This window comes from Motilimonas eburnea (genome assembly GCF_021295345.1).
Classification (GTDB): domain Bacteria; phylum Pseudomonadota; class Gammaproteobacteria; order Enterobacterales; family CBDFNC01; genus Motilimonas; species Motilimonas eburnea.
Genome location: NZ_JAIMJB010000004.1, coordinates 184,567 through 242,237 on the forward strand (window position 1 = coordinate 184,567; position 57,671 = coordinate 242,237).

Here is a 57,671-nt window from a genome sequence, read left to right on the forward strand (position 1 = left end):
GGCATCATGACTTACCTCGGCGTGTAGAATAATGCTTGAGGCAATTGCAACGACTTGGTTTAGTCGGCAGATTTAATGATGTCGACCACCGAGGAAGGCCGTAAAGCCGTTGACCCACTAACGGCATTATGACTTACCTTGGCGTTTAGTATAACGGTTAAGGCAAGCGCAACGGCTTGATTTAGTCGTCAGGTTTAGTGGTCAGATTTAATCATGTCGACCACTGACTAAGGCCGTAAAGCCGTTGATCCACTAACGGCATCATGACTTACCTCGGCGTGTAGAATAATGCTTGAGGCAATTGCAACGACTTGGTTTAGTCGGCAGATTTAATGATGTCGACCACCGAGGAAGGCCGTAAAGCCGTTGACCCACTAACGGCATCATGACTTACCTCGGCGTGTAGATTAATGCTTGAGGCAATTGCAACGACTTGGTTTAGTCGGCAGATTTAATGATGTCGACCACCGAGGAAGGCCGTAAAGCCGTTGACCCACTAACGGCAATATGACTTACCTCAGCGTGTAGTATAACGCTTGATGAAATCGCAACGACTTGATTTATTTGGCAGATTTTATGATGTTGACCACTGATTAAGGCCGTAAAGCCGTAGATCCGCTAATGGCATTATGACTTAACTTGGCGTTTAACGGATGTGACAGTCGCAACGACTTGATTTTATAAGTCGTTGCGACGATAGTATGGCAATCACTAACCAGCGTGAGTTAACCGATGCAGTCCAATCAACCGACCTCTTACATTAGCAAAGGCATGACGACAACCAAAGGTATGGCCACAGCCTTAGCTCTTATTGCCTTGTCTAGTTTGATACCGAGCCAAGCCAACCCCGTTGGCTCTAATCCAATTATTGATTGTCAATTCACTCGCTCTAGTGACCAATACGGAATAAACCAAGAAGCATTAGACCTTAAATTTGAAATCGACCCACAAGGCCCCGCTGGCTTTTTAATTGAGAGCTCAGGTGCCATTAAGGAGGTCAAACTTATCTACAAAGGCAATGGCGCAGTCTTTATTGATGAAAGCAGCACGGGCGAAGTGTTTGTTACCTCAATCGATCGCCATTTAAATGCAGTGCACTCCAGCCACCGAGTCAGCCTGCAAGGTTCACTGTTTGCGAAACAATACTACGGGCGTTGCAGCAGTAATAAACCTTGGTCTTAACTTAACAGCTCACTTACGCACCTTGTGTTCCAGCTAAAGACTGGAGCTTGGCCGCGGCAAGGTGAAAGGAGCATAAAACGCCCTATTAAGGCTGATAATGTTTGGCTAAAATGTGTAGCAAAGCGAAACCGAGCCAAACATTAGCAGTCCCGCTGGAACAGTTTGTTATACCTTTCTGCTCTTCCAATTTCGTTTTTCTACTTGTCTAACATTTTCAACTCTCTTTAATTCTTCAAGATATATGATTAAGTCAAGTAGCTCTTCATCTCGTTGATCTCCCACAAACTCACAAACTCTAACTAAATTACCATAGTTTCTAATGAGCTTCTTAGGAGTATCATCTACCATGATCATCGATTCTAAGGAATATCCTTTTTTCTTTACCTTTTTAAGGTCTTTTACATAAAACCAATCATAGATTTCCGGATCAAATTTTCTTACACAACGTTCTCTTGACCAAACAAATTCTAAGTCATGATCCTCACCAAAAATCTGGTTAACGATCTTCGCAGCATATAGTTCATTAGATGAAGTCCAAACAGCAACTAAAAATTCATCAAGACAGTACTCCAAAAACTCTTTTAAGTATGGCCTCTTATATACGAAATATTGTCCTGCTATAAAACTATGCCCCATATTCAGCTTATTTTCAGTAGCGTAGATTAACGTTTCGTCTAGATCTAATATTAGTAATTTCTGCTTCATGCTCGACAAAGGTATAACAGCTCTTTTAACCAACAAACTCAATCAAACTCTGCTGACCATCCAACATGGCTCAAGGATATTCGTTCCATAGTAGGTCAGTTTAGAGACCCTAGTTCACGCAGCATTTACTTAAACCTCACCGAATGTTGCATGGGGGCAGGCACTCGCGAGCCTTCCTTTAACAGCGTTGACTAAGTGAATAGGCACATAAAAGTCCACAGCGCCATTGGAGCTATTAAAGAGTGATAAACGCGTACCGTTCATCAGATCCGTTGAAAGCTGTACGCGAACGATAGACGAGGCTTTTATCACCTTCCCTCGCGCTCTAAACAAGCGCTCGATAAAAAACTGGCGAATGGTTATTTCGTCCCCCTCTATCTCGATAACGGCATCAAGACTTGAGCATCTTTGTTCGAAAAGCCCATTCAACAAAGGAAAAACAAAGGCGACACACAAGACAAACACGATAATAAAAACAATAATATTCATAACCTTAACACCAAAAATCAACCCTGTCAGCCGTGGCTTGAATTATAAAGGCCTATGGCAGCGGCCAGTAACTTGCTTGCACTTATACACAACACAGGGGGCTGTCATTGACTTCACTTAGCCGTGGGTTGCCATGGCACAACTAAACACTGCTACCTACACCTTGTTAATTCGGTGAGATGAAGAGCGAAAACACGAACAGCAACAAAAAATAACAAATACATCATCGACAGCCAAGTGTCCTCAGTGAATAATAGCGGTTTTGCTCAACATGGACTCTTTATGAAATTACTTACCTTGATGATGGCCACGTTTGTATTCTTAAGTGGCTGTCGTGTCGCCGATGAGGTCGGTACAGCGGCTAAAAATACCAGCACAGAACGCGTATGGGTGTTTGCCCAATTTAATGTTCCCGAAGAAAACGATGGTTTAGAAAGCTATTACTACTATGGTAATGTCGCGAAACCCTTATTTGACGCCATCAGTGATAATCAAATTGAAGATGGCTTTATCATTTTAAAAAAAGTGCGTTATTGGGGTGATGATGATCGGGTGCATGAATATCAAGATAGCCAAGACAGTGGTGATTTGGTTTTTCGTATTGCCGATATTCGACGCATTAAACAAATCAAGCAAGATCCCCTACTCGATCCCGCCAATAAACAAGAAGTGATTGAGTTTCAGCAATAAACATACTGAAATACCTTACTTTTATTGCAGTAAGCCATTGCGAACTAGGCCGCGACGTACGTTGCGGCAAAGTTTAATAAAACGCTCAAGATCGGCGAAATTGGGCTTTTGCCCCTGCGCCATGCTTATCCTCCAACTGATGATTTCCATTTCCACCAAGTCTAATAACTTCTTGGTGCAAACCTCACAATGATCACTGCATATACTCGACTCGGGCGCTTGAAACGGAAACTCGGCTTCGACCTTTGCCATCATGGTTAGCATCACTTGTTCACAACTGGGTTTAGTCATCTTCTATCGCGCAAACGAAAAAGGGAAGCAGCGCTTCCCTTTTTGTTATGTCACTCTATCCAGGGCTTATTGCCAAACATATAGATTAAATAGCTTTTTACCGCGCTTGATCAGGGTAAATTTACCGTACAGGGCATCGGCCTTATTAATAACCGCTTCGGTCTCAGCGACTTTTTCACCATTAACCGCTACCGCGCCGTTACCGATAAACTCACGCGCCATCTTGTTTGATTTGGCTAACTCAGAAGCCGTTAGCAGTTCAACTAAACTTTTCTCATCGCCTTCCACTTGGGTGCTTGGCAAACCATCTAGGGCTAGTTGCGCTAAATCCGATTCGCTTAGGGAAGTTAAATCGCCTGAGAACAAGGCATTAGTAATGCGCTCAGCCGACGCTAGGCCTTCTTCGCCGCGTACTAAACGTGTTACTTCACGGGCTAACACTTGCTGACCTTCAGGACGGCCTTGAATGGTTTTGTCTTTTTCTTCAATCGCGGCGATTTCTTCTACCGATAAGAAGGTGAAGTAACGAAGGAACTTGTACACGTCGGCATCGGCTGTGCCTAGCCAGAACTGGTAGAAGGCGTAAGATGAGGTTTTGTTTTCATCTAACCAAATGGTGCCCGACTCGGTTTTACCAAACTTGGTGCCGTCTGCTTTCGTCACTAATGGCAGTGTTAAACCAAACACTTGGTTTTTGTTCATGCGACGAGTTAGCTCGGTACCGCCTGTGATGTTACCCCATTGGTCAGAGCCACCAATTTGTAGGGTACAGTTTTTGTCACGGTTTAGCGCCGCAAAGTCGTACGACTGTAACAGCATGTAACTAAATTCGGTGTAAGAAATACCAGAGCCTTCACGCTCGATACGTTGTTTCACCGATTCTTTTTGGATCATGGCGTTAACGCTGAAGTATTTACCCACATCACGTAAGAATGAAATCGCGTCAATTTGGCCAATCCAATCTAAGTTATTAACCACTTCGGCGCCGTTTTCTGCGTCGTTGAAATCAACAAAAGCACTCACTTGCGCCTTGATTTTTTCTACCCAGCCTTCAACCACATCTGTGGTGTTTAGCTGGCGTTCAGCCGCTTTAAAGCTAGGGTCGCCAATTAAGCCGGTCGCTCCGCCCACCAGCGCAAGGGGCTTATGGCCATATTGTTGAAAGCGCTTTAAAACCAAAAGTGGCACTAGGCTACCAATGTGCAGGCTGTCGGCAGTGGGATCGAAGCCACAATACAGGGTGCGACAACCTGTTGAAAGGTGCTCTGCTAATTCTTCATCAGCGGTACACTGTGCAATCAGCCCGCGGGCTTGTAAGTCTTTCAATAGTTCATTTGTTGCTGTCATCGCGAAACCTGTTTCGTTATTAATATAAATCTAAAATGGGGCTCGATTTTACACACTTGCCATGGCAAAAAACAGGCTCAACCTAGTTTGTTTGTGGATTTTGACCGCTTTTTTCAAGCTTAGTTGACGTTAAAGGCTGTCAATCCGAGTCGATTTAGCCCAGCTTCCAATATGGCTATCAAATTCGATTGTGCTAATATCCCATTAATTCTTTTTTACATAGTGAAATCATTAACATGAAAATTGGCATTATCGGTGCAATGGAGCAAGAAGTTGAGCTACTTCGCGCGCAATTAGAGCAAGCTGAAACCAAGGTTATTGCAGGTTGTGAGTTTTACCACGGTCAATTAAATGGCGTTGAAGTCATCTTAACTAAATCCGGTATAGGTAAAGTAGCTGCGGGCGTTGCTACAACCTTACTACTTGAGTTATATCAACCTGATGCTGTGATCAACACAGGCTCAGCCGGTGGTTACGATCTAAGCTTAAAAGTCGGTGACGTGGTGATTTCTTCAGAAGTGCGTTATCACGACGTGGATGTGACTGCGTTTGGTTATGAAATGGGCCAAGTGCCACAACTGCCTGCGGCCTTTTTGCCCGATGCTAACCTAGTGCAAGTAGCGAAAGGTTCGGTTGCCGCCGTTGATCAAACGGTGAAAGTGATCGAAGGCCTGATTTGTACCGGCGATACTTTTATGGCCGATCCCGCTAAAGTGGAATACGCGCGCAATAACTTCCCGACCATGGCAGCGGTTGAGATGGAAGCAGCCGCCATTGCACAAGTGTGTCATCAATTTAAGGTGCCCTTTGTGATTATTCGTTCTCTTTCGGATATTGCCGGCAAGGAGTCGAGCCAGTCTTTTGACGAATACCTCGTCGTGGCGGCGAAACATTCAAGCCTGATGATAGCCGAGATGGTTAAACGCCTTGGCTGATCCCATCATCAAGGCTCAAGCCCATACTCCCGGCGATGTGAGCGTCGATGCCTAGTTTGCTCGAGCTTTATCAAATGATGCCAAACCAACTAATGTTAGTGTTAGCGGCTTTGGTATCATTTTATTTCCCCCTACCACTGCAATATCATCCCTCTACGACCTTTGGCTTGTTATTGCAATTAATCGGCAATCGGGTCGCCAATCCACAAAATAGTATTTCTCAGCAGCAACTTGCCGGGGTTCTAGGGTTAGTTGTGGTGCTGGTGCCCAGCCTTGCTTTAGTGATCGCCCTTAAACAAGTGCTGTTTTTTGAAGATGCGTTTGATTTTCTGTTACTGCTGTTTTTATTTGAATGGCGTGCTTACAGCAGTACTTATCAAGCGTGTCGCCAAGCGCTGCTGGTTACCGATAAGCCAAGTGCCCGCGATGGCTTAAGCCAGATAACCCTGCGTGATGTCGATAGTTTATCCTTACTTGGATTACAAAAAGCCGCAGCAGAATGCTTAACCCTGCAAATAACTCATCGCTGGTTTGTGGTGTTTTTCTGGTTTGCTATTGGCGGTATTTACGGTGCCCTACTTTGCCGTTTGCTCCAGCTTTGTAGTTTTTACTGGAATAGAAAGAAAGCACGTTATCGTCACTTTGGCATCGCCGCTCAGCAAACGTATCAATTGATCGCGTTTGTGCCCTGTTTATTATTGGCGGCGACCTTAAGCTGCTATGGCAATACCCTTTACGCCCTTAAAAACTGTTTACGCCAAGGCGCGAGTTGGCCAGCCTTGAGCTCTGGAATGGTATTAAGTGCACTGGCAAGCAGTTTAAAAGTGCAACTGGGCGGACCGAGAATTTATGACACCATCAAGATGCGTTTTGCCCTGTTAGGCACGGGCGATAACATTAACCAAGGCCATTTGAAGCCGGTTTATTCACGCTTACATCAAGCGGCTTGGTTGTGGTTAGTCGTTTACATATTAATCAACTTAGTACTGTGGCTAATGCAGCAGCCTAACATGCAGTATGGGAGCTAACATGGATCGCATTAAACTTGTTCTAACCTTAATTTTGACCCTATTTTCAGCCCTTGTTTTCGCAAATAACCCGGTGCCCTTGGTGAGCCAACAAGACTTTCTCAGTTGGCAGCAAACCGGCAAGGCAATGCAAATTGTTGACGTACGCAGCCCAAGTGAATTCGCCCAAGGCCATATTCAAGGCGCCATTAATATCCCGTATGACATGATAGAGCAGCAACTGGCTCAACTCGATAAATCAACCGACATCGTAGTTTATTGCCGCTCAGGACGCCGTGCCGCCATTGCCGAGCAAACGTTATTAGATCAGGGGGTTAAACAAGTGTTTCACTTAGAGGGGGATATACTGGGTTGGCAAGCTAACAAGCTACCTTTGGCAAAGCCCTAGCGCCAACATGAATATCAGGATCACTACAGCCCTAACATTAATATACCCAATCAACTTGAAGATGCATGTTTCAGAGCGCCACCGTATTTTCAATACTAGGCACACTAATGCAAATGTAGGCGCCTTCTAAATTAGCGTAACAACGTAGTGGAAGCAGGGTGGCGCACCCATGGCGCGCCCTTTCTTGATTATTGTCCTGCCGCGGCCACAAAAGCCATTTCAACCAAATAATCCGGGTCGGCTAATTCAACCTTAACGCAGGCGCGTGCGGGTGCCGTGCCCTCATCAAACCACGCATCCCATACCTCGTTGAGCTCAGCTAGGTTAGCAAAGTCCGTGATGTAGATGGTCACCGATAAGATGCGCGTTTTATCACTGCCCACACTGGCTAGCATGGATTCCGCTTGACTAAATACCTGTTTAACTTGATCTGCGATCCCGTTTGATAAATCACCTTCTGGCACCTCAACAAAATGTGCAATACCGTTAAAAACAGTCACATCAGACCAGCGTGTAGTTGGGTTAATACGTTGAATATCCATAAATTTCCTAGCTAAATAATCATCAAAGCCGATTCACTTTCACAGATGATGAGATTCAATATGAAAGCGAAAAGGCGAGTTTAACATGTTTTTTGCTTTACTCGCCCTCTGTTACGGATGATGGCTAGGTCCCTGATGATATAACCTTTAGTCTCTCACCTTAAAGCGCAGAGTCACTCTCGCTAAAGCTCTTTGTGAAACGCTTTCTCGAGCCCTTGTTCAAGCTCATGCTCAAGGCTTTGTTGCAGTTCTTCCTCCAGCGCTTGCTGCGACAGTTCATCGAACTCAATGGGCAACACTTGCTCAGTCATCAACTTACCGCCAGCATTTACCTGAGCCGATGCTTGCTTGAGTAATTGTGCTTGTGCTTCCTTAAGGGCTTGGGCGAGCACTTGCCGCTCTAAATACGCAGGATCCGTGTACTTGATTAGTTCTTTTGGCCAAGTGGGGATAACTTGTTCCATTTGCTGGTTTAACACTTTTTCAGCAAAAACCGTTGGTGAGCCAACACTGATCAACATCACCGCCATTTGATTGGTTTCGGCATTCCAAACCAAACCCGCTTTTTCCGCTAATTCAGGCACCGGCGTATAATTGGACACGAGGTAATACAAGGGGCCTTGTTGTTGGATTTCATTGGCGGTATCGAGTAAAGCCACTGCCGTAGCATAGTGCTCACCCAGTAAAGGCACCATGCGACTTTCAACAATAGGCTGCTTCAGTAAATTGACTTCTTTAGGGTCTAGGCCCACTAATGGTTTTAGCAGTGCCCACATTAACTGTCCTTGAGGTGATAATAACAATAACGGCGCAGCACAGGCATTTAGAAATAATACCCACCACAATAAGTGAAGAGGCCGACGAAGTATGAGTATCCATTTACCCAAGATAGGTTTGCTCCAATCAACGCCGGCACGTCGCCGGCGGCGGATTATAGCGAGCAAATTTTAAACAATCGAGTATTATTTCAAAGGAAGAATACGTTTTTTTTCATTCACTTAAGCAAACGTCACCAAGAGTAAAAACCGCCTCTTAATCAGTTATTTAAAGGCAAGTGTCAAACGATTTTGCGCATTCAGCGCCGCCATTAAAGGCGATGAAAAAGTGATGAAACTCGCCTTCGCTTCACCCGTTAAGGACTCGGCTTGAGGCAGCTTCACGGTTTTCGGATTGGTGTGCACACCGTTAACAAGAAATTCGTAATGTAGGTGAGGTCCTGTCACGCGTCCCGTTGCGCCTACCGTGCCAATTTTATCACCTTGTTTAACACGCTGGTTTTGCTTAACTAAGCGTTTATTTAAGTGTAAGTATTTAGTGATGTAGCTAGAGCTATGTTTGATCACAACATAATTACCATTAAACTTGTTGTAACCTGAAGTGATAACCTTACCATCACCGGCTGACACCACAGGGGTGCCAGTTCGTGCTGCATAATCAATTCCGCGGTGCGCTCGAACCTTACCTGTTACGGGATGACGACGTTTGGGGTTGAAGTTGGAACTGATATATTTAAAGTTAACTGGCGCACGTAAAAAAGCCTTACGCATGGCCTTGCCCTCTGGCGTGTAAAAGCTGCCATCTTCACTTCTCACCGCCTGAAACTTTTCTCCTTGATTGATGAATTCTGCCGCTAAAATGTTACCTGTTTTCACAAACTCTCCCTGTGAATATAAGGTTTCATAAAGCACAGCAAAGCTATCGCCTTGGCGTATATCTAAGGCAAAATCCACATCCCAACCAAATATATTAGCGAGTTCCATGATCACACTGGGCTCTAAACCACTGTTCATCCCTGCATTCCAAAAGTTAGAGACAATATCGGCGCGGGTAAATGCGGTGCGGGTTTCGAGTTCAAGAGTGTCTACTTCAACATTAAACCCGGTTGCTCCCTTAGTGACCACGAGCGTCTCGGTACTATTGTAGGGATAACGCAATTGCTGCAACTTACCGTTTTCGGTCAAGGTAAAGTGCAAGGTATCGCCCGGGTGGATCCGCCTTAGCTTATGAGCATCTCCCCCTAAATTATCTATGCGAAATAAGGTTTTAGCACTAATGCCCGCACGCTCAAAAATCAGCGCTAAGCTGTCGCCTGGCGCGACGGTGATTTCTTTATTGGACCACTGCTGAGTTTGGCTTGAAGCGCTCAAGGATGAGACTTCAGGCTGCGTCAATGACAAAGGTAGCGGGTATTTTTTGCCTACCTGATACTTTTGTTGGCCGGGCTCAAGTATTGCCTCTATGGCTTGTTCGTTTATTGATGATGTTGTCGTACTCGCGGCCAGTGTCACGGTTTCACTGCTAGCAGCTTGCAAATACCGACTGGATAAGACGCTAAAGCCAATGACAAAACACACTAAGATAAGGCTATATATATTGTTAATACGAAAACTGGAAGACATCTAAACCACACTGAACCCAAACTTTAGACTGATGGATTCTATCTATTGCGGCTCAGTTTAGCCATGCCCGCTCAGCTTGGGGTCACGTTTGAGCTCTCAATTTTAAAACTTAATCCAGGGTTCTGGGCTTTAATTGCGCGTAATCGAAGAGATCTTGATGAGAAGTGACCAGCTGATCTTTAACATTAATGGTGAGGATGGTAACCATAGGCAAGCTAAACTCGATGGTTTGCTCGGGAAAGCCATAAAGGGATCCTTCTCCGCGATAATGGTAGGTACCGATAAAGACAGCCACTTTTTTCGCCACAAAAAATTGGCTTTGCTCAAACCTTGCTTGTACCATACCTTGGTTGGCCCGATGCAAAAATGCCAGTATCTGACGTTTCCCCTTGTAACTTTTGCCCGCAGTACTGTCGGTCAAGGTTGACTTTTCACTGAGGTAATTGCCTAACTCAGTATAATTCCCCGCCATTAACAGTTGCATATAGTGCTGTGCTAAAGCCTCACGAGACAGGGCCGGTAATGGTTGCGCTGACAGCGTCACTGCCCAGCAGATAAGGGCGATGGCGCTAAAAAAACGTAACGAACCGGCAAACATGGATCACCTTCTTAAGTTAAAAACAGGCAATGATAAATGCCAACGAAGGGCAGCTAAACGCAAGCTTAGTGTCCCTGTCATGGCGATTCCTAATGCCCAACCATCATCAATGCCAAGGTACAAACTGCTGGTGTATAAAACGCCACCCAATATAGAGGCCGTTGCATATATTTCTTTTTGCAACACAAACGGGATTTGTCCTGCTAAAACATCGCGGATCATGCCGCCGGCAACGCCCGTGATCACCCCCATGACGACGGCCACTACAGCGGGCAACTCATAAGATAAGGCCTTTTCAGCCCCTATCACAGTAAACAAGGCTAAACCGAAGGCGTCAAGAACGGGCAATAAAAAGCTCGGCAGACGATGGGCCTTGCGCGCCGTTAACATACTGATCAAGGCGGTGGCAAAAATCACATATAAATAAATGGTTTCGTTGATCCAAAAAACAGGCACGGCCCCAATTGCCATGTCTCGAATGGTCCCCCCACCGATGGCTGTCACTGAAGCTAACACCACCACGCCGATGGGATCCATTTTTAGCCTGCCGGCCACCAGCACCCCAGAAATGGCGAAAACAATACAACCAAGTAAATCAGAGAAAAAAACAAATTGAGCAAGCATGAGTTGGATGGCAATCAGTCAAATTTGGCGCGATTTTACCCTAACCAAACTTAAAATATTATCTTTATGTTAAAAAAAACGGTGCTAAGGTTTGTGTCCTTAGCACCGTTTATGAACTGAGCTTAATTTAGGCTCCTTCTAAACTTCCGTCAACATCAACGTTGGCGGCTTTACCCGCTTTACGGCGTTTGAAAAAATCGGTCACATTGATTCCAAGTTTCAATAAACAGGGAGTAAGGACCAATGTCAGCACAGTCGCAAATGCCAAGCCACCCGCAATGGCTGTCGCCAACTGCGACCACATCTGGGTGCTAGGTGCGCCAAACTCAACAAGGCGATTAACAATATCAACATTGGTTTCTAAGACCATAGGCATGAGGCCTAGTACGGTGGTCACTGTGGTCATTAAGACGGGACGAAGGCGCTGGGCACCTGTGCGCAAAATAGCCTCGACAGCCGTCATCCCTTTGCTACGTAAGTAGTTAAAGGTGTCGATCAATACAATATTGTTATTGACGACAATCCCCGCTAGCGCAATCACACCAATGCCTGACATGACTATACCAAAGGGCTTTTGCGTTAAATATAAGGCAAAGAACACCCCCACGGTAGAGAACAATACAGCACTTAAAATTAACCCAGCTTGATAGAAGGAGTTAAATTGGGTGACCAAGATGATCGCCATCACAAACAAGGCCACCAGAAATGCCTGACTTAAAAAGGCCGACGACTCTGCTTCGTCCTCATTCTGGCCACGAATTTTAATGCTTAGCCTAGGGTCGATATCCATGGCCGCCAATTCCGCATCAATGCCAGCCAATATTTCATGCAGCTGATAACCAGGCGCTAAATCAGCACTGATGGTAATGGATTTACGTCCATCAACCTTGTGAATAGTGGCTTGCTTATGGGCCGCAGACAACTCAACAAAGTTAGTAATGGGCACTTGACCATGGCTGGTTTTGATACGTAATTCATCCAGTCGCGCCAAGCTGCGTTTATCTTCAGGAAAGCGCACCCGAATATCTAACTCATCGTCAACATCATCAGGGCGGTATTCACCTAGCTTCACCCCTGAAGTGATAAATTGCACTGTGCTACCGACTAAAGCAGCATCAGCACCGTAGCGAGCAGCATCAGCACGATCAACATTGAGTTGCCATTCAATACCAGGTTTGTCGCCGTTGTCTTCGATGTTAACAAAGTAGCCTGAGTTCACCATTTTCTCACGCATCATCTTAGCCGCAGGCTCTAGTAACTCGGAAAAACGCGAATTAAGCTCTATCGCCACATCCTTTTCTGAAGGGGGTCCCCCTTCGTCCTTTTTGATCACAATGGTGATACCCGCTAACGCTTGTGTACGTTGATAAATGTCCTCGATGACCTCATCGGCTGGACGTCGGACTTGCCAATCAAATAAGTTCACCCGGATGGTGCCGATAAGATCGTCTTCATTGTTACCTGAGCTACCCGTTTTCACCACCAAGGTGTCAATGTCATCCATGCCCAGAATCTTGTTTTCAACCTCGGCCATTAAGGCGTCTTTTTCATAAATTGACAGGTCGCCATAAGAGCGAACTTTTATATTAAAGCCTGCGGGCTCCATATCAGGGAAAAAGGTAACGCCAAGATTAGAACTGCCATACAAGAAGATCACCAACACCGATACCACTAACGCGGAAAGGAGAGCAAGAAAAGGATACTTGATAGCACGGTTTAAAAAGCGCACATACTTTCCGGTAAAACCCGGTAAAGTCAATATGTTACCTGTTTCAGCCTGTAGCAATGCTTGTTTGTTTTTTTCAGAAACGGGCCTTGCCTTACCAAATATTCCCCCTAATGCTGGCACAAAGACTAAAGCCATCAACAGGGATGCCAACAAGGTGCAAATAAGGGTTAGGGGCAGATATTGCATAAATTCGCCCATGATCCCAGGCCAAAACATGAGTGGCGCAAAAGCCGCAAGGGTGGTCGCCGTTGACGCTGTGATTGGCCACGCCATGCGCTTAGCAGCAAGGCGATAGGCTTGTTTTTTGGGGATCCCTTCTGACATTTCACGATCGGCATACTCGGTCACCACTATCGCCCCATCAACGAGCATTCCTACCGCCATGATCAAGGAGAACATCACCACTATATTAATGGTCATACCAAAGATAGCTAAGATCAAAATGCCGGTTAAAAATGAGCCCGGAATCGAGATCCCGACTAAGGCTGCACTGCGAACGCCAAGAATGGCGACAATCACTATCACCACTAAGATGATGGCCGAGCTAACATTAGCTTGCAATTCACCTAGCATGTTTTTGACTTCTTTTGACTGATCGCCAGCGAAATCAACCTTGACATTCGTTGGCCAAGCCTTACTTTCCTCAGCCACCAGCGCACGCACTTTCTCAACCGTGGAGATCATGTTTTCACCCGGTCGCTTCACCACCTCTAACGCCAGAGTAGGCTTGCCATTGACGCGAGCAAATGACTCAGGATCCTTAAAGGTTCTTCTTATGGTGGCGACATCAGCAAAATAAACAACCGTATCACCGTCTACCTTAATGGGTAGACTCATGATGTCTTGTAGATTACTGAATACGGATGGCACCTTGATGGGAAAACGGCCTTGACCTGTATCCATGTTACCGGCGGCCACTATCTGGTTGTTTCGCGAGATAAGTTGGTAAATATCGGCCGTATCTAGGTTATAGCTTTCAAGTAACAGGGGATCGACCAAGATTTCCATCATGTCTTCACGATCGCCTTGTAACTTAACCTCTAAGACCTCACGCATGCCCTCAATTTCATCTTGCAACTCACGGCTAATCGCCACCAAAGCACGCTCTGGTGCAGATCCAGAAATCAGTACGGTCAACGCCGGGTTCATACTGGCAAAGGTGATTTCATGTATGGTGGGCTCATCTGTGCCATCAGGAAGCTTAGCCTTAGCTAAGCTGACTTTTTCTCGCACATCGGCCAAGGCATCTTTTACATCGATACCCACGTTAAATTCCATGGTCACAGAGCCATGACTTGCCAAAGCCACCGAGGTCATTTCTTTAATGCCCTCTATTCCCTTGAGTTCTTGCTCAAGTGGTCGCAATAACAAACGCTCAGCATCTTCGGGTGAAATGCCTTCGTGATGTACCGAAACATAAAGAAACGGAATTTGGATATCTGGATTCGATTCTTTAGGGATATTGCTATAGGTGACTGAGCCGGCGATGAGTAGCAGCAGTAACATCATGACGACGGTGCGCGCACGTCCCAATGCGGCATCTATCATACTAACCATTATTTGCCTCCGCGCTGACAGCAATCACTTTGTCGCCAGGGTTAACAAACCCTTGACCTACAGTAATGACATCAACAGTGCCCGTAAATCCTGCCAACCAAACCCCATCATCTTCAGCTTTCACGACCTTAATGGGGGTAAAGACCACATGCTCATCAGAAACGGTTTTGATCCCGAGCTCGCCATCATCATCTAAGGCCAACACCGCCGGCGTCACTTTTATCGCCATGGTCTCTTGTAAGGGAATACTCAGCTCAGCACTGAGTCCGGCTAAATAGGTTAAGTCGGGGTTATCGATCGCCACTTCAATCCGAAAGGTATTGGTGGCCGCATTGGATACTGAGGAGATATATTTTATGGTTCCAGCCACATTATCGTAGTTGATCAATCTTGCATGGGCGGTTTGCCCCAGCTTGATTTGGTTAATGTCTTTTTCGGTCACATCACCCACCACAATAATCGGATCGATATCAGCCACTTGCGCAATGGGATCGCCAATGCCTAAAAAGTCGCCCTGCTCGACCATTCTTTGGTTAAGAATGCCTGAAAAAGGAGCTTTGATGAGGGTTTTTTCGATTTGTAAAGATAAGCTTGCAACGGATACCCGTGCGTCAACTAATGCCGCTTCAGCCTCAGCTAACCTTGCTTTACCCTGAAAGCCTTGAGTGCTTAACTTTTTAGCCCCGTTGTATTCAATTTCTCTTTGTCTTAGTAATGCCTTCGCTCGGGCTAACTGCTCTTTACGATCATTCATTTCCAATCGCACAATGGGATCGCCCTTGTTCACTAACGCACCACGCTTGGCATAAACTTCAACCACTTTTCCGCTCACCTCAGCACTCAAGGTTGCTTGGCGGCTTGGTTCACTGCGGCCGTATAAGGTTAAATCTTTAACCACCGACTGCGCTACAAACTGTGCCACCCGCACCTTAGGTAACACTTGCTCGGTCTCAGCTTGCTTAGTTTCATGTAAATCGGTTTGCTCTTGAGCTTGCCCAGAGAGCATCCATAAAAGTAATAGCACGGTAAGAAAAATGGCAATGATATAAGGTCGCGTTGCGAGCCAATTCGACACAGCAGCTGGGCCAGGCATGATTTCTCCTTGAATAAATGACGTTTCGTCATCAACAGCTAATATTGATTCCATTAGATTACATTATCGAACCGCAAAATGATATTTAGATGATAAAAAATGCAGTTTGATTTTTTTCATCCTAATGGATATTGGGTTAAGTTTCTGACTGAAAGTGCGGTTTAGTAACAAATACGGCCCGCAACTGGTAGGCGATCACTTTTATTAAGTGATTGATATTGATTAAATAATATACAAAATAATGGAAGTATGATTACGCTAATAGTTAAAAGCCACCCTAGCTGCAAGATCGCAATCATAGGTGGCTAAAACACTATATAAATAGTAGGACGTTATATGCTGAAGCTAGAGCCGCAACCACAGGTCGAGGTCGCGTTTGGGTTGTTAACTAAAAACCTTGAGCCTTCGAGTCCTTCAGTATAATCGACGGTACCGCCCACTAAGTATTGTAAACTCATCGAGTCAACGACCATAGCAACGCCGTCATTATTGACTACCGTATCCCCTTCGTTTACTTTTTCGTCAAAAGTAAAACCATATGAGAAACCAGAGCAGCCCCCCCCTGTCACGTAAACACGCAAATTTAGGTTGGGGTTTTCTTCTTCAGCGATTAACGCTTTCACTTTATTTGCCGCGGCATCACTAAAGTTGATCGGTAATGCTGTTTCTACACCTGTCGACATCTGTCACCTCTAAACGCTATATCTGAGCTGATTATCTAATACCTGAGTAAACAGTTCAAGTATTCATCATTAACAAGACGTTTACCCTATGTGCCACCCATCTCTGGGTCTTTGTCAGCTTCTTGATCCTGCTCAGTGGCATCAGTGGGCGCATCCAGCGCTTCATCGGCCACCTGCTCAGGTTCAGACTCATCAACAGAGGTGGTTTTGAGCGCTTCACTGGGTTGGCTTGTTAGCTCATTAAGAGCAGAGGCGCTTTCTAGTGTCGGCTCTGGTGATGACTCTGGAGTCGGCTCTGGTGATGGCTCTGGTGATGGCTCTGGCGTGGGCGCAGCCACATAGACCTGTGACCAAGGATATTCAGCAGACCAAGATTGTGCTTGCTGATTAGCGCCCGCCAAATCAATCGATAGCTTAACATCCGCAGCTTGCATGCCATCAGGCAAGCGAATGTCACCTTCCAAAATTTGGAAATAAGTAAAATCCAAAACCATGTCAGGTTGATTATTTAACGCCAACGTCGCAAGGTCAGCCGTCACCGTTTGCTGCTGCGGATCTTGCCCGGTGATGGTAAAGGTAGCGGTGCCTTTAATGTGCTCACGCTCCTTGGCCAGTTGTACCAACACTAAACGGTATCGAATAAGACCCACTTCAACCTCGCTGAAGGTCAAAGAATCGATGGCAACCCCGCCAACCATTAGCTCAGGAGCCAGAATTTTTTGAAAAAACGCTAACTCTTTTCGTAATTCAAAGGCTTCATTCTGTGCCAAGGTTAAGGTTTGGTTGATAGAGACTAACGTCGCTTGTTGGGTCTCAAGTTCGGTATTTTTTAGGGCTAATGCTTGTTCAAGCTCGCCATTTTTCTCTCTAAGCTGCTGAATGTTATTTTGTAGTGGCACGATCATGGCAGCCGTGTCTTGGTAGCCCTTCTGCCCGGTTAGATAACCAACACTGAGCCCTGCGCCAATCAATATGGCCCACCAAGTGATCCGGATTAACTTTTTCAACCTTTTAACCTCTTGTATATGGAGAGTGAGAGTGTGCTTTTGGTGCTCTGGGTTTAATGTATTCGTTTATTTTTTCACCCATTTAGCCGCATATTATCAAAACTGCAAAATGTGCGCTGTAAAAAAAATATCTGCGCGGCACAGCCCCCCACCTTTTGTTTGACAACCAAAAAAGGTTAATCAAAGGTGTGAACGCTGCACTTAACGCGGGATTTTGCTATATTGCGTAAAAATTTTTTTCAAAGAATAGGACAACCATGAGCCAATCTTCACAACTCTTCGAGCAAGCTAAACATGTCATACCTGGCGGGGTTAACTCTCCTGTTCGCGCATTTAATGGCGTTGGCGGTTCACCCTTGTTCATTGAACGAGCCGATGGTGCTTACATATACGATGTCGACAATAAAGCGTACATAGATTACGTCGGCTCTTGGGGGCCTATGGTGCTGGGCCATAATGATCCTCGAATCAAATCTGCAGTATTAGCGGCGGTAGAAAAAGGACTCAGCTTTGGCGCCCCAACCGCGATTGAAGTAGAGATGGCAAAAAAAGTCCGTGAATTGGTCCCTTCAATGGAGCAAGTGCGCATGGTCAGCTCAGGTACTGAAGCCACCATGAGCGCCATTCGCTTAGCCCGTGGGTACACTAACCGAGATAAAATCGTTAAGTTTGAAGGGTGCTATCACGGCCATGCTGACTCACTACTCGTTAAAGCTGGCTCTGGCGCGCTCACTTTAGGTCAACCTAGCTCACCCGGTATTCCCGCGGATTTTGCCCAACATACCTTAACCGCTGACTTTAATGATCTGGCCTCAGTTGAAGCCTTATTTGATCAATACGGTGACGACATTGCTTGTATCATTGTTGAGCCTGTTGCAGGCAACATGAACTGCATTCCCCCTCATGCTGACTTTTTATCAGGTCTGCGCACCATATGTGATAACACAGGTGCCCTATTGATCATTGACGAAGTCATGACAGGGTTTCGCGTCGCACTTGGTGGAGCCCAAGCACATTATGATGTTGTTCCCGATCTCACGACCCTAGGCAAGGTGATCGGAGGTGGTATGCCTGTTGGTGCGTTTGGCGGTAAAAAGGAAGTCATGGAGTATATCGCTCCTACCGGGCCTGTTTATCAAGCCGGTACCCTATCGGGTAACCCGGTTGCGATGAGTGCCGGATTAGCGGCCCTGAATGCCCTTTGTGAGCCGGGCGTTTATCAAACATTAGCCGAAAAAACCGAATACCTCGCGAAGGGGTTAAAACAGGCCGCCGATGAGGCTGGCATTGCTCTTGCGATTAATTATGTTGGCGGCATGTTCGGTTTCTTCTTCACGGATGAGCCCAACATCACGCGTTATCAGCAAGTCACACAATGTGATATCGAACGTTTTAAACGCTTCTACCATTTAATGTTAGAGCAAGGCGTTTACTTGGCGCCTTCTGCATTCGAAGCCGGTTTCCTTTCTTTAGCACACAGCAAAGAAGACCTAGATAAAACGATCGCCGCCGCTGCGTTATGTTTTAAAGCGCTGTAACGACAAATTTGCGCAATGGTGAGCTCACCATTGCGCGCTATCCCGTCATTAGGCCAATCGCCTCTCATCGACCGGATATCATCGATTTACGCAGCGCCTTTCTCGCTACGATGCGATGCTCCATATCTATGAAAACCCCTATAGCTCCCTGTGCAGATATTCATTGATAATCTTCTCTGACAGCCACACATTGGTCCCGGCCAGATGACTTGTTTGTGCTTGGTTTTACTTAGTCGTGCTAGTTTTATAATTAACAATAGAAACTTATGCTCCGACTAAACCACAGCCACGCATACTATGTCGGTATGATCGAACCACTCAATTAACGTGCACTAGCAGGGTAACGTAATGAATCAAACTCTCGACCTTTCAGGCAATTGGCAACTTCGTAGTGACGCTGAACATAATATTAGCTGTGACATGCCCATTCCAGGAGACATACATAGCGCATTACTTGCCGCACAACATATCCCAGACCCCTATGTAGGAATGAATGAAGCTAAGGTACAGTGGGTTGGCCAGACACAATGGACAGTTAGTCACCATTTTAACCTTGATGCCAATCAGCTGAATGTTGAAGCAATCGAGCTCTGGCTAGAACAACTCGACACCATGGCTAGCATTAGCATTAACCAGCAACAGGTTTATCGGGCGAGCAATCAATTTAAACGCCATATCGTCGACATTAAGTCCGCGGTCAAACAGGGCAAAAATGAAATATCGATCACCTTTGAGCCTATTGCCCCTATCGCAGCAGAGCGAGCTGCTAAATTGCCCTTCCCTGTGCCTTGGGCGGTAGGGAATAACCAAGTCCCCCACATGAACACCATTCGTAAAGCCCAATGCCATGCAGGTTGGGACTGGGGCCTTTGCTTGTTAGTGGCTGGGTTATATCAAGCTCCGCAAATTAAGCTGATCCAAGATGTCAGCTTACGTTACCTAGAGCATAAACAGGAATTTAAAGGCAATAACTGCGAAGTGTCCGTTACCCTAGAGTTGTTTTCCTATTTGAATAAAAAACAAAACGTCAAAGCACAGCTGGGTGAGTTAGTCACAGAGCGAACGGTTAACATCGCGCCAGGCGTAAACCATGTCCAGTTTAGCTTTTTAGTCGAACAGCCCCAACTGTGGTGGCCAGCAGGGTATGGAGAGCAACCCCTCTACCCATTGAGCGTCAAAGTGCAGCAGCAAAGTATTGAACAACACATAGGTCTGCGTCATTTAACCTTGATCACCGAGGAAGATGAAGTCGGTGCAAGTATGATGTTTCGCGTTAATGGCCGCGATATCGTTTGTAAAGGTGCAAACTGGATCCCTGCAGATGCAATGCCAAGCCGTGCAACCAATGAAAAAGTTGAACAACTGCTGTCTGACGCCGTCGCCGCTAACATGAATATGATCCGAGTCTGGGGAGGCGGGGTTTACGAATCCGATGGGTTTTATCAAATGTGTGACGAAAAAGGCATCTTGATATGGCAAGACCTGATGTTTGCCTGTGCCCAGTACCCATCTACCCCCGAATTTATCAGCGACGTAGAAGGCGAGCTCGCACACCAACTAAAACGCTTACAACATCATGCCTGTATTGCCCTTTGGTGTGGTGATAATGAAGTGATCGGCTCTATTGGCTGGTATCCCGAATCTCGTGAAAACAAACGAAAGTATACGGTGAATTATGATCGACTTAATCGAGCTTTAGATTTCAATGTGTCGCAATTAGATCCAAGCCGGCGCTTCTGGCCCAGTTCTCCTTGTAATGGCGAATTAGACTTTGGTGATGCCTGGCATGATGATAACAAAGGTGACATGCATTTTTGGGATGTATGGCATAGCGGAAAATCATTTAGTGCTTATCGCGAGGTCAACCCGCGCTTTTGCTCTGAATTTGGTTATCAATCCTTTCCCTCATTTAATAGCGTAAAAGCCTATGCTGATGAGCAAGACTGGAACATCACATCTCCTGTCATGGAGTGGCATCAGCGCAATAACGGTGGTAATTCAAAAATCGTTGAAATGTTTACTCGATTGTTTCGATTTCCTGTGGGGTTCGAAAACTTCTTGTACTTAAGCCAAGTACAGCAGGCCATCGCCATCAAGACAGCCACCGAATACTGGCGTTCAACCAAACCTATTTGTATGGGTATTTTATATTGGCAGCTAAATGATGTTTGGCCGGTTGCTTCGTGGTCAAGTATTGAATACAACGGCCAATGGAAACAGTTGCATTACCATGCCAAGCGTTTTTTTGCGCCTTCCTTGGTCACCTTTGTTCCTGCTGAAGATGGCATCGACGTCAAGCTCATCAGTGATCATGATACAGATATCACCTTTGCTGGACAGTTAACCCAATATGCTTTTAATGGCGACATCGTCTCTACCACGCCAATCACAGCCATCAGCCCAGCCGATCAAAGCATCACTATCCATCGCTTAAAGATAAGCCATGATAGCCCTACCTTCTGGCACATTGAGCTTACCAGTGAAGACGGTCAAACTTATGTGGAAAATGACTACAACCCCCAAGCATGGAAAAGTTGTGAGCTAGCTGCTGCCAAGTTAGATTATGAAATGATTCAAGCAGAGGATGGGTTCTCTATCACTCTCAGCAGTGATGCCCCCGCCTTTTATGTCACCCTGAGTTGTGATGACTTGGGTCGCTTTAGTGATAATAGCTTCACTCTACTACCCAACCAGCCGCGTGTTATTCGCTACCAGCCTAGTCAACCCATTAGCATTGACGAACTTAATAAGAAAATTAAGCTACAACATTTAAAATCAAGCTATTAGGGATAAAGTAAGAGGCGAAAAAAAAGGGAGCATTCGGTGCTCCCTACTCAAAAAACCATTACAAAGGAAAGGAAATGGCTCTTTGTAAAATATCCACGTTTTCACTCCCTTGATAGGGCTACCACTGCGTTCCTTGCTGTGGGGTTTTTAGTAAAGTGAGGTGCAGTCACTTTACATCCACTCAATACACAATAGTTAAATAAATAACGCTTCAAAAGACTGCAAACGAGAAAATAGCAAACAATCGCCTAAAAACCCTAATCTTGTTTGCGTAAATTTCGTTAACTGGCTTGTGTTTTTCTTAAAAAACGTTAAAAACCCACGTTAAAACCGTAAAAAACATACTCTAAAATATTGTTTTAAAAGGACATAGCAAACCACATAGATAGCGCTATCATTCAGTACTTATTTATTATCCCTCCTCAATTTAGCCCCGCATAATGCATGTCATCTTATCTCCTTAGAAACTTGAGCAATATTTCCCCCGCCCCATCGATCAGGCTGACTGCCCCATCCAGATAATAAAACGGCGACAAACATAGGCAAAAGAAGCTTTAGCTTAAGTCTTTATCCATAAGGGTATTACGAAAGGAGGAGGTAAAGCCAAAGCATAAAAAAGCCGTGGCAAGGTGATAGCAAGAAAGAGTAGCTAGGGCCTGTTGACCTTTCGTGGTTAGTTTTTGTTCGAGTGGGAGACACCCTGTCTAAGAGCGTTTTGAGCAAGGCGAGCGGTGTGCAGCTTAGCATTCTAAGTAAATACCGCTCAACGACGCGCAGAATGCTTACGCCCGAAGGGCTTTAGCCGAATCCAAAGGACAGCGTTTGTTGGTCATTTCTACTGCGTTAGCACCTCTTCGCATTGATAGCTATGCCACAAAGATGCTGCCCACAACGATTGTTTTGTATAAATACCCAACAAATCACTGAAAAAACAATCTCCAAAGGTCAACAGGCCCTAGGATTTAGCAAAAAAAAAGCGCTGTTAAACAGCGCTTTTTTGCAAAATGGAGTTCATTTATTACTTCATTACGAAGTCAACGCGACGGTTGTCGGCCATGCCTTCTGGCGTGCTGTTGCTTGAAGCTGGGTTGCTCTTACCTAGGCTAATGGTTGACAGTGCGGCTGAATCAACACCAATTGATGTCATGTAGTTGTATGCAGACTCTGCGCGCTTGCCACCTAGCCACATGTTGTAACGCTCAGTACCTGAACTGTCAGTGTTACCTTGCAGCTCTACAGTAAGACCATTTAGGTTGATTGCGTCAGCAACACAACTCATGTGGTGTTTCATGCCGCGACTCAGCTCGTAGTTATCAAAGGCAAATTTCAATGGCGTAAATCCAACTACACGACCATCAACGGCTTGAACGTAGTTTTTACACTGTGAAGGCACGAAGAAAGCAACTTCTTCAACCACTTCCACTTCTTCTTTGATGGTACAACCAAACTCATCAACCACGTCACCCGCAGGCGTATCTGGGCACTGATCTTTGCTATTTGCAACACCATCGTTATCATCGTCACCGTCATGACAGATACCCGCAGCTAGCGCTGCAGTCATCACTGCTGTTGCGACACCACCCGCGCCAGACACGTCTAGCGCATAAGCAATACCATAACCAGCACCACCACCAATAACAGCACAAACGACAGGTGGGAAGCCATCATTCTGAGCTACACCTTCTGTCGAAGAACAACCTGAGACTAGCAAGGCTGAACTCACAGCGGTCGCCAAAATTAAATTTTTGTTCATTGTATATCCTTTATTTTTTTATTATGTCCAGTAGCCAACATCAAATTATAAATAGATTAACCAAAAATTCTACTAAGCCAGCTTTTATTCTGCTTGTTATTATTTTTAGTACAGCTTTTTTGTGAACCTAATTGGGATTTTTTAACGGGTAAGTATATAACCTCAGAACAGGTTTTATCAACTAATGCGCCCGTACTAGGAATAAACCTTCCCATCACCACCCCATCAGGCATGGTCAGCTGGTGACTTTTCGCCTGACGCCGTTTCATATATTGAGCAAAAACAGGCACTGCACCACCAGAGCCGGTCAAACCCGCAGGCTGATTATCGTCTCTTCCCACCCAAACGGAAACCAAATCGCGCTGATCCCAGCCCACAAACCAACTATCACGTAACTCGTCTGTGGTACCGGTTTTCCCGCCGAGTGCAACATTGGGTAACCGCCACGAGAGGCTTTTCGCGGTCCCTGTTTTAGTGACTTCCTCTAAGTTATATAAGGTCAAATAACTGGCAGCTTGATCAAGCACCCTTGTCGCGCGTTCGGCTTTTTTGTATATCACTTGGCCTTTTGCATCGGTAACGGCTCGAACCGTCGCCAAAGGTTGGTATAAACCTTGACTGACTAAAGTCTGATAAATTTGATTAACCGCCATCGGCGACATCGAAAGGCTGCCTAATACCAATGATGGATAGGGTTTAATGGGTTTATCTACTCCCATATCATTAAGTGTACTGACCACCTTATCTAAGCCGACATCAATGCCTAAGTTCACCGTTGGAATATTTAGGGAGTCGCTTAAGGAGGTATGCAAAGGAACACTGCCACGATACTTTTTATCGTAGTTTTTCGGCGTCCAAGTCTTACCTGATTTATTCTTGAGTTTAATGGGCTTGTCTTTTAGTAGCGAGGCTAACTGATAATCGCCCTCTAATGCGGCAACATAAACAGCAGGTTTAACTAAAGAGCCAATCGGCCTGACCGCATCTAGAGCGCGATTAAAGCCAGCGTATTTTACATCGCGACCACCGACGACCGCGATTAGCTCGGCTTTACGCTTATCGGAAACCACAATGGCGCCTTCTAACCCTTTTAATTTACGATCTTTTTCAATTCGAGCTAGCCCCTCAACCAAAGCGGTTTCAGCACTTTGCTGAGCAACCGGATCCAACGAGGTAAACACGCGTACACCCGCTTGGATCACATCCAAACCGCCCACTTTCTCTTCTAGTTCACGGCGCACCAATGCTAAAAAGGCGGGTGCCGTTTGTTTACCTAAAGCCCCTCTTTTGATCACACCGGTATCAAGTGCGGAAGCGACGTCATAGGTATGACGTTCAATTAATCCATGCTCCATCATCATATTCAAGACAAGGTTTCGCCTTTTTAATGAACGCGCTGGTGAGCGCCAAGGGTCGTAAAAGGAGGGCCCTTTAACTAAAGCAACAAGATGGGCGATTTGACTGACAGATAACTCCGCCACCGGGCGACCGAAATAAAAGTGGCTAGCTAAACCAAAGCCATAAATACCATCCGCGCCGTTTTGACCTAAGTAAACTTCATTAAGGTAGGCCTCTAAAACTTGTTCTTTGGAATAGCGAAAGTCAATGATGATGGCCATGTAAGCCTCTTGAGCCTTACGCAGCAAGGTTCGATTGCGATTTAAAAAAATATTTTTCGCCAACTGTTGTGTCAAGGTACTGCCACCTTGAACGGTTTGACCGGCTTTTAAATTGGTGACCATCGCCCTGACAATCGCAGTCGGTGAGACCCCGTTATGCTGATAAAAATCACGATCTTCCACCAGCAATAAAGTATCAATTAATAACTGGGGCATTTTGTCGAGGGTCACCATCATACGGTCTTCCGCATTCGTGGTCCCAATACGATCGATAAGTAAAGGCTCGAGACGGACATACCCCAGCTTTTGTCCTGTCTCAACTAAGGTAATGCTGCTGACTACCTTATCGCCAAACTCAATCAAAATGCGCTTTTCAGGCTCTGCGCCATCGAAAAAAGCAAACGCCCTTCTCACTACCTCAATACGCGTCTTCGATTGCGCATACTCTCCAGCCCGTCTTGGAGCAGGATCATAACGATAATTGAGCATACTCAGCTCACTAATGACCTCGCTTTTTTCAATCGGCATGCCTGGGTATAAAGTCAAGGGCCTAGCAAACACTTGTGCCGGCAACTGCCAGATGGGGCCATCCAATTTGCTACGAATTTTGCTATCCAGGTAGATACCATAAAGCAGCACCGCGGCAACCAGTGCTAAGCTCAGTTTTAATGAAGTGGCAAACAGCCATGCACCTGCTTTTTTTGCGGTGAAACGGCGCGCCTTTTTACTGGGTTTACGCCTTGGTTTTGCACGAGTGGTACGTGAGGGAGTCTTCTTGCTAGTCGCCATAATTACTAAAATTGCTTAATGTCGAGTAAGGCCAATAAAAAAGGCAACATAGCATTAGGCCAGCATGAAAGAAACAACGTTTGCAAAACGGTTTAGCAATTTTGTCACTGATAGTTTACTTAAAGCATGATGGCGGCCAGTGTTTTGCCGCTCATCCACCTGGCACTAAGTCGGCAACTCCCAATGATGTTTAGGGTAGCGCCCCTTCATTTCTTTTTTGATATCTTGATAACTGCCTTGCCAAAATCCAGCAAGATCGCGCGTCATTTGCAAGGGCCGAGCAGCCGGCGATAACAAAACAATCATGATAGGTACGCGTCCGTTCGCTATGGTTGGCGTCTGTGTGACACCGAACATATGTTGTAGCTTCACTTCAATGTACGGCGCGTGGTCACCGTGATAGTGGATCTTTACCTTGCGACCCACGGGGGGGTGATAATATTTTGGAAAGTGTTCGGCCAAGGCCTGCTGCTGTTCCCAACTGAGAATTTGCTTCACGAGCATTAACGTATCTAATTTTGCAACGTCATCGATGCGCGTACACGCCAACAAATACGGCGCTAACCATTGCGAGACCGAGGTTCGTAACCCCTGTAATGACAGATCTGGCAGCGCCAGCTCAGGCATTAAACCGCGTGCATATTCCGCCAAGGCGATATAATCCTTGGCTGCATTAGATAGAGGCAGTGAAGGTAAAGATAAAATACCTTCAATTAATGCTTGGCTCCTTAAGCTAGGATCCATGTTCGACATAGGCTGACTAGAGAGAACAATGCTACCTAAACAAACTTGTTCAACTCCCTTAACTTTTTGACTGGCAGCATCCCAAAAAACCTTTTCTCGATGCTGGATCAGATGAGGCAAATAACGTTCGACATGTTCAAGTGTTAACGGCGCGCCATTAAAGGCGGTGACATCTTCGTGTTGACTTTGCCCGCCGATATCAGCCACTGCCAGCATATGGTGCCGATTCAACACATGTTCAGCATAAAGCTGCATTCCTACCCCGCAAGCCAGTAACCAACGCTCACCTTGTTGGCGCTTAATCGCAATACGATCGGGATAAGCAAGGGCGATAATCAACCCAGTATATTCAACGGGGAGCACCTTAGGCGCTTGAACGCCAAGCTTATGTATCGCTTGTCGATATAGCTGATTACCTTCTTTATTGAGGGGATGTTCTAGTTGATAAGATAAATCCCCTTGCTGTGCTGCTCCACTCTCCGACACCGTTGCAGGCGAAGAAAGTACCACCATTAATTTGGCAGCAAGCGCCGCCACGCCGGTTAAGCCATGCTTGTGCTCAAGCCACTTGGCTTTAAGTAACATATGAGCGCTACGTGCATCGGTTGCAAAAGCAAGCATGGCTTGCCCGTGAGGTGTCAACTTACCCTTTGTGTCCAATGCATCAAAGCCTTGTAACAAGGAGAGTGCCATCCGCCAGTTAACCACAGGGGGGGATGTCACCCAAGTTAACTGGGCCGGGTCTTGGATCCCCCAGCCAGCTAGCTCTAACACTAAATCGGTTAAATCCACTTCATTAATTTGCGGTTGGCTATGTGACTCTAAGCCACTGTACCCTTCTTGATTAATCAAGCGGTAACAACGCCCCGCTTGCACACGACCGGCTCGCCCCATGCGCTGCATCGCAGATGCTTGACTGATTAATCGAGTCACTAAGCGGGTTGCCCCTGTGCGGCCATCTAACTTCACCCGCCGCTCACGCATGGAATCGATGACGATGCGGATCCCGGCAATGGTTAAGCTGGTTTCAGCAATATTAGTGGCAAGCACCACTTTACGTTCATTGTCAGCGGGGGCGGCAATCGCCTTACGTTGCGCCGCTAAGGATAACCCGCCGTATAAGGGGCAAATCTGAACATCTCGCCAGCCCTGCTGCCCGAGACGTTGGCTCAATTGCAAGATTTCTTTTTTACCGGGCAAGAAAACCAAGATATTACCCGTGTCGTTCGTGACGGCCTGTTTCACTTGTTCAGCTAATGCATCTATCAAATAGCGGGTTTGAATGGCACCACAATAGTCTACCTCTACGGCAAACATGCGCCCTTCACAACTGAGCACGTCAGCCTCAGGCATTACCTTTTGCAGGGCGAGATTGTCTAAGGTCGCCGACATGACCATCAGTTTGAGGTCATCACGTAGCGCCCCTTGCACATCAAGGCACAGGGCCAGACCGAGGTCGGCATGTAAGTTGCGTTCGTGAAATTCATCAAAGATGATCAATCCAACGCCATTAAGCTCAGGATCCGCTTGTAACATGCGCGTCAACACACCTTCTGTCACGATTTCTAAGTGCGTTTGATTTGATACTTGCGTATCCCCGCGCATGCGATACCCCACCGACTCACCGACCGCCTCTCCAAGTTGCTCAGCAAGATAGTAAGCAATGTTTTTCGCCGCTAAACGCCGAGGCTCAAGTAAGATGATTTTACCCGAGATCTGCGCCTTTTTTTGTAATAGGTACAAGGGTAATGCGGTTGATTTACCGGCCCCAGTTGGCGCTTGCAAAATTATTTGATTGGTTTGACTAAGGGAAGCCGATATAGCAGAAAATAACGATTCGATGGGCAGCACAGGGGTCACCTTTTCAACAAAATGCGCCGACATCTTACCCCAAGGTAAGATGCTTAACCAACAGCGGTGCCAAACTCAATCCATTGACTGCAAGTCGATAGCCAAATAAGGTAACTAACCCCTTTTCATACCAAGAGACTCAAGTGCAATTTGAATCCCAGCTCCAAGCGGCCACCTTGGTGCGCCGCTACAAACGTTTTTTAGCCGATGTCATCTTAACCGACGGCACCCAAATCACCGTCCATGTCGCGAATACGGGGGCCATGACTCATTGCGGCGCGCCCGGCGATACCATCTGGCTCAGTGACTCCAATAACAGCAAGCGTAAGTATCGCTATAGCTGGGAGTACAGCCAAAATGCTGCCGGTGACTTAATCTGCGTGAATACGCAGCGTGCTAACCAAATTGTTAAAGAAGCCTTGTTAACGAAACAGATCGCACCGCTTTCGGATTACGACAAGATTGCCAGTGAAGTAAAATATGGCAGTGAAAATAGCCGCATCGACTTTTTATTAAGCCACCCCGAGCAAGTGGATTGCTATGTCGAAGTGAAAAGTGTCACCTTGCTCGAAGGAGGCCAAGGATGGTTCCCCGACACGCAAACAGTGCGAGGTCAAAAGCATTTACGAGAGTTAATGGAGATAAAAAAAGCAGGAGCAAGGGCGGTGTTGTTATTTGCCGTTATGCACAGTGGAATAAAGCAAGTGAGTGCGGCAAAACACCTTGATCCCATCTATACTGAATTGATAGACCAAGCCACGGCCTGCGGGGTAGAAATTTATACCTACGGTGCGCAGCTGGATATTGAACAAATGAGCTTGGCACACAAATTATGTTGGCTTAATAAACCCTGACTCAGTTTATTGCGTATTGGTTAAGATAAAAGCAAATCTATCGGATTAATTGTAGCTTGAGCAAAAAAATATAAATTGCAATTGATCCACGTCAGCTATTTTGCTATAGATAGCCGCCTTATTTTTGCTTCCATCACTAGTTAAGTGTGTAAAAGGAGAAACGTCATGCCAGAAGGCAAGGCTAAAAAGACACTGGGCGTATTGTCAATTGCTGGACTTGACCCATACCAAGAAAAGCCTGGTGAAGAGTTCATGAATGACGCTCAACTTGAGCACTTTAAAACCATTCTAGAAGCTTGGCGCAACCAGTTACGACAAGAAGTTGACCGCACTGTAGGACACATGAAAGACGAAGCGGCTAACTTTCCTGATCCTGTTGACCGCGCGGCACAAGAAGAAGAGTTCAGTCTTGAACTAAGAGCCCGCGACCGTGAACGTAAACTGATTAAAAAGATTGAGAAAACGCTACAAAAAATCGAAGATGGTGATTTTGGCTACTGCGACAGTTGTGGCATTGAAATCGGCATCAGACGTTTAGAAGCAAGACCAACAGCCGATTTATGTATTGACTGTAAAACCCTTGCCGAAATTAAAGAGCGTCAACTAGCCGGTTAATTACCGCTTAATCTCGACACTAGATTGAAGGGGCATCAGCCCCTTTTTGCTTTAATAGAATCAACACCACCATGACCTTAGTCCCCGCAAGCCGTATTGTTAACCCAGAAACCGACAGACAATCCAAGCCATATATTGGCCGATTTGCACCCAGTCCTTCTGGTCCATTGCATTTTGGCTCACTGGTTGCCGCGTTAGGCAGTTACTTACAGGCCAAAGCCAATCAGGGGCAATGGCTAGTGCGCATTGAAGACATCGATCCCCCCAGAGAAGTCGCTGGCGCAGATAAGGCTATTTTAACAACCTTAGAGCAATATGGACTGACTTGGGATGGGCCGGTGCGTTACCAAAGCCAACAAACCGAGCTCTATGAGCAGGTATTAACCCAGCTTAGAGAGCAAGGCTTAACCTATGCGTGTCAATGCACCCGCGCCATGATTAAGCAGCAAGGCGGCTTATACTCAGGCTCTTGCCGTCAGTTAGCGCTCACAGACAAAAATAATGCCATTCGCTTACACGTTGAACAGGGCGTGACCGCATTTATCGATAAACTCCAAGGTCAGGTCTTCATCAATCCGGACATGGCCCACGAGGACTTTATCATTAAACGAAAAGACGGCCTTTACGCTTATAATCTGGCCGTCACCCTGGACGATATCGATCAAGGCATCACTGAAGTGGTTAGGGGAGCGGATTTACTTGAACCAACAGCGCGCCAAATTGGTTTAATGCAATTACTCAATGCCCCGGTGCCGGACTATGTGCATTTACCCTTAGCGGTAACTAAACCTGGTTTTAAACTATCCAAACAAAATCATGCCCCATCAATTGCAGACCAAGATATTCGCCAAACCACTTGGCGCGCTTTGGCTTTTTTAGGTCAACAGCCACCGCCAGCATTAGTTCATGAGCCTCAAACCAACATCATCCATTGGGCCATTGCCCATTGGCAACTCAAAAAAGTGGCCCATCAAACCGAGCAAATACTGAGTTAAGTTGTGTTTAGTGCCACCCTTGCATATTATATGCGCCTAAAATATCGGCGCGTCTCAGAGGATACAGACCATTAAGCGTATAAAAGAATTTTGCAAAAAAGTGTTGGGTAAAAAGTCCCAGCCGCGAACGGCCACCAGCGCCTCGCCTGCAACCGTAGCAACGGCAAAGCCAGCACGAAGAAAAAAGGCAAAGCCAAACGCGGCACGTAAAACCCAAAAGCCGTCAACAGACAGTAGCACCACCATCAGCCGTAGCGAACACAGCATTTCTCGCAACGACATCAGTGAAAATGCGCTTAAGGTACTTTATCGACTGCATAAATCCGGACATAAAGCCTACTTAGTCGGCGGTGGTGTGCGTGATTTGTTACTTGGGCTCAAACCCAAAGACTTTGATATCGCGACCGATGCGACGCCTGAGCAAGTCAAAAAACTGTTTCGTAACTGTCGTTTGGTTGGCCGCCGCTTCCGTCTGGCTCATATATTATTTGGTCGAGATATTATTGAAGTCGCCACCCTTCGCGGTCATCACAGCGATGGCGAAAATGAAAAGCATGTTTCCGCGCAATCACAACAAGGCATGCTACTGCGCGACAACGTCTACGGCTCTATCGAAGAAGATGCCGAGCGCCGCGATTTCACCGTCAATGCCCTGTATTACGATATTGCTGATTTTTCCTTGCGTGATTTTTGTAACGGCTTATCGGATTTAGAGCGCCGTAAAATCGAATTGATTGGCAATCCCGAAACACGTTATCGTGAGGATCCAGTCAGAATGTTACGGGCGGTCCGTTTTGCCGTTAAGCTCAACATGGACATCAGCGAGCGAACCAAGGCCCCGATCCGTGAATTGGCGCCCCTACTCAAAGACATTCCCCCCGCTCGTTTGTTTGAAGAAAGCCTCAAGCTGCTGCTTTCTGGTCAAGGCTTAGAAACCTATAAACTGCTCCAACAATACAATTTATTGCAACAGCTCTACCCTGTTTCTTTTGTTAACGGTGAAGACCCTAAATCGGAAGCACTGATCCACGCCGCACTGGCCAGCACGGATAAACGCATTAAGGCCGATCTACGTGTCACACCAGCCTTTCTTTATGCTGCTATTTTATGGTATCCGGTAGAGCAGAAAACCCAAGAGATCATCGCTGAAAGTGGGCTACCTTTTAACGATGCCTTCTTAATGGCGATGAACGAAGTATTAGACTTCCAAGTTAAAAGCATTGCTATCCCCAAACGCTTTAGTACCACCATGCGTGACATTTGGGTATTACAAACCCGGATGCCAAAACGTTATGGCAAACATGCCTACCGTATTTTTCATCATCCCAAGTTTCGCGCAGCTTATGACTTTTTGCAGCTACGTGCCGATATCGAGGGTGGCGAGTTGGTTGAACTGTGTGAATGGTGGACCGAATTTCAAGAGCAGGACGAAGATGGCAAACGTAGCATGGTAGCCAAACTCAATAAGCCTGCCAGTAAAAAGCGTCGCTATTCTAAAAAGAAGCCGAGATCGAACGCGTCATGATGACAACCTTATGTTACATCGCCTTAGGCAGTAACCAAGGCGATCCAGTGGCAAAAGCCAATTCTGCCATTGCGGTGTTATCAGCGCATCCTGACCTCACTGTCACTACCGTGTCGAGTTTATATCGCAGTGCGCCTATGGGGCCTCAAGATCAGCCCGATTACATCAATGCGGTGTTAGGGATTGAGACCCAACTTGATGCGATTGAGCTCCTTGATTGTCTGCAAAAAATTGAGCTAGACCACGGCCGCGAGCGTAAGGATGAACGATGGGGGCCACGAACCCTAGACCTAGACATTCTGTTGTTTGGTCAAGAAACCATTAACAATCCGCGTTTAACCGTGCCTCACTATGGCATGAAACAGCGAGAGTTTGTAATATACCCCCTTTTAGAGATAGCACCGCAGCTTGTTCTGCCTTGTGGTACAAGTCTAATCAGCCTTGCTGATAATTGCGACAGAAATGGCTTAGAAATCTACTCTCAGTAAAATATTTCTGACGCCAAATTGGAGAACACATGAGTAAAATATCCGCATCCCGCTTATTGAAGATGAAGCAAGAGCAGCAGAAGATTACGTGTATTACTGCTTACGATGCTAGTTTTGCTAGCTTATTCGACCAAGCTGGTATTCAAGTCCTATTAGTTGGTGATTCACTCGGCATGGTGCTCCAAGGCCACGACTCAACCTTGCCTGTCACCCTAGATGATATCAGTTACCACACCCGAGCCGTTAAAGCGGGCAGCGAAAAAGCCTTAGTCATCGCCGATCTCCCCTTTATGACTTATTCGAGCCCAGAGCAAACCTACACCAGTGCTGCGCAGCTGATGCGTGCTGGTGCACACATGGTGAAATTAGAAGGTGGCTTATGGCTAGCCGATACCATTAAAGGATTAGCTCAGCGTGGTGTGCCGGTCTGTGGTCACCTAGGGTTAACGCCACAATCCGTTAATGTATTCGGAGGCTATAAGGTACAAGGGCGTGGCGACGAACAAGCCAAACAGCTCAAGCAAGACGCTCTGGCTTTAGAAGCCGCAGGCGTACAACTGCTGGTATTGGAATGTGTGCCCGTTCCTGTGGCAGAAGAAATCACCAAAGCCCTAACCATTCCGGTTATTGGAATCGGCGCGGGTAATGTCACCGATGGCCAAATTTTGGTGATGCACGACGCCTTTGGTATTTCTGCCGGATTTTGCCCTAAGTTTTCCAAAAACTTTCTTATCGAAACAGGTGATATCAGAAAAGCCGTTTCCCTTTACAAAAGCCAAGTTGAAAGCGGCGAGTTCCCCGCTCCTGAGCACAGTTTTTACTAGGTAAATCATGGATATTACCCAAAACATAGAAGAAATTCGCACTACCGTAAAAGGGTGGCGCCAGCAAGGGCTTCGCGTTGCCTTTGTCCCCACCATGGGCAATTTACATCAAGGCCACCTGACTTTGGTGGAAACTGCCAAACAGCATGCCGATAAGGTGGTGGTCAGTATCTTTGTCAATCCGATGCAATTTGATCGCGCCGAAGATTTACAAGCTTATCCACGCACCTTAGATCAAGACGCGCAATTGTTGATTGCTCAAGGAGCAGACCTGTTATTTACCCCAACGCCAGAGATCATTTATCCGCAAGGTGTTGCGATTCATACCTATGTGGATGTGCCGGGTATTTCAGAAGTGCTTGAAGGCGCCCTGCGTCCTGGCCATTTCAAAGGCGTAAGCACGGTGGTGACCAAGCTGTTTAATATTGTTGCACCTGATGTTGCCTGCTTTGGTGAAAAAGATTATCAACAACTGGCCTTGATCCGCAAAATGACCACAGATCTTGCCTTGCCAATCGAGATCATCGGCGTGCCAACGGTCAGAGCTGAGTCCGGTTTAGCCTTAAGTTCACGCAATGGCTACCTGACTCCAGCCGAGCTTGAACTGGCACCTAAGCTAAGCCAAGTGATGAAAGAGATAGCAACGCAAATGGCGGCTGGCCAGCGTGATATCCGAGCATTAGTGCAAGCCGCGACAACTGACCTCAACAGCAACGGATTTAAGACTGATCAAATCGATATTGTCGACGCAGCGACACTGTTGCCATTAACCGAACAAAGCCAAGATGCAGTGATCTTGATGGCCGCTTACTTAGGTAAAGCCAGACTGATTGATAACTGCACAGTAAATTTGCACCCTTAATCAATTTAATTTATATTGCACCGCTCAAATAGCCCTAACTAATTGAGTGACACTCGGAGAAAACATTGCCATGCAAAAGGTACTTTTAACAGGCAAACTGCACCAAGCGCGTGTAACCCACGCTGAGCTTAACTATGAGGGCTCATGTGCGATCGATCAAGACTTCATGGACGCCGCTGGTATTTTAGAATACGAGCAAATCGAGATTTATAACATCGACAATGGTGAGCGTTTCTCAACTTACGCCATCGTGGGCGAGCGTGGTTCAAAAATCATTTCTGTAAACGGTGCTGCTGCACGCAAAGCGGCGGTAGGTGATCGCGTGATCATATGCACCTATGGCTCAATGAATGAAGCTGAAATCCAAAACCACAAGCCTAGCTTGGTTTATCTGGATGCTGATAACAACATCGTGCGCACCAGTAAAGACGTGCCGGTACAAGTCGCTTAATCACGCCTTGTCGCATAAAAAAGGACGATAATTCGTCCTTTTTTTATGCCTTTTAATCATGAAATTGGGATTTATAGGGCCACTGCTAAGCGCCAGGAATCTTGGCCACTCGCCCAATATTTTCGTTCAAAGGGCGTGATGGCAACCTCACTTTGATACTGCTCTACTTGAGCCTCAATGCCGGCAATGGCAAGAGAAGCGGCAAATTCATCAATGTAAGTTTTCCAATTACTACGAACTTCTAATTTGCCTCCTAGTTTTAAAATAAAAGGAAACACGGCACTGCCATGCCAACGGCGCTGAAAATGTTTTGCTTTTGGCCAAGGGTTGGGATAAAGCAAATAGTGATGGCTTAACTGCCAACCGGCATCCACGGCTAAACGCCAAAAATCATTTAGATCAACCTGCAACAAGACTGCATTATCAGGTAGGCTTAATGGGGTTTTAGCCAAACGGTGAGCCGATTTGTCTAACCCTATCACCATGGCATCAGGATGCATTTGGGCAATTTTAACAGTGCTTTCACCGACCCCGCAACAAGAGTCAAAAATGAGAGGACGGGAATCCCCTTTTAGTTGCTCAGCTAATTGGTTAAAAGCAGCCAGCGTATGGGCTTGGTACGGCTTTTTAAACTCCGTATTCAGGTGTTTACGCACAACCTCGTCTAATTGCTCATTTAACCCTAGTTGGTTTGACACAACTTGGCGAGAGTTTCCTAATTCGTTCAACTTCTTAACCCTATTCCTTTGTTCACTAAATAGTACGCTACGCTGTAAAACACAGCGATAAAACTGATGATCACCAAGAGTGACATCCAAACTGAGACATCCGACACGCCTAAAAAGCCGTAGCGAAATGCATTGATCATGTACACCACAGGGTTAAGCTGGGATACCCCTTGCCAAAAACCAGGCAACAGGCTAATGGAGTAAAACACCCCACCAAGGTAGGTTAACGGGGTCAACACAAAGGTAGGAATAATACTAATATCATCGAAACTCTTGGCAAAAATGGCGTTGATAAACCCCGCGAGTGCAAACGTAATAGAGGTAAGCAATACGGTGAGCGCCAAAATAAATAAGTGATGAATGGCCAAAGGCACAAACAACAGCGAAATACAGGTAACAATGAGCCCCACTAATAAACCACGGGCAACACCGCCACCCACATAGCCTAAGATCATAATGTGATTAGGGACAGGGGCCACTAGCAACTCTTCAACATTACGTTGAAACTTAGCACTATAAAAAGAGGAAGCGACATTCGAATAAGAGTTAGTGATCACCGACATCATGATCAGGCCAGGTACAATAAACTCCATGTAACTGACCCCACCCATTTCACCAATGCGCGAGCCAATTAAATTACCAAAAATAACGAAATATAGACTCATGGTAATGGCTGGCGGCACTAAGGTTTGTACCCAAATCCGGGTAAAACGATGTATCTCTTTGATTAGTATGCTTTTAAAGGCAATAAAGTAAAGCTTTGAGTGCATTATTCCGCTCCTTCTTGCACTAACTGAACGAAAAGCTCTTCAAGTCGGTTACTTTTATTACGCATACTGAGCACTTGAACGCCCTGCTCGCTTAAGTACCCGAAAGCAGCATTGAGCCCCTCTCCTTTGGACACATCTAATTCTAAAGTATGATCATCAAGCAAGGTAAAAGGAGCTGAAAACTTGAGCTCGGGTGACACAGGCGCAATATCTAGGATGAAGGTCTCACGGGCAATACGAGCCAAAAGCGATTTCATACTGGTATTTTCAATCAGCTCTCCCTTGTTAATGATACCTATGTTGCGACATAACGTTTCCGCCTCTTCAAGGTAGTGGGTAGTCAATACAATAGTGATACCCTGCTGATTTAACTCGCGTAGAAAGGTCCACATTGAACGGCGTAATTCAATATCCACACCCGCAGTAGGTTCATCTAAAATCAGCAACTTAGGTTCATGCATTAGCGCTCTAGCTATCATCAAGCGTCGTTTCATGCCGCCCGACAAAGTGCGGCTTTGCTGCTTGCGCTTATCCCATAAATCTAACTGCTTTAAACAAACCTCGGCGCGTTGCCAAGCCTGCTTACGTGGCATACCATAATAGCCGGCTTGGTTAACCAAGATTTGTTCAACGGGCTCGAACTGATTGAAATTAAATTCTTGTGGCACTAAACCAATATAGCGTTTTGCCGCCTCTAGGTCGGTATCGATATCCTCACCAAATATCTTCACTTGTCCTGAAGTTTTATTCACCAGTGAACTTAAGATCCCGATGGTTGTTGATTTACCAGCACCGTTGGGCCCTAATAAAGCATAAAAATCACCGTGCTCAACTGATAAGCTAATTCCCTTTAAAGCCGCATTACCGCCTTTATATACTTTTGTTAAATCATTAATTTCAATCGCGTTCAAACAAGCCACCTTAAAATATCGATCAGCAAAAACAAATCTCGATTTAATCGGTTTTGTTTTACTTGATTTTATTCTGGAACGACTTTACCTATGTAAGGTAAGTTTCTGTATTTTTGTGCATAGTCAATGCCGTAGCCTACCACAAACTCATCGGGGATGGAGAACCCAACCCAATCAACAGGCACATTTACTTCTCGACGTGAAGGCTTATCCAGTAAGGTACAGATAGTTAAAGAAGCGGGATCACGCATCAATAGCATTTCGCGAATTTTGTTTAGCGTAAAGCCGGTATCGATGATGTCTTCGACGATCAACACATCTTTACCACGAATCTCATCATCTAAATCTTTCTTGATTTTAACTTCACGAGAACTTTCCATTTTATCGCCATAGCTAGAGGCGGTCATAAAATCGAGTTGAACAGGAAGGTCTACTTTTCGGCTTAAGTCAGCCAACAAAATGCATGAACCGCGTAATAAACCAATCATGACTAGGCATTCAGTATTTTTATATTTTAATTCAATTTCTTTGGCGATCTCACTAATTCGTTGTTGTACTTTTTGTTCAGAGATTAATACCTCTACTGAATGTTTCATAATTTATTCCTAACGTTTGTAAATTTTGGCAATTTAATAATGTCACTAATAATAAAGCACTAGCTAACAAAATTCGATAAATTCGGACTCATAAAGCGAATAATTCTGAGTTATGCGTTTTTAATATACATAAAATGTAATTTGACAGTCTATTGATTGTACTAATTTGACCGTAAATGATAATCTGCTGCGGTATAATATAAAATTATATTTTCATAATTATAACAGCAGTAGACAGTAGACAATATCATGGAACCACGCGCAGAATTTAGACGCCGAACAAGATTGGCACCGGAAGCCCGCCGCAAACAACTGATGGAATGTGCACTGGAAGTTTTCTCAAAGCGAGGAATCGGCCGTGCCGGACATGCAGAAATTGCTGAGTTAGCTCAAGTGTCTGTCGCCACGGTTTTTAATTACTTTAACACCCGAGAAGACTTGGTTAACGCCGTGCTTACTGAAGTAGAACTTTACTTCCGCGGTATCGCCTCAGCCGCTTTTGTCCAAAGCAAAGATCCTATGGAAACTATCCATGATTACATTGCTTTTGTGGTAGAAGCCGCTTACACCAAACCCGATTACACGCATATTTGGTTAGAGTGGAGCTCCTCGGTTCGTGAAGAAATTTGGCCTCGTTACCTGAAATTACTCGCCCATAACACAGACTTGATGAAGAAAGTGATCAAACCTGGGTTTGATGACAAAACCTTCGAGTGTACTTTAACTGTGGATGAGTTTTGTCGCGCGCTAACCGGTTGCGGCTATATGATTATTCAAATGATCAATCAGCCGAGCAACCCTTCGCAAGATAAGGTAATTGAGTTCGTTTATAACTACATCACAGCTATCTTAAGACCCGCTGGTAAGTAGTTATAACATAAGCAATACCTACCTACTCCAGTAGGTGGTTTAGGGCCCAAAATAAAAAGCTGCTTCGCATTCGCTTAGCAGCTTTTTTATGCTTGGAATCGATAGCTTCAACACTCAAGCTTTATCATCAACACCCCAGCGTTGGCTTGCCTGATTCTCGATCCCTAAATGATCTAAAATACGTGCTACCATAAAATCCAATAACTCTTCGATCTGAGTCGGCTGGTGATAAAAGCCAGGGGCCGCAGGCATGATGGTGACCCCCATTTGCGATAAACTCAGCATGTTTTGCAAGTGCAACGTCGATAATGGGGTCTCTCTTGGTACTAAGATCAGGCGCCCCTTTTCTTTTAGAATCACGTCTGCCGCTCGTTCAACTAGATTATCCGACAATCCATGGGCAATGGCGGCTAACGTTCCCCCGCTACAGGGACATATCACCATGGTTTTGGGTGCGCCTGAGCCCGATGCCACAGGCGAAAACCAATCTTTGGCTGCCCAGACCTTAATCTGCTCAGGCATCCCTTGATATTGCTCGGTTAAATGCACGGCTAATTGCTCTGGATCCGCTGGCCAATCAAGGCCCAGCTCTGTTTTAACCACAATTTTTGCCGCATCTGACATTAGGAAATGGACCTGATACCGGGCTTGAATCAAAGCCGTTAGCAAGCGCAGGCCGTAGGCCGCACCAGAAGCCCCAGTGAGGGCCAGGGTCATGCTGCCTTTAAAGGGTTGTTTCACAAGCTACCTCATTACTAGCAAGGCGAGTTAATAGTTTTTGGTGTATACCACCAAATCCTCCGTTACTCATGACCAAGATACTGTCTCCTGGCTTAGCACGAGTCATAATATGCGCTATCAAGCTATTTAGATCAGATTCAACAACCGCTGGCGTGTCGCTGTTACTAAAACAAGCAGGTAATGACCAAGTTAATCCCTCTGGCTCAAGGCAATATATAAAGTCTGCAGCCTGAAGAGAGGTGACCAATTGGTCTTGATGGGTCCCCATCTTCATGGTGTTAGAGCGTGGCTCAAGGACCGCAAGAATACGCCCATTACCGACTTTAGCGCGCAGTCCAGCCAAGGTGGTTTTAATGGCGGTCGGATGATGGGCAAAGTCATCATACAGAGCAATGTCATTCACCTTACCTTTTAACTCCATCCGGCGTTTGGCATTTTTAAAATGAGATAAGGCGGCAATGCTATGCTCGGGTAATACACCTACGTGTTTAGCAGCAGCAATCGTAGCGAGTGCATTGGCGATATTGTGCTCACCGAGTAGGGACCAGTTCACTCTACCTTGGCATTCTTGTTGAAAATAAACATCAAACACAGTGCCATCGGCTTCAATCGTTTGGGCCGACCAATCGCCATTCAAGGTTTGTTGCTCACTCCAACAGCCCATGGCTAGCACCTGCTCAATGCTGCTTGTTGCCGCGGGGTAAATAATTTGCCCTTGGGCAGGCACCAAGCGAACGAGATGATGAAATTGCTTTTGTATGGCAGCCAAATCAGCAAAGATATCGGCGTGGTCAAACTCCAAGTTGTTAATGATCAACGTGCGGGGTTTGTAATGGACAAACTTAGAGCGTTTATCGAAAAACGCACTGTCATATTCGTCCGCTTCAATCACAAAAAAAGGCGTATCGCCTAAACGGGCCGAGATACCAAAGTTTTCTGGCACGCCGCCAATTAAAAAGCCCGGTGACATCCCCGCCTGCTCCAGCACCCATGCAAGCATACTCGAAGTGGACGTTTTACCATGAGTCCCAGACGCGGCGAGGACCCATTTATCTTGCAGTACAAAATCGTGCAACCATTGTGGGCCAGACATATAGGGTAAATTACGGTTTAGCATGGCTTCCACACATGGGTTCCCACGGCTCATCGCATTGCCCACCACTATCATATCAGGAGCGGGCTCCAATTGAGTCGGATCGTAACCTTGGATCAATTCAATGCCTTGCTCTTCGAGTTGTGTACTCATGGGCGGATAGACATTGGCATCAGACCCTGTTACACGGTGTCCCAACTGCTTGGCTAAAATCGCTAAGCCTCCCATAAAGGTGCCGCAAATACCTAAAATATGAATATGCATTACTTTCTCTGCTCTGAACTTAAGTGGCAAAGCCATGTTAACTGATGCCATCAACTAAGGCTAGATTAGTCAGTAGCTAGGGCTTATTACTGCCTTTTTCCTTATTGGGTAAATCCGCTTGGTTAGGTGCACTCTGAGGCAGTAAAGCGGGGATGGCCAGCTCAGGCGGTGATACTTCGACAAAAACATCTTGGTTTTGCCAAGTGTAAGAGCGATAGAAATGGCCTAAGCAATGATACAGAGGGGCGTGTGAAGGCATTGGCCGAGTGACGACCACACACCCAACCGGTAATTGGTAGAGTAAACGAATGCCTTGCTCGGTTTTTAGCCATTCACGCCATTGGTTATCCGCTAAAATTTGCTGTTTAATTTGCCAAGGATCTGGGCTTGCTTCAGATATCTCACTGCGCTTTTGAATCGTAACCGAGCCCGCGACGGCAGTAAAAACCCACCCGCAAAAACAGCACGCTATGATATTAGTTATACACTTTTGCATCATCATGTTCAGTACTCCAAACCATCATCGCAAGGGAGTCGACCAAGCTGCGAATAGCGGATGTTAATATACCTATACCCTAACATGCATACAACGGCGACGGTGACACATCAAAAGTACAAACGGTGAAAATAAAAACAAAAATAATTTGATCTAGATCCAGTTTTTAGCCTATTTGTTAAGTAAGGCAAAAAAATGGGGCGGCTACTATGAAACTGTTTATCTCGCTTTTTACGCTCTTAGCATCCATGCACGTTAACGCAGTATTACCTCAAGAAGAGGCTGCGCCGAGTATCAAGCTAGATTGGTTTTGGCATAATGAATATGGCCAAGAACAATTGGTGAATGCTCAATTTACCCGCGAACAACTTAAACAAGGCCTGCAACAACAACACCGAATTAACTTTACCCTTACTTCACCGGTGCGTGCATTACACGGTTACATAGGACCACGCTTAATGCATGTGCTTGACAGTATCAATGCCGTTTCACCCAGTGATGCCACCAAATTTGTCAGTATTGAACACGCCTTTTCGGTTCGTGATGCCAGCCCAGAATCCACCTTATTCTGGCAGGCTTACTACCAATACCAAGATGACGCCTTCAACTTCTTGGCCGTTAATCCTTGTTATAGCCAAGAACTAGAGCAAGGCCCATGTATTCGGCCCAACTATTCACAAGTCTTTTATCACTCAAGGGGAACATTTAATGCCCTCGCACAGCAGCTAAAATCACGAGAAAGTGAGGCGACTTCTATCCAAAATGTTCAAAACTGGGTGTTAAGTATTCCTGACAGCAACGAACGACTTGATTCTTTCTCGCCACCGATGGCCGTGTTACTTGAAAATGCGGCAGACAGTGACGAAAGGGCCATCTTACTCGCCACTTTAATTAGTCAAATTGCGCCTAAATACCATATGTTTCTGGTCTATCCAGCGACTAGTCAAGGCAGTGTTTCGCCTGCATGGCTAACCATTGAAGCACGCAGTGGGGCAACAGGGACGCCGGTGATCATTGATAACCATCAGCACACACTATTGAGCGGCTCATCGGCTCAATTAAAAGAAATGATGCAGTCGAATACGCCCATGATCAGTGAGCCTCTTTACTAAAGATGCATTGATTCTCAATTTGGCAGTGTTTTAGCCAAGCCATCCCATTGATGCAAAGCACTGCCCTCAACCAACATAACGTGATGCTCGCTCCTCTGCGCAATTAGAGAGCAACAACCCCAAATGAACTAACTTTAATCGGGTCTCATAAAAAAACACTCAACAGAGAAAACAAGTTGATATAACATAACACTTGTTATTCATTCATTGCGATTTGGCTTAAGTGCAGTATCAACGACACCGATTAACTATCCTTGTCTTAATCTGTTGGCTTTTTAGCCAAGGTGCACTGCTGTTTCATTGGTATCACACAGCACATGAGCCGTCACATCATACTGATAATCAATGCCTATACTGTGCTCATTTCAAACAACCTTTTGATCTAGGGATCGCGGCCGCCCCCCTCATCGTAAGCCATATCAAGGGTTATCCAGCACCTACTTCGAACAAGGCGCTAACTCAAGTACCTGCTTACTATGTTTACCAAACTCGGGCACCGCCTATACTCAACCAAAACTCACTTTTTTGAACAGACCTTTACCCTATTTTAAATTCAGAATGAAAGATTAAGGATTAACATGAAATTTCAACCTCATCTTCTCAGCGCCAGCCTCATCGCCTTAAGCACATTTTCAACCAGCGCACTGAGTAATGAAACTGAGCACCGTGCTCATGGCAGCCATGAGCATGGCTCAGCTAAGCTCAACGTCATTTTAGCCGGCGAGGAACTGGCTTTTGAGTGGGTTTCACCGGCAGCAAATTTACTCGGTTTTGAGCACCAGGCAAAAACAGATGAACAAAGGCAAAAAGTGAATGAAGTTGTCGCTTTACTCAAAAACGCTGACAATATGATTAACTTGCCAGCAAGTGCTAACTGTACTCTTGCTTCTAGCAATATTGATAGCGATATATTGGTGGCAGAGAATAAGCATCAAGATAAGCATGCTAATGAACATGAACACGATCATGAACATGAACATGAACATGAAAATGAAAATGAAGACGATCATAAGCATAAACACGAAGACAAGCATGCTGATGAACATGAACACGATCATGAACATGAACATGAACACGAAAACGATCATGAACATGAACATGAACATGAAGACAAGCATGAACATGAAGGTGAACATAAGCACGAAGGCGATCATGAACATGAGCACGATCATGACCATGACAGCGCACATGCCGATATAACAGTGAGTTACCTCTTTACCTGTCGCAACCCTGGCGCAATTACTCAGTTACCTGTTACCCTGTTTAAACATTTTCCTTTAACGGAAAAAATTCAGGTTCAAGGGATCATGAATGAAACACAAATGGCAACCAATCTATCCCCTGATAATGACAAGATCACTTGGTGAGGTAACCTACACGGATCATGAACAATACATCATCCATCTTAAGTATTAAGGATCTCAAATTTGGTTGGCTGAAAAGCCAACCTCTGACCATTGAGATAGAACAGCTCGACTTGAATCAAGGCGAGCGTGTCTTTTTAAAGGGACCCAGTGGCAGTGGAAAGTCTACTCTACTGGGCTTGATCACCGGCATCAATCAACCCAACAGCGGCTCAATTAACATCTTAGGTAAAGAGCTCACTCAACTTAAAGGCAGCGCTCGCGATCACTTTCGAGCAGACCATTTAGGCTATATTTTTCAACAGTTTAACTTACTACCTTACCTAAGTGTGACAGAGAACGTCACCTTACCCTGTTTTTTTTCTGCACGACGTAAAGACAAAGCCCTCAGCTCAAGCGCCTCACTTGAGCAAGAAGCCAAGCGCCTGTTGGATCATCTAGAAATCCCCAGTCGTTTGATTAACCGTCCCGTCACCGAGTTAAGTATTGGGCAACAACAACGAGTCGCAGCAGCAAGAGCATTAATCGGCAAGCCTGAATTTATTATCGCCGATGAGCCAACATCATCCTTAGACAGTGATGCACGCGAATCATTTATCCAACTCTTGTTTAATGAATGTATCGAGACCAATATTAGTTTACTGTTTGTTAGCCATGATGCAGGCCTGCAGAGTCTGTTTGACCACCATATTGATTTACCCAGCATTAACCTAGCGTGTCAGGGAGGTAAATAAATGGCTATCGCCAAACTCGCGTTAAAAAGCCTTTATAATCGTCGTGCAACGGCAATTTTAACGGTGCTTGCCATTGCACTTAGCGTAACCCTATTACTGGGTGTTGAGAGGGTTAGAACCCAAACCAAAGAGAACTTTGCCAATACCCTCTCAGGTACTGACTTAATTGTTGGCGCTCGAACTGGGCAAGTTCAATTATTGCTCTACTCGGTTTTTCGAATTGGTAATGCGACCAATAATATCTCTTGGCAAACCTACCAAGAGATAGCCAATGACAAAGCCGTAAAATGGACAGTTCCCTTTTCTCTTGGTGATTCCCACCGTGGCTTTCGGGTCTTAGGCACCAACCAAGACTACTTTAAACATTATCAATTTGGTCAAAGACAATCCCTAAGCTTGGCTCAAGGCGAACTATTCAATACTCCAATTGAGGCCGTGATCGGTGCCGAGGTGGCGAAAAAACTCAACTACCGCCTGGGTCAAGAAATCGTTATCGCCCATGGCAGTAGCGACGTTTCGTTTACTCAACACGATAACTTGCCCTTTACCGTCGTGGGGATTTTGGCCCCAACCGGCACCCCTGTTGACAGAACGGTACATGTCTCCCTTGCCGGCATAGAAGCCATTCATTATGGCTGGCAAAATGGCGCGCCCCGGGCTGGTAAGCTACAACAAGAACAACTGGATCAAGTGTCTCTGGAGCCCGAAGTCATCACGGCTTTTCTCGTGGGCCTGAACTCGAAAATGCATACCTTTGCTTTACAGCGAAAAATTAATGAGTATCAGTCAGAAGCCATAATGGCTGTATTGCCTGGCGTCGCTTTACAAGAGCTATGGAGCACAATGAACATGGCAGAGCAAGCGCTATTGGTTGTTTCAGGCTTTGTTGTGGTCTCAGGCTTACTGGGCATGTTAACCACACTGTTAACCAGTCTAAATGAACGACGCAGAGAAATGGCCATTCTACGCTCAGTAGGGGCTCGCCCCGCTCACATCTTTACATTACTGATATCAGAAGCGGGATTACTCGCTTTATCGGGTGCTGTCGCAGGGGTCGCACTACTCTATGGTTTGATTTTGATGATTAAACCATGGGCAATGGATCTGTACGGCATTTATATTCGTTTCTCTGCTTTAACATCTTATGAGCTTACTTTATTAGCAATCGTGGTATTATCTGGTTTTATTATAGGACTGATACCTGCGTGGCGAGCATATAGGCTGTCTCTTGCAGATGGCATGACAATTAGGATTTAACGATGAAAATGATAAAGTACCTACTGCTGGCATTATTAGCACTTCCCTATTTGGCAAGTGCGAATGTCATCACCATGGAATGGGACGAGTTGCTGCCAGAAGCCGAGCGCCTTGCGCAAGCACAAGCCCCTGATCTAAGTCATGATGCGAGCATGGCGAATCAGCAACAGAGTACTGATGTGAATGTACGCGATGATCTCAATGGTAAAACCGTTCGTCTTCCTGGATTTGTGGTGCCGTTAGAAGGTGATGAACACACCATTACTGAGTTTTTCTTAGTGCCCTATTTTGGGGCCTGTATTCATGTGCCACCACCGCCACCAAACCAAATTATCTATGTCAACTACCCGAAGGGCGCACCTATCGACGATGTTTGGGGAGCAGTTTGGATAGAAGGTAAGATCAAGGCTGAGACGAAAAGTAATGATTTAGCCACCGTTGGTTACACCATGGAGGGCATTAAAGTCGAGGTTTACCAGGAATAAAATGTATTTGGCTGGCTGTGAGACCCATACAAGCCAGCCAAAATCGCACAACTTCAGTATATGTATACTGCTAAGGCAACTAACCCCACGAAGTAACCAATGCCAAGCAGAATATTCCAGACTTTATTTTTCAAAATAATCATGCCATTCTCCATTTAGCTGCCGCTGCTAACAATATTAACATTTTAGCAACATGACGCAACCGATATCCATCGCCTAACATTAACATTAGATTAACAAACCTAGGAGCGGTTATGGCCGAGTCGAAGCCACTGGTTGAAGTAGATCAGGTTAAAAAAGACAGTCACTTATTTAACAGCAAACAGAAAACCCTTCAACTGGCTCGCCACTACGCTATCGATCACGAGATCCAAGCCAACCCAGATAGCAACGTACTCAGTCGTGCCAAAAAAAGAATGGCCATTGAGCTTGGCCAGAAACAGCACAATCTAGAGAAGATATTAGCCCAGGCCTATGCCAATTGTGGTGAAGATGATACGGCCAGTGATGTTGACCCTGACTGGATGCACGCATTTCTCAGCCTCGCCGAAACCATTAGCAGTAAAAACATGCAAACACTGTGGGGTAAAATACTCGCACAAGAAATCTCAACCCCTGCCAGCTACTCAGTGAAAGCCCTTGAAACCTTAAAGAAAATGACCCAACGTGAAGCCATTATCTTTCAAAAACTGTGTCAATTGAGCTCTACGTTTAGCGGCGATTCATCCCATAAAATCATCACTGGTTTTTCACGGGTGGCCAATTCGTTTCAAATTTTTAGCCAAAGTCAAAGCCAAAAGCTATCCTTAGGTCAATTTCGCTTTCCCTACTCGAATATTCTATTAATGGCTGATTTGGGATTACTTTATCAAGGTGAGCTGGAATCAGGAGAAATGGTAGCAGGGCAGCCGTTAGCGATTGATTATCATGGCTATACCCTAAGCCTAGTTCCTAATGGCAAACGCATTAAGCTTTATTATTACAAATTCACTCAAGCGGGCGATGAACTAAGCAAGTTAATCAGTTGCGATGCCTTGCCCGAATACGTACAGGCCTTATCTCAACGACTAGAAAGCGATTTTCAAATCCACCAAAATGTGAACACCAAAGCCTAGCTTCTACAGAAGCTAAGCTTTGTCAGTGTGGCTCTGCCGATGGCACAATGGCCTAAGCTAACGCGCCTAACTTAGGCGGGTGGCTCGTATTGAAAGCGAAAAGTGACCACGCGATTACGCCCCTTAGACTTAGCCTTATACAGCGCTTCGTCAGCTCTTGCGATAAACTCACCAGTGCTTTCTTGCCCCATCTGCGTGACACCAAAGCTGGATGTGACCTTCATACCACTTGGCCATTGGTGCTGCTCCATCGACACTCGGATATTTTCCGCCAATTTAGTGGCACTGTCGATTTCTGTATTAGGGCAGACTAATAAAAACTCTTCTCCGCCCCAGCGCACTAAACTGTCACCTTGTCGCGTTTTACTGGTGACTAAACCAGCAAATTCTTTTAATACTTCATCACCTACGTCGTGACCAAAATTATCATTGATCATTTTAAAGTGATCGATATCCATAAAGATGATCGACAAAGGCGTTTTTTGCAGATAAACCAACTGCACTTGTTCAAACAACGAGTCTCGGATCCCCGCCCGATTTCTGGCCCCCGTTAGTGGGTCTCGCTTGGCCATGGTTTCAAACTTCTTGCTTTCTAGTTTAAGCGCTTCCGTTAACGACTCGAGCTCAAGGGCCTTTTGCTTACTTTGAAACAGAGCGCCTCTTAAACGCTTAAGGTCAAACAGTAGATACAACACAGCAAACGCAACCCAAGTGACGATTATAATGGTCAGAAACAGGGTTTCAGGGATCAGCTTGCCATCAAATCGAATTTGCTCAACAATTATTTTGATTGGGCCTTCACTGACAAGGCTACCGGTTGCAATTTCAATGACAGAGACATTGCTAAAATCCGGGGCAAAATGCTCTAGTGGGATACTGTTTTCTGAAATCCACCAAGATGCCACGCTGAAGTTTTGTAAGGGGATGACCACTTCTGAGCGATAGTTATTGGGCTCATACTCAACCTCATTTACCTTCATGGTCGCGTCATTATGAATATCGGTATAGGAAGGGTGGTAGTTGCGAATGTAGAAACGGATACGCTTTGAGCCCTCTCCCTCAAATCGAGCATTGACCGCCACCGTGTCGTACTCTGAAATGTCAATGCCTTCACCGATATCGGCTAACTTAATGGCTAATTCACAAAACGGCCATTGGTAAGCTTTAACCACATTACATTCTAGTACTAAGGCTTGTGGAGTACGGGAAAGCTTTGCTGTGGTTTGCCCGCCTTGAGACTGATCGGTAATGGCCTTAACTTGAAAATCTGTCGATGAATCTATCACCAAGCTTTTATTAAAGCTGTGCTCATAAGCAAAGAGTGCACTTATGGTCAGCAACACTAAGCATAGTAATCCTGTACTGATGGACTTTGACTGCATTACACTCTCCTCAGGGGGCACAAACAAATAATAGTATTAAGTTAATCATAATCTCCCTTTCGTTACGCTCGAGTCAAATAAATAAAAAAACATCTTGCTAACAAAAATATCTATAGAATACAAAATCAACGGATATAGATCGACACATGAAGAAGCAGTTGCGCAATCGTGTGCTTTGCCTCGTTAAACTGCCGCGAGAATGCGGCAATTTAACTGTTTAAGAAAATCCGTAGGGATGAGAAGGGGCAGGCCTGTCACCCTGCGGGGGAAATGACGTACCAAGAATGGTACCTAGGGTTACTCTTGCTCCTCTTCAATCAGTTCTTGGTAATCATGCACATCCATTAGATCATCTAACTCACTGATATCATCAGGTCGAACTTGAATGATCCAGCCATCATCATAGGGATCAGCGTTAATCAAGGTAGGTGAATCCGCCAGGTCTTCGTTACATTCAATGATGTCACCCGAAATAGGCGAAAAAATATCGATATTGGTTTGTTCTGCTTCAACTGCAATGCATTCGTCACCTACATCAAGATGCTCACCCACTGAGGGTGCATCGAGGCTGTATATCGTTCCTAATGCCTGTTGAACGTGGTCAGTTAGCCCTAACGTAACCGTGCCATCCTCTTCAGGGCGCACCCACAGGTGAGCATCGGTGTATTTCAAATCCGTTGGCAAGTGGCTCATTTATCTCTCCAGATAAGCAAAAATAAACACAAGATTATTTCTACTGAGCGTAGCTAAAGCAGCGTTATCTGCAAGGAAAAATTGTTAGCCTAGATCGCAATCCAATGAGTTTCCGTTAGTTTAACCATGATGGCTACCAAGCCAAGTCAGGTTAACGTGCTAACTTGGGAAGCTCTCCCACCAAGCCAGTTGCGTGGGCGAGTAGACGCTGTTTAAGCAAAGGCGTGTTATCAACCAGCTTTAGGCCAATGTCTCGGACAAACTTTTGCAATGGATGCTTACCACTAAAGCCTTGTTTCAGCGCTTCCATCGCCGCAATCATTTCTACCGCTTGCGTCTTGCGCCAGCGCTCATAGCTTCTTAAATGTGGATACAAGCCAATATCAAATCCCGAATCAAGGTTCTCACTAATGGTTTGAGCCAGTGCTGCTGCATCCATTAAGCCAAGGTTAACCCCCTGACCTGCCAATGGGTGTATGGTATGGGCAGCGTCCCCTACCAGCGCCACACGGTGTTTTGCGAAATCACGTGCGAAACGCATCGTTAAAGGCACACAAGCACGTTTGCCTAACACTTGGGTTAAGCCCAATTTATTGTCAAAAGCCATGGTGAGCTGACGATTAAACGACTCATCATCCAGTGCCATCAAGTCCTTGGCTTGTTCTGGGCTGGCCGACCACACAATTGAACTATGGTGGGCATTAAATAAGGGTAAAAATGCAAGTGGCCCGTCGGGTCTAAAAATTTGCCAAGCCGTTTGTTGATGAGAAGCTTGGGTTTCAACGGTAGCAACAATGGCATGATGCTGATAATCCCTTGACGTTAACGGGATCCCTGCATGTGATCGCAACCAGGATTGCGCGCCATCCGCGCCAACAACTAACTTGGCCGTGAGTGCTTGACCATTATCTAAGGTGAGCCAAGCTTCGCCTTCACCCATGGCGAGCTGTGCAACACGCCTAGGGCAAAACAGGGTAAGATTGGCTTGTTGCGCAATAGACTGAGATAAGGCCAGTTGAATATTACGATTTTCAATGATGTGGCCTAACTCGGACAACTTACCTTGCTGGGCGTTAAAATGTAACTCGCCAAAACTGTCTTGCTCCCAAACCTGCATTTGGTGATAAGGCTGCACGCGAGAGAGTGCTAATTGCGACCAAGCTCCTATGTTGGTCAAAAAGTTTTGGCTGGCTCGGTTGATAGCACTGACGCGATTATCGGCCAACGCATATAATTGAGGATCTAATTCGCGACTTTCAATCACGGCGATACTGATGGGGGAATTATGTAAAGCGCGCGCTAGCGCGAGCCCCACCATGCCGCCACCTAAAATAACTAAATCAAAAGAACGCATCATTTTGTTTTCACCGAAAAAAGTTCAAAATTACCTAAGGCTTGCTCAGATAAAGGCTGCTTAAATACGCGACATGTATCCATTAAGTGCAGAACACCATTACGCGCCCAGACTAACGGCTCATATTGGTTAGCAAAGGTGCGAGCTAATAAATCCGTCATTGTAATTGTGCGTTGATGGTCTTGCTCTCGGTATTGCCAATACTCATCTAAACAAGCAAAACCACCAATATCCTTGTGGCCAGCTATCACTTTCGCAAGAACAAACAAATCCCTTAAGCCCAAATTATATCCTTGGCCTGCAACCGGGTGTAAGGTGTGGGCAGCATTGCCAATCAATACCGAACGATGGCTAACGGGCTCAGGAGATTGAGTTAAAGTAAGGGGATAAGACACGCGCTCGCCAACACGCTCTATCGCGCCTAAACGAAAACCAAAAGCCTGTTGTAAGGCTTGTTTAAACGCATCATCGTCCAACCCCATGTATTGCGCTAAATCCTCATTGGCAACCGACCAGACCAGGGCGCTACGATTTTCCGACATGGGCAATAATGCCAGAGGACCGGTTTGCGTGAAGCGCTCAAACGCCCGCCCGTCATGGGCTTCGCTGGTCACCACGTTGGCGATGATGGCACTGGTACCGTAGTCATCAGTTTGTTGCTGCAATTTTAAGAGTTGTCGACAAGGACTAAATCCCCCATCCGCCGCCACCAAAAGACGAGCTGAAATCGACTGTTCAGAAGTTAGCTCAACATTAATCTGGTTTGACTGCTGGACAATACTTTTCACGCTATCGGGTTGATAAACCTTAAGGCGTGCTAAGCCTTGCAACTGTTGTTGCAACTCCCTGCCGGCATGCGCTAACTCAATGACATAACCCAATGCATCAAGCTTTTCTTCAGCGGCACTTAAGTGCGCGATACCGCTATGGCCACGATCAGACACGTGAATATGCTCAATAGCCGTCGTGTAAGGAGAGAGATGAGACCACAACCCTATCTGTTTTAACAGTTGCGTAGAGCCATAAGAGAGCGCAATAGCACGGCTGTCAAAACTAGGATGAGCAACTTGAGGGCTGGCGGCATCAATTAATGCCATGTTGAGGTGCGGTGCAAACTTTGCCACCGCACAAGCAAAAGTGGCGCCCACCATACCGCCCCCAACTATAATTAAGTCTACCTCTTCGGTTGCGGTTGTGTTCGCCATGCTGTTCTTCACTTAGTTGTTAGTTTTAGCCATCAATGCTTCGATATCGGCGATCGTTTTGGGCACTTGCGCAGTCAGGTTATCAATACCCTGCGCGGTGATGACAACATCATCTTCGATACGTATGCCTATACCTTGCCATTTAGCGTCGACCTCGGCCATCTTGCTGATGTATAAGCCAGGCTCAACCGTTATCACCATGCCAGGTTCAAGTAACCTAGAACGATCACTTGATTGGTAATCGCCCACGTCATGCACATCTAAGCCAATCCAATGAGATAAGCCGTGCATGTAAAAAGCTTTATAGGCCTGTTGCTCGATTAGTTCGTCGACATCACCTTGCATTATACCTAACTTAACTAAACCCGAAACCATGATTTGTAAAACAATATCATTAGCTTGCTTAATAGACTTACCCGGTCCGAGTGTGGCTAATGCCGCTTCATGAGCCTCTAGCACAAGTTGATAAATGGCCGCTTGCTCTGGGCTAAATCGACCATTAACAGGAAAGGTGCGCGTAATATCACCAGCATAGCCTGCAAATTCAGCACCCGCATCAATCAGCACCAAGTCACCATCTCGCAACTGACTCTCATTTTCGGTGTAGTGTAAAATACAAGCATTATCACCGCCGCCGACGATAGTGCTATAGGCCGCGTCCCGCGCTCCCTGCATGGCAAATTCGTGTAGAATCTCGGCTTCGAGTTGATATTCCCACATGCCAGGGCGACATTGCTGCATAGCACGAATATGGCCATCAACCGAAATTTGAGCCGCTTTGCGCATTAACTCAACTTCATGACTGGATTTGAACAAACGCATTTCATGTAACATAGGGCGCCAATCGATGATTTGGTTGGGCGCTTGGCAACCTTGTCTACTATTTTGACGTAACTGTGCCAACACTTGATGAAATTGTTGTTCGGCCTGTTGATCTTGCTGTAATACAAAATAGACCGCCGAGCTGTGGTCAAGAAGCTTAGCCAATTCTTCGTTTAATTCAGCCAATTCAAATGCCTGATCGGTCGCTAATTGCTCCACCGCAGCACGCGCCCCTAAACGACGCCCGTGCCATATTTCTGCTAGTTCATCTTTCGGTCGGCAAAACAAGGTCGTGCTCACTTGCCCTTGTTGTTTTTTTATTACAAACCAAGCATCAGGCTCGGTAAAACCCGTCAGATAATAAAAATCACTGTCTTGACGAAAACGGTATTCAGTATCACGACTTCGCGTTTGTTCATGAGCAGCGGTAAAGATGGCAACGCTATTATCTAGCATCAATTCACCGAAAGCTAACTGGCGTTGATGAAATTCAGATTGCATTTAAAAAAACCTATAAAAATGAATTGAAGACGTCACTTCACACTCATTATCAGTGTAAGGTGGGCTTATCTTTAATAGGAGTGAGAGGCTGGCCAAACTCGTTGAAGCACAGCAGTGCGCCAATGCGTAGATATTCACTGACCTCGCTAAATGCAATTTCACTCTCTTCATCTTCCTGTTCAAAGTCTAAAGATACTTGTGAAATATCACGGATGTCGGTGATCAACTCTTGAATGTTTTCAGGGGCTTGATTGAGCTTTGATTGCATCATACCAAATCCGACCAAAAAGCTTTGTGCCCATTGCGCCATGGCTTCGGCTCTTTCATCAAGAGGTTGCTCATCATCCGGTAACAATAACGAAAACGCCATATTGCCATCTGTTAACTGAACGCAAATGGTTGAGTACATTTCTACCGCCAATTTTTTTACGGGGGCAGGCAGTCCAAAACCTTCATTCACAAGATCATTAAACGGCGCTTCCCAACTGGTCGCATCCAGCTTAACACCTGCGCAAATCAGCCCAGCTAATGCGCCGTGAAACTCCGCTGCCCCCACCATTAATGAAGCAGATTCAAGAACACGGGTAACTTCATTAAAATCTGGCATTGATTTATTCGTCATGGCTTATCTAAACTCACTATTAACTGGTCTATGTTACCCTAAATCCTAACATTGCCTTAGTGTTGGCGCTAGCTAGTACTTGAAAGTTCACCCATTGGCCTTTATAGTCGCAGCAAAAGGCACCTATATTGGTGTTGGGCACTTCTCATGTTTGGAGTTCAGTAATGAGCCAATCGGCTGTCGAAATCAATATTCTAGGGAAAGCTTATAAAATGGCCTGTCCGCAAGGCCAAGAGAGTGCGTTACTTGAGGCTGCAGAAATATTGAATGAGAAAATTGCAGAGCTGAAACAACGCACAAAAATCGCCAAAAGTGAGCAGCTTGCGGTGATGGCAGCGCTCAATTTTTGCCATGAGTTAAAACTTGAGCAAGCCAAAAATAACGAATACGCAGACACCATGGCACAACGTATTCAGTTACTACAAAGTACCATTGAAAATGCACTTATTGAAAAAGGCATTGAAAAAAACGATTTATAGATCGACAATCAGTTTGAATTTCCTGGGGTGTTTGTCAATATGGTGACGTCCCTGAGCCGATAATTACAACATCGGGGATTTTGCTTACTGCTATTGCGCAGGCTCAGCATGTACTGAGAAGCCTACGGTAGTGACAAAATCACCACCTTGAGCCGTCGGGTTCAAGGGCTAAAACCATGTAACGGCATCCTGGGTTCCTTACTTCTAACACGTGCTAACGGCAAAGGCATGCATACCAATCGTCATAAAATACGCCAACAAGTTCGTGCCAAAAGACAGCAGTTGCCGCCAAAGCAACAGCTGCACTTCAGCCGTCAACTCCCTAAGTTAGTAGAGCAACACCCGCGAATTAGCCAAGCTAAAAAAGTGGCTTTGTACTTGGCTAATGACGGTGAACTGTGTCCTCAGCCCTTAATAGAATGGTGCTGGCAACAAGGCATAAAAACCTACTTACCTGTGCTTGATCCGATGAATGAAGGACACTTGCTGTTTTTGCACTATCACGCTCAAAGCCCAATGCAAACAAATAAATTTGGCATCGCGGAGCCTTGCATTCAACATAACCAGGTTGAACCGGCCGAGCAACTCGACATCATATTTACACCTTTAGTCGCCTTTGATCAGCTTGGAAACCGCTTAGGTATGGGGGGCGGTTTCTATGATCGCACCCTAGCTCTCCTGGATGGCCAGAAAAAAAAACCTTATACCATAGGCTTAGCACACGATATCCAATGTGTACCTAAACTTCCCATCGAAGCATGGGATGTGCCACTTCCTGAAGTCATCACCCCGACTAAAATCTGGTCATGGGGTAGTGCTTTTAAGCCCAAGGATACGCTATAATCCGCGCTTCTTTTATCGTACTCTCGGAGCATAAGCATGACACAGGATGAAATGAAAAAAGCCGCTGGATGGGCAGCGCTTAAATACGTCGAAGAAGGCAGTATCGTAGGCGTGGGTACCGGCTCTACAGTTAATCATTTTATTGATGCCTTAGGCACCATGAAGTACGACATTAAAGGCGCAGTCTCTAGCTCAGAAGCCTCAACAGAGCGCTTAAAGGCGCTTGGCATTGAAGTGTTTGACTTAAACAACGTCAGCGAACTCAGTGTTTACGTCGATGGCGCTGATGAGATCAACGGCCACAACCATATGATTAAAGGCGGTGGCGCTGCATTAACACGTGAAAAAATCGTTGCAGCAGTGGCGGACAAGTTTATTTGTATCGTTGATGACACGAAACATGTTGACATTTTAGGGGAATTTCCACTGCCAATAGAAGTGATCCCAATGGCTCGTAGTTATGTGGCAAGAGAACTAGTGAAGCTAGGCGGCGATCCGGTCTATCGCGAAGGTGTGATTACCGATAATGGCAACGTCATTTTAGACGTACATAACCTAAAAATAATGGATCCCGTCAAGTTCGAAAAACAACTCAACAACATCGTCGGTGTCGTGACTAACGGTCTATTTGCTGATCGTGGTGCGGATGTGGTGCTTGTTGGCACGGCGGATGGCGTAAAAACGTTATAATTTGATCAAAAAATAACGCTATTCAGCGCCGAAAACCGGTTTTTTGTAGTAAATTTTCTAAATTAATTGTATCTTGTCAATTGACAATATTTGAGCAATTGACACATTTTGGGTTCGAGGGAAGTAGCATGACCACCTTTTCACTAGGTAAGGAAAAAATCAAGATCCTTCTTTTAGAAGGCCTTCATAGCAGCGCTGAAGAAACATTCCGTGCCGCTGGTTACACCAACATTGAGTCGTTAAAAACCTCATTAAGCGAAGAAGAGCTTAAAGAGAAGATCAAAGACGTTCACTTTGTGGGTATTCGTTCTCGTTCTAACTTAACAGCAGAAGTCATTGAAGCTGCTGAAAAGTTAGTGGCCATCGGTTGTTTCTGTATCGGTACCAACCAAGTTGACCTTAAAGCAGCGCAACTTAAAGGTATTCCAGTATTCAACGCGCCTTTCTCTAACACCCGCAGTGTGGCTGAAATGGTATTGGGCCAAATCCTGATGCTACTACGTGGCATCCCAGAGAAAAACGCAAAAGCACACCGTGGCGTATGGCTCAAATCGGCTGATAATTCTTACGAAGCGCGTGGTAAGAAGCTAGGTATCATAGGTTATGGTCACATCGGTACCCAGCTAAGTATTCTGGCTGAAAACTTAGGCTTTAACGTTTACTACTACGACATCGAAAACAAGCTTTCTTTAGGTAATGCAACCCAAGTGGCTAGCTTACCTGAGCTACTCGCCATGTCTGATATCGTCAGCTTACACGTACCAGAAACCCCATCAACTAAGATGATGTTTGGTGCTAATGAACTGGCTCAAATGAAACAAGGCTCTATCTTAATCAACGCGTCACGCGGTACTGTGGTTGATATCGATGCCCTAGTTGAAACCTTGAAAACTGACAAGCTATACGGCGCAGCCATTGACGTTTTCCCAGTTGAACCAAAATCAAACAACGACGAATTCGTTTCACCACTTCGCGGTATCGACAACGTGATCCTAACACCGCACATCGGTGGTAGCACGCAAGAAGCACAAGAAAACATCGGCTACGAAGTAGCAGGTAAACTGGTGAAATACTCAGACAACGGCTCAACCCTATCTGCCGTTAACTTCCCTGAAGTTTCTTTACCTGAACATGTGAAAACCAGCCGTCTACTGCACATTCATGAAAACATCCCAGGTATCATGATCCAAATTAACCAAGCTTTCTCAGATGAAGGCATCAATATCGTTGGTCAGTACTTACAAACTAACGAGAACATTGGTTACGTGGTCATTGATGTAGCAAGTGATGATCGTGAAGGCGCGCTCGCTAAACTTAAAAATATCAAAGGTACCTTACGCGCACGTGTTCTACACTAAGCATTGTACCTGATAAAAAAAGCGGCTATTGCCGCTTTTTTTATGTCTGATATAACCAGAGTTTACTCTTTCACTTTCAAGGTAAATACCACCTGGATTTCATCTCGTACCGTGAGCTCATCTCTTAAATATCCACCATTAGGTGCACTTTCCATCATCATGGCCGATTTCGCTCTCACAATAGGCACCGCATTACGCTGAAGA

56 protein-coding genes and 1 other RNA gene (1 of these 57 running past the window's edge) are annotated in these 57,671 nt (G+C 45.6%); 27 read left to right on the plus strand and 30 right to left on the minus strand.

Annotated features, from left to right (window positions below):
• The first annotated feature begins 732 nt into the window (after window positions 1–732).
• Window positions 733–1,182, plus strand: a complete 450-nt coding sequence (locus tag K6Y21_RS05685) for a hypothetical protein (RefSeq protein ID WP_233070809.1) — start codon at window positions 733–735, stop codon at window positions 1,180–1,182.
• A 165-nt stretch (window positions 1,183–1,347) separates the two neighbouring features.
• Here the strand turns inward: K6Y21_RS05685 and K6Y21_RS05690 are convergent, their stop codons facing one another.
• Both K6Y21_RS05690 and K6Y21_RS05695 read right to left on the minus strand, forming a co-directional pair.
• On the minus strand, window positions 1,348–1,887 hold the full coding sequence (locus tag K6Y21_RS05690) for an HAD family hydrolase (protein WP_233070810.1): 540 nt from the start codon (window positions 1,885–1,887) through the stop codon (window positions 1,348–1,350).
• Between the two features lie 129 nt (window positions 1,888–2,016).
• Entirely contained in the window at window positions 2,017–2,376 is a 360-nt protein-coding gene (locus K6Y21_RS05695) for a hypothetical protein (protein ID WP_233070811.1), read from the minus strand.
• A gap of 282 nt (window positions 2,377–2,658) precedes the next feature.
• Here K6Y21_RS05695 and K6Y21_RS05700 point away from each other — a divergent pair, with 282 nt between their 5' ends.
• A complete protein-coding gene (locus K6Y21_RS05700; protein ID WP_233070812.1) occupies window positions 2,659–3,066 on the plus strand; it encodes a hypothetical protein in 408 nt (135 codons plus the stop codon).
• A 21-nt stretch (window positions 3,067–3,087) separates the two neighbouring features.
• On the opposite strand, the gene K6Y21_RS05705 is transcribed toward K6Y21_RS05700, so the two are convergent.
• Entirely contained in the window at window positions 3,088–3,357 is a 270-nt protein-coding gene (locus K6Y21_RS05705) for a hypothetical protein (RefSeq protein WP_233070813.1), read from the minus strand.
• Window positions 3,358–3,423: 66 nt separating this feature from the next.
• Window positions 3,424–4,704: a tyrosine--tRNA ligase gene (gene tyrS, locus K6Y21_RS05710; RefSeq protein WP_233070814.1), complete on the minus strand. Its 1,281-nt coding sequence runs from the start codon at window positions 4,702–4,704 to the stop codon at window positions 3,424–3,426.
• Between the two features lie 236 nt (window positions 4,705–4,940).
• Here tyrS and mtnN point away from each other — a divergent pair, with 236 nt between their 5' ends.
• Genes mtnN through K6Y21_RS05725 form a run of 3 tightly spaced genes read left to right on the plus strand, consistent with a single transcriptional unit; the run spans window position 4,941 to window position 7,055 of the window.
• The gene (gene mtnN, locus K6Y21_RS05715) at window positions 4,941–5,639 is read left to right on the plus strand and encodes a 5'-methylthioadenosine/S-adenosylhomocysteine nucleosidase (RefSeq protein ID WP_233070815.1); all 699 of its coding nucleotides are present in this window, start codon (window positions 4,941–4,943) and stop codon (window positions 5,637–5,639) included.
• Between the two features lie 47 nt (window positions 5,640–5,686).
• Complete coding sequence (locus tag K6Y21_RS05720; RefSeq protein ID WP_233070816.1) at window positions 5,687–6,667, plus strand: cobalamin biosynthesis protein CobD/CbiB; 981 nt, start codon at window positions 5,687–5,689, stop codon at window positions 6,665–6,667.
• A gap of 1 nt (window position 6,668) precedes the next feature.
• Window positions 6,669–7,055, plus strand: coding sequence for a rhodanese-like domain-containing protein (locus K6Y21_RS05725; protein ID WP_233070817.1), 387 nt, complete (start codon window positions 6,669–6,671; stop codon window positions 7,053–7,055).
• Between the two features lie 188 nt (window positions 7,056–7,243).
• Here K6Y21_RS05725 and K6Y21_RS05730 read toward each other — a convergent pair whose 3' ends face one another.
• From K6Y21_RS05730 to K6Y21_RS05770, 9 genes are all read right to left on the minus strand, one after another.
• Window positions 7,244–7,597, minus strand: coding sequence for a RidA family protein (locus K6Y21_RS05730; RefSeq protein ID WP_233070818.1), 354 nt, complete (start codon window positions 7,595–7,597; stop codon window positions 7,244–7,246).
• A 182-nt stretch (window positions 7,598–7,779) separates the two neighbouring features.
• The gene (locus K6Y21_RS05735; protein WP_233070819.1) at window positions 7,780–8,373 is read right to left on the minus strand and encodes a hypothetical protein; all 594 of its coding nucleotides are present in this window, start codon (window positions 8,371–8,373) and stop codon (window positions 7,780–7,782) included.
• Between the two features lie 264 nt (window positions 8,374–8,637).
• Entirely contained in the window at window positions 8,638–9,996 is a 1,359-nt protein-coding gene (locus K6Y21_RS05740) for a peptidoglycan DD-metalloendopeptidase family protein (protein ID WP_233070820.1), read from the minus strand.
• A gap of 109 nt (window positions 9,997–10,105) precedes the next feature.
• Window positions 10,106–10,594 carry a nuclear transport factor 2 family protein gene (locus K6Y21_RS05745; RefSeq protein ID WP_233070821.1) on the minus strand — a complete coding sequence of 163 codons (489 nt, stop codon included), beginning with the start codon at window positions 10,592–10,594 and terminating at the stop codon, window positions 10,106–10,108.
• Between the two features lie 3 nt (window positions 10,595–10,597).
• A complete protein-coding gene (locus K6Y21_RS05750) occupies window positions 10,598–11,218 on the minus strand; it encodes a trimeric intracellular cation channel family protein (protein ID WP_233070822.1) in 621 nt (206 codons plus the stop codon).
• A gap of 127 nt (window positions 11,219–11,345) precedes the next feature.
• Complete coding sequence (locus tag K6Y21_RS05755; protein ID WP_233070823.1) at window positions 11,346–14,504, minus strand: efflux RND transporter permease subunit; 3,159 nt, start codon at window positions 14,502–14,504, stop codon at window positions 11,346–11,348.
• A complete protein-coding gene (locus K6Y21_RS05760) occupies window positions 14,497–15,651 on the minus strand; it encodes an efflux RND transporter periplasmic adaptor subunit (protein WP_233070824.1) in 1,155 nt (384 codons plus the stop codon). The genes K6Y21_RS05755 and K6Y21_RS05760 overlap by 8 nt, the downstream gene beginning before the upstream one ends.
• 278 nt (window positions 15,652–15,929) lie before the next feature.
• Entirely contained in the window at window positions 15,930–16,280 is a 351-nt protein-coding gene (gene erpA / locus K6Y21_RS05765) for an iron-sulfur cluster insertion protein ErpA (RefSeq protein ID WP_233070825.1), read from the minus strand.
• 86 nt (window positions 16,281–16,366) lie between these two features.
• A complete protein-coding gene (locus K6Y21_RS05770; protein WP_233070826.1) occupies window positions 16,367–17,287 on the minus strand; it encodes a DUF6776 family protein in 921 nt (306 codons plus the stop codon).
• A gap of 257 nt (window positions 17,288–17,544) precedes the next feature.
• Here K6Y21_RS05770 and hemL point away from each other — a divergent pair, with 257 nt between their 5' ends.
• Window positions 17,545–18,825: a glutamate-1-semialdehyde 2,1-aminomutase gene (hemL, locus tag K6Y21_RS05775; protein WP_233070827.1), complete on the plus strand. Its 1,281-nt coding sequence runs from the start codon at window positions 17,545–17,547 to the stop codon at window positions 18,823–18,825.
• A gap of 348 nt (window positions 18,826–19,173) precedes the next feature.
• Window positions 19,174–21,612 (plus strand): beta-mannosidase, encoded by a 2,439-nt coding sequence (locus tag K6Y21_RS05780; RefSeq protein ID WP_233070828.1) that lies wholly within the window; start codon window positions 19,174–19,176, stop codon window positions 21,610–21,612.
• 1,018 nt (window positions 21,613–22,630) lie between these two features.
• Here K6Y21_RS05780 and K6Y21_RS05785 read toward each other — a convergent pair.
• The 3 genes from K6Y21_RS05785 to hrpB form a co-directional block, all read right to left on the minus strand.
• Window positions 22,631–23,365: an OmpA family protein gene (locus K6Y21_RS05785; RefSeq protein WP_233070829.1), complete on the minus strand. Its 735-nt coding sequence runs from the start codon at window positions 23,363–23,365 to the stop codon at window positions 22,631–22,633.
• 56 nt (window positions 23,366–23,421) lie between these two features.
• A complete protein-coding gene (mrcB, locus tag K6Y21_RS05790) occupies window positions 23,422–25,773 on the minus strand; it encodes a penicillin-binding protein 1B (protein ID WP_233070830.1) in 2,352 nt (783 codons plus the stop codon).
• Window positions 25,774–25,938: 165 nt separating this feature from the next.
• Window positions 25,939–28,401 carry an ATP-dependent helicase HrpB gene (gene hrpB, locus K6Y21_RS05795; protein WP_233070831.1) on the minus strand — a complete coding sequence of 821 codons (2,463 nt, stop codon included), beginning with the start codon at window positions 28,399–28,401 and terminating at the stop codon, window positions 25,939–25,941.
• 110 nt (window positions 28,402–28,511) lie between these two features.
• Here hrpB and sfsA point away from each other — a divergent pair, with 110 nt between their 5' ends.
• From sfsA to panD, 8 genes are all read left to right on the plus strand, one after another.
• Entirely contained in the window at window positions 28,512–29,222 is a 711-nt protein-coding gene (sfsA, locus tag K6Y21_RS05800) for a DNA/RNA nuclease SfsA (protein ID WP_233070832.1), read from the plus strand.
• Between the two features lie 165 nt (window positions 29,223–29,387).
• On the plus strand, window positions 29,388–29,837 hold the full coding sequence (gene dksA, locus K6Y21_RS05805) for an RNA polymerase-binding protein DksA (RefSeq protein WP_233070833.1): 450 nt from the start codon (window positions 29,388–29,390) through the stop codon (window positions 29,835–29,837).
• A gap of 71 nt (window positions 29,838–29,908) precedes the next feature.
• The gene (gene gluQRS, locus K6Y21_RS05810) at window positions 29,909–30,832 is read left to right on the plus strand and encodes a tRNA glutamyl-Q(34) synthetase GluQRS (protein ID WP_233070834.1); all 924 of its coding nucleotides are present in this window, start codon (window positions 29,909–29,911) and stop codon (window positions 30,830–30,832) included.
• 244 nt (window positions 30,833–31,076) lie between these two features.
• Complete coding sequence (gene pcnB, locus K6Y21_RS05815; RefSeq protein ID WP_233070872.1) at window positions 31,077–32,357, plus strand: polynucleotide adenylyltransferase PcnB; 1,281 nt, start codon at window positions 31,077–31,079, stop codon at window positions 32,355–32,357.
• Window positions 32,354–32,845: a 2-amino-4-hydroxy-6-hydroxymethyldihydropteridine diphosphokinase gene (gene folK / locus K6Y21_RS05820; protein WP_432757977.1), complete on the plus strand. Its 492-nt coding sequence runs from the start codon at window positions 32,354–32,356 to the stop codon at window positions 32,843–32,845. The genes pcnB and folK overlap by 4 nt, the downstream gene beginning before the upstream one ends.
• 29 nt (window positions 32,846–32,874) lie before the next feature.
• The gene (panB, locus tag K6Y21_RS05825) at window positions 32,875–33,669 is read left to right on the plus strand and encodes a 3-methyl-2-oxobutanoate hydroxymethyltransferase (RefSeq protein ID WP_233070835.1); all 795 of its coding nucleotides are present in this window, start codon (window positions 32,875–32,877) and stop codon (window positions 33,667–33,669) included.
• A 7-nt stretch (window positions 33,670–33,676) separates the two neighbouring features.
• On the plus strand, window positions 33,677–34,531 hold the full coding sequence (gene panC / locus K6Y21_RS05830; protein WP_233070836.1) for a pantoate--beta-alanine ligase: 855 nt from the start codon (window positions 33,677–33,679) through the stop codon (window positions 34,529–34,531).
• A gap of 70 nt (window positions 34,532–34,601) precedes the next feature.
• Window positions 34,602–34,982, plus strand: coding sequence for an aspartate 1-decarboxylase (gene panD, locus K6Y21_RS05835; RefSeq protein WP_233070837.1), 381 nt, complete (start codon window positions 34,602–34,604; stop codon window positions 34,980–34,982).
• A 71-nt stretch (window positions 34,983–35,053) separates the two neighbouring features.
• On the opposite strand, the gene trmB is transcribed toward panD, so the two are convergent.
• The 4 genes from trmB to hpt all read right to left on the minus strand — a co-directional run bounded on the left by trmB (window position 35,054) and on the right by hpt (window position 37,987).
• A complete protein-coding gene (gene trmB, locus K6Y21_RS05840) occupies window positions 35,054–35,710 on the minus strand; it encodes a tRNA (guanine(46)-N(7))-methyltransferase TrmB (protein WP_233070838.1) in 657 nt (218 codons plus the stop codon).
• A complete protein-coding gene (locus K6Y21_RS05845; protein WP_233070839.1) occupies window positions 35,707–36,480 on the minus strand; it encodes an ABC transporter permease in 774 nt (257 codons plus the stop codon). Before K6Y21_RS05845 ends, trmB begins: the two co-directional genes overlap by 4 nt.
• Window positions 36,480–37,391 (minus strand): ABC transporter ATP-binding protein, encoded by a 912-nt coding sequence (locus K6Y21_RS05850; protein WP_233070840.1) that lies wholly within the window; start codon window positions 37,389–37,391, stop codon window positions 36,480–36,482. The genes K6Y21_RS05845 and K6Y21_RS05850 overlap by 1 nt, the downstream gene beginning before the upstream one ends.
• Before the next feature lie 68 nt (window positions 37,392–37,459).
• Window positions 37,460–37,987: a hypoxanthine phosphoribosyltransferase gene (hpt, locus tag K6Y21_RS05855; protein WP_233070841.1), complete on the minus strand. Its 528-nt coding sequence runs from the start codon at window positions 37,985–37,987 to the stop codon at window positions 37,460–37,462.
• A 249-nt stretch (window positions 37,988–38,236) separates the two neighbouring features.
• Between hpt and K6Y21_RS05860 the strand changes: the two genes are divergently transcribed.
• Window positions 38,237–38,857 (plus strand): TetR/AcrR family transcriptional regulator, encoded by a 621-nt coding sequence (locus tag K6Y21_RS05860; protein WP_233070842.1) that lies wholly within the window; start codon window positions 38,237–38,239, stop codon window positions 38,855–38,857.
• A 114-nt stretch (window positions 38,858–38,971) separates the two neighbouring features.
• On the opposite strand, the gene K6Y21_RS05865 is transcribed toward K6Y21_RS05860, so the two are convergent.
• The 3 genes from K6Y21_RS05865 to K6Y21_RS05875 all read right to left on the minus strand — a co-directional run bounded on the left by K6Y21_RS05865 (window position 38,972) and on the right by K6Y21_RS05875 (window position 41,457).
• The gene (locus K6Y21_RS05865; RefSeq protein ID WP_233070874.1) at window positions 38,972–39,574 is read right to left on the minus strand and encodes a flavin prenyltransferase UbiX; all 603 of its coding nucleotides are present in this window, start codon (window positions 39,572–39,574) and stop codon (window positions 38,972–38,974) included.
• A 7-nt stretch (window positions 39,575–39,581) separates the two neighbouring features.
• Window positions 39,582–40,955, minus strand: a complete 1,374-nt coding sequence (mpl, locus tag K6Y21_RS05870; protein ID WP_233070843.1) for a UDP-N-acetylmuramate:L-alanyl-gamma-D-glutamyl-meso-diaminopimelate ligase — start codon at window positions 40,953–40,955, stop codon at window positions 39,582–39,584.
• Between the two features lie 76 nt (window positions 40,956–41,031).
• The gene (locus tag K6Y21_RS05875; protein ID WP_233070844.1) at window positions 41,032–41,457 is read right to left on the minus strand and encodes a hypothetical protein; all 426 of its coding nucleotides are present in this window, start codon (window positions 41,455–41,457) and stop codon (window positions 41,032–41,034) included.
• Between the two features lie 203 nt (window positions 41,458–41,660).
• On the opposite strand from K6Y21_RS05875, the gene K6Y21_RS05880 reads away from it, so the two are divergent.
• From K6Y21_RS05880 to K6Y21_RS05905, 6 genes are all read left to right on the plus strand, one after another.
• Window positions 41,661–42,563: a hypothetical protein gene (locus K6Y21_RS05880; RefSeq protein ID WP_233070845.1), complete on the plus strand. Its 903-nt coding sequence runs from the start codon at window positions 41,661–41,663 to the stop codon at window positions 42,561–42,563.
• Window positions 42,564–43,141: 578 nt separating this feature from the next.
• Window positions 43,142–43,930 (plus strand): ZrgA family zinc uptake protein, encoded by a 789-nt coding sequence (locus tag K6Y21_RS05885; RefSeq protein ID WP_233070846.1) that lies wholly within the window; start codon window positions 43,142–43,144, stop codon window positions 43,928–43,930.
• Window positions 43,931–43,965: 35 nt separating this feature from the next.
• The gene (locus K6Y21_RS05890; protein ID WP_233070875.1) at window positions 43,966–44,661 is read left to right on the plus strand and encodes an ABC transporter ATP-binding protein; all 696 of its coding nucleotides are present in this window, start codon (window positions 43,966–43,968) and stop codon (window positions 44,659–44,661) included.
• The gene (locus K6Y21_RS05895) at window positions 44,662–45,918 is read left to right on the plus strand and encodes an ABC transporter permease (RefSeq protein ID WP_233070847.1); all 1,257 of its coding nucleotides are present in this window, start codon (window positions 44,662–44,664) and stop codon (window positions 45,916–45,918) included.
• Between the two features lie 2 nt (window positions 45,919–45,920).
• Window positions 45,921–46,403, plus strand: a complete 483-nt coding sequence (locus K6Y21_RS05900; protein ID WP_233070848.1) for a DUF3299 domain-containing protein — start codon at window positions 45,921–45,923, stop codon at window positions 46,401–46,403.
• A 254-nt stretch (window positions 46,404–46,657) separates the two neighbouring features.
• Window positions 46,658–47,518: a TIGR03899 family protein gene (locus K6Y21_RS05905; RefSeq protein WP_233070849.1), complete on the plus strand. Its 861-nt coding sequence runs from the start codon at window positions 46,658–46,660 to the stop codon at window positions 47,516–47,518.
• 71 nt (window positions 47,519–47,589) lie between these two features.
• On the opposite strand, the gene K6Y21_RS05910 is transcribed toward K6Y21_RS05905, so the two are convergent.
• The 6 genes from K6Y21_RS05910 to K6Y21_RS05935 all read right to left on the minus strand — a co-directional run bounded on the left by K6Y21_RS05910 (window position 47,590) and on the right by K6Y21_RS05935 (window position 54,097).
• A complete protein-coding gene (locus tag K6Y21_RS05910; RefSeq protein ID WP_233070850.1) occupies window positions 47,590–48,900 on the minus strand; it encodes a GGDEF domain-containing protein in 1,311 nt (436 codons plus the stop codon).
• A gap of 297 nt (window positions 48,901–49,197) precedes the next feature.
• Window positions 49,198–49,593: a glycine cleavage system protein GcvH gene (gcvH, locus tag K6Y21_RS05915; protein WP_233070851.1), complete on the minus strand. Its 396-nt coding sequence runs from the start codon at window positions 49,591–49,593 to the stop codon at window positions 49,198–49,200.
• A gap of 151 nt (window positions 49,594–49,744) precedes the next feature.
• Window positions 49,745–50,950 carry an FAD-dependent monooxygenase gene (locus tag K6Y21_RS05920; protein ID WP_349629468.1) on the minus strand — a complete coding sequence of 402 codons (1,206 nt, stop codon included), beginning with the start codon at window positions 50,948–50,950 and terminating at the stop codon, window positions 49,745–49,747.
• On the minus strand, window positions 50,947–52,152 hold the full coding sequence (gene ubiH / locus K6Y21_RS05925; protein ID WP_233070852.1) for a 2-octaprenyl-6-methoxyphenyl hydroxylase: 1,206 nt from the start codon (window positions 52,150–52,152) through the stop codon (window positions 50,947–50,949). Before ubiH ends, K6Y21_RS05920 begins: the two co-directional genes overlap by 4 nt.
• Window positions 52,153–52,164: 12 nt before the next feature.
• Complete coding sequence (gene pepP, locus K6Y21_RS05930; protein WP_233070853.1) at window positions 52,165–53,475, minus strand: Xaa-Pro aminopeptidase; 1,311 nt, start codon at window positions 53,473–53,475, stop codon at window positions 52,165–52,167.
• A 49-nt stretch (window positions 53,476–53,524) separates the two neighbouring features.
• Complete coding sequence (locus tag K6Y21_RS05935; RefSeq protein ID WP_233070854.1) at window positions 53,525–54,097, minus strand: UPF0149 family protein; 573 nt, start codon at window positions 54,095–54,097, stop codon at window positions 53,525–53,527.
• A 164-nt stretch (window positions 54,098–54,261) separates the two neighbouring features.
• Here K6Y21_RS05935 and zapA point away from each other — a divergent pair, with 164 nt between their 5' ends.
• The 5 genes from zapA to serA all read left to right on the plus strand — a co-directional run bounded on the left by zapA (window position 54,262) and on the right by serA (window position 57,467).
• Window positions 54,262–54,576: a cell division protein ZapA gene (gene zapA / locus K6Y21_RS05940; RefSeq protein WP_233070855.1), complete on the plus strand. Its 315-nt coding sequence runs from the start codon at window positions 54,262–54,264 to the stop codon at window positions 54,574–54,576.
• Between the two features lie 16 nt (window positions 54,577–54,592).
• Window positions 54,593–54,776, plus strand: a non-coding RNA gene (gene ssrS, locus K6Y21_RS05945) — 6S RNA.
• 28 nt (window positions 54,777–54,804) lie between these two features.
• Window positions 54,805–55,419, plus strand: coding sequence for a 5-formyltetrahydrofolate cyclo-ligase (locus K6Y21_RS05950; RefSeq protein WP_233070856.1), 615 nt, complete (start codon window positions 54,805–54,807; stop codon window positions 55,417–55,419).
• A 36-nt stretch (window positions 55,420–55,455) separates the two neighbouring features.
• Window positions 55,456–56,109, plus strand: coding sequence for a ribose-5-phosphate isomerase RpiA (gene rpiA, locus K6Y21_RS05955; protein ID WP_233070857.1), 654 nt, complete (start codon window positions 55,456–55,458; stop codon window positions 56,107–56,109).
• 128 nt (window positions 56,110–56,237) lie between these two features.
• The gene (serA, locus tag K6Y21_RS05960) at window positions 56,238–57,467 is read left to right on the plus strand and encodes a phosphoglycerate dehydrogenase (protein WP_233070858.1); all 1,230 of its coding nucleotides are present in this window, start codon (window positions 56,238–56,240) and stop codon (window positions 57,465–57,467) included.
• A gap of 62 nt (window positions 57,468–57,529) precedes the next feature.
• On the opposite strand, the gene K6Y21_RS05965 is transcribed toward serA, so the two are convergent.
• Window positions 57,530–57,671, minus strand: partial view of an SIMPL domain-containing protein gene (locus K6Y21_RS05965; protein ID WP_233070859.1) — the final stretch only. Its footprint extends 557 nt past the window's final position; only the last 142 of its 699 coding nucleotides appear in the window; its start codon lies beyond the right edge, outside the window — the gene reads right to left on this strand; its stop codon occupies window positions 57,530–57,532.

Coding starts and splice junctions, on each gene's coding strand:
- K6Y21_RS05685 (WP_233070809.1), top strand. CDS start 733: ATGCAGTCCAATCAACCGACCTCTTACATTAGCAAAGGCATGACGACA.
- K6Y21_RS05690 (WP_233070810.1), bottom strand. CDS start 1,887: ATGAAGCAGAAATTACTAATATTAGATCTAGACGAAACGTTAATCTAC.
- K6Y21_RS05695 (WP_233070811.1), bottom strand. CDS start 2,376: ATGAATATTATTGTTTTTATTATCGTGTTTGTCTTGTGTGTCGCCTTT.
- K6Y21_RS05700 (WP_233070812.1), top strand. CDS start 2,659: ATGAAATTACTTACCTTGATGATGGCCACGTTTGTATTCTTAAGTGGC.
- K6Y21_RS05705 (WP_233070813.1), bottom strand. CDS start 3,357: ATGACTAAACCCAGTTGTGAACAAGTGATGCTAACCATGATGGCAAAG.
- tyrS (WP_233070814.1), bottom strand. CDS start 4,704: ATGACAGCAACAAATGAACTATTGAAAGACTTACAAGCCCGCGGGCTG.
- mtnN (WP_233070815.1), top strand. CDS start 4,941: ATGAAAATTGGCATTATCGGTGCAATGGAGCAAGAAGTTGAGCTACTT.
- K6Y21_RS05720 (WP_233070816.1), top strand. CDS start 5,687: ATGCCTAGTTTGCTCGAGCTTTATCAAATGATGCCAAACCAACTAATG.
- K6Y21_RS05725 (WP_233070817.1), top strand. CDS start 6,669: ATGGATCGCATTAAACTTGTTCTAACCTTAATTTTGACCCTATTTTCA.
- K6Y21_RS05730 (WP_233070818.1), bottom strand. CDS start 7,597: ATGGATATTCAACGTATTAACCCAACTACACGCTGGTCTGATGTGACT.
- K6Y21_RS05735 (WP_233070819.1), bottom strand. CDS start 8,373: ATGTGGGCACTGCTAAAACCATTAGTGGGCCTAGACCCTAAAGAAGTC.
- K6Y21_RS05740 (WP_233070820.1), bottom strand. CDS start 9,996: ATGTCTTCCAGTTTTCGTATTAACAATATATATAGCCTTATCTTAGTG.
- K6Y21_RS05745 (WP_233070821.1), bottom strand. CDS start 10,594: ATGTTTGCCGGTTCGTTACGTTTTTTTAGCGCCATCGCCCTTATCTGC.
- K6Y21_RS05750 (WP_233070822.1), bottom strand. CDS start 11,218: ATGCTTGCTCAATTTGTTTTTTTCTCTGATTTACTTGGTTGTATTGTT.
- K6Y21_RS05755 (WP_233070823.1), bottom strand. CDS start 14,504: ATGGTTAGTATGATAGATGCCGCATTGGGACGTGCGCGCACCGTCGTC.
- K6Y21_RS05760 (WP_233070824.1), bottom strand. CDS start 15,651: ATGGAATCAATATTAGCTGTTGATGACGAAACGTCATTTATTCAAGGA.
- erpA (WP_233070825.1), bottom strand. CDS start 16,280: ATGTCGACAGGTGTAGAAACAGCATTACCGATCAACTTTAGTGATGCC.
- hemL (WP_233070827.1), top strand. CDS start 17,545: ATGAGCCAATCTTCACAACTCTTCGAGCAAGCTAAACATGTCATACCT.
- K6Y21_RS05780 (WP_233070828.1), top strand. CDS start 19,174: ATGAATCAAACTCTCGACCTTTCAGGCAATTGGCAACTTCGTAGTGAC.
- K6Y21_RS05785 (WP_233070829.1), bottom strand. CDS start 23,365: ATGAACAAAAATTTAATTTTGGCGACCGCTGTGAGTTCAGCCTTGCTA.
- mrcB (WP_233070830.1), bottom strand. CDS start 25,773: ATGGCGACTAGCAAGAAGACTCCCTCACGTACCACTCGTGCAAAACCA.
- hrpB (WP_233070831.1), bottom strand. CDS start 28,401: ATGTCGGCGCATTTTGTTGAAAAGGTGACCCCTGTGCTGCCCATCGAA.
- dksA (WP_233070833.1), top strand. CDS start 29,388: ATGCCAGAAGGCAAGGCTAAAAAGACACTGGGCGTATTGTCAATTGCT.
- gluQRS (WP_233070834.1), top strand. CDS start 29,909: ATGACCTTAGTCCCCGCAAGCCGTATTGTTAACCCAGAAACCGACAGA.
- folK (WP_432757977.1), top strand. CDS start 32,354: ATGATGACAACCTTATGTTACATCGCCTTAGGCAGTAACCAAGGCGAT.
- panB (WP_233070835.1), top strand. CDS start 32,875: ATGAGTAAAATATCCGCATCCCGCTTATTGAAGATGAAGCAAGAGCAG.
- panC (WP_233070836.1), top strand. CDS start 33,677: ATGGATATTACCCAAAACATAGAAGAAATTCGCACTACCGTAAAAGGG.
- panD (WP_233070837.1), top strand. CDS start 34,602: ATGCAAAAGGTACTTTTAACAGGCAAACTGCACCAAGCGCGTGTAACC.
- K6Y21_RS05845 (WP_233070839.1), bottom strand. CDS start 36,480: ATGCACTCAAAGCTTTACTTTATTGCCTTTAAAAGCATACTAATCAAA.
- hpt (WP_233070841.1), bottom strand. CDS start 37,987: ATGAAACATTCAGTAGAGGTATTAATCTCTGAACAAAAAGTACAACAA.
- K6Y21_RS05860 (WP_233070842.1), top strand. CDS start 38,237: ATGGAACCACGCGCAGAATTTAGACGCCGAACAAGATTGGCACCGGAA.
- K6Y21_RS05865 (WP_233070874.1), bottom strand. CDS start 39,574: ATGACCCTGGCCCTCACTGGGGCTTCTGGTGCGGCCTACGGCCTGCGC.
- mpl (WP_233070843.1), bottom strand. CDS start 40,955: ATGCATATTCATATTTTAGGTATTTGCGGCACCTTTATGGGAGGCTTA.
- K6Y21_RS05875 (WP_233070844.1), bottom strand. CDS start 41,457: ATGATGATGCAAAAGTGTATAACTAATATCATAGCGTGCTGTTTTTGC.
- K6Y21_RS05880 (WP_233070845.1), top strand. CDS start 41,661: ATGAAACTGTTTATCTCGCTTTTTACGCTCTTAGCATCCATGCACGTT.
- K6Y21_RS05885 (WP_233070846.1), top strand. CDS start 43,142: ATGAAATTTCAACCTCATCTTCTCAGCGCCAGCCTCATCGCCTTAAGC.
- K6Y21_RS05895 (WP_233070847.1), top strand. CDS start 44,662: ATGGCTATCGCCAAACTCGCGTTAAAAAGCCTTTATAATCGTCGTGCA.
- K6Y21_RS05900 (WP_233070848.1), top strand. CDS start 45,921: ATGAAAATGATAAAGTACCTACTGCTGGCATTATTAGCACTTCCCTAT.
- K6Y21_RS05905 (WP_233070849.1), top strand. CDS start 46,658: ATGGCCGAGTCGAAGCCACTGGTTGAAGTAGATCAGGTTAAAAAAGAC.
- K6Y21_RS05910 (WP_233070850.1), bottom strand. CDS start 48,900: ATGCAGTCAAAGTCCATCAGTACAGGATTACTATGCTTAGTGTTGCTG.
- gcvH (WP_233070851.1), bottom strand. CDS start 49,593: ATGAGCCACTTGCCAACGGATTTGAAATACACCGATGCTCACCTGTGG.
- K6Y21_RS05920 (WP_349629468.1), bottom strand. CDS start 50,950: ATGATGCGTTCTTTTGATTTAGTTATTTTAGGTGGCGGCATGGTGGGG.
- ubiH (WP_233070852.1), bottom strand. CDS start 52,152: ATGGCGAACACAACCGCAACCGAAGAGGTAGACTTAATTATAGTTGGG.
- pepP (WP_233070853.1), bottom strand. CDS start 53,475: ATGCAATCTGAATTTCATCAACGCCAGTTAGCTTTCGGTGAATTGATG.
- K6Y21_RS05935 (WP_233070854.1), bottom strand. CDS start 54,097: ATGACGAATAAATCAATGCCAGATTTTAATGAAGTTACCCGTGTTCTT.
- zapA (WP_233070855.1), top strand. CDS start 54,262: ATGAGCCAATCGGCTGTCGAAATCAATATTCTAGGGAAAGCTTATAAA.
- K6Y21_RS05950 (WP_233070856.1), top strand. CDS start 54,805: ATGCATACCAATCGTCATAAAATACGCCAACAAGTTCGTGCCAAAAGA.
- rpiA (WP_233070857.1), top strand. CDS start 55,456: ATGACACAGGATGAAATGAAAAAAGCCGCTGGATGGGCAGCGCTTAAA.
- serA (WP_233070858.1), top strand. CDS start 56,238: ATGACCACCTTTTCACTAGGTAAGGAAAAAATCAAGATCCTTCTTTTA.